The organism is Marisediminicola sp. LYQ85 (assembly GCF_046600695.1).
Taxonomy (GTDB): domain Bacteria; phylum Actinomycetota; class Actinomycetes; order Actinomycetales; family Microbacteriaceae; genus Marisediminicola.
Map to the genome: position 1 here is coordinate 346,030 of NZ_JBKIWO010000001.1, position 54,301 is coordinate 400,330.

The 54,301-nt window shown below is 69.4% G+C and carries 60 protein-coding genes, 2 tRNA genes and 1 riboswitch (2 of these 63 running past the window's edge); of the genes, 37 read left to right on the top strand and 25 right to left on the bottom strand.

What is annotated here, in order from left to right; genetic code table 11:
* From mnmA to ACLHG5_RS01580, 7 genes are all read left to right on the top strand, one after another.
* Window positions 1-57, top strand: partial view of a tRNA 2-thiouridine(34) synthase MnmA gene (mnmA, locus tag ACLHG5_RS01550; RefSeq protein WP_411317667.1) — the end only. It extends 1,074 nt beyond the left edge of the window; only the last 57 of its 1,131 coding nucleotides appear in the window; the start codon falls outside the window, past its left edge; the stop codon is at window positions 55-57.
* A gap of 41 nt (window positions 58-98) precedes the next feature.
* The gene (gene ligA, locus ACLHG5_RS01555; protein ID WP_411317668.1) at window positions 99-2,399 is read left to right on the top strand and encodes an NAD-dependent DNA ligase LigA; all 2,301 of its coding nucleotides are present in this window, start codon (window positions 99-101) and stop codon (window positions 2,397-2,399) included.
* 154 nt (window positions 2,400-2,553) lie between these two features.
* Window positions 2,554-3,972, top strand: coding sequence for an alpha/beta hydrolase (locus tag ACLHG5_RS01560; RefSeq protein WP_411317669.1), 1,419 nt, complete (start codon window positions 2,554-2,556; stop codon window positions 3,970-3,972).
* 81 nt (window positions 3,973-4,053) lie between these two features.
* Window positions 4,054-4,353 (top strand): Asp-tRNA(Asn)/Glu-tRNA(Gln) amidotransferase subunit GatC, encoded by a 300-nt coding sequence (gatC, locus tag ACLHG5_RS01565; protein ID WP_411315951.1) that lies wholly within the window; start codon window positions 4,054-4,056, stop codon window positions 4,351-4,353.
* Window positions 4,353-5,891 (top strand): Asp-tRNA(Asn)/Glu-tRNA(Gln) amidotransferase subunit GatA, encoded by a 1,539-nt coding sequence (gatA, locus tag ACLHG5_RS01570; RefSeq protein ID WP_411317670.1) that lies wholly within the window; start codon window positions 4,353-4,355, stop codon window positions 5,889-5,891. The genes gatC and gatA overlap by 1 nt, the downstream gene beginning before the upstream one ends.
* A complete protein-coding gene (gene gatB / locus ACLHG5_RS01575) occupies window positions 5,891-7,405 on the top strand; it encodes an Asp-tRNA(Asn)/Glu-tRNA(Gln) amidotransferase subunit GatB (RefSeq protein ID WP_411315949.1) in 1,515 nt (504 codons plus the stop codon). Before gatA ends, gatB begins: the two co-directional genes overlap by 1 nt.
* A 10-nt stretch (window positions 7,406-7,415) precedes the next feature.
* On the top strand, window positions 7,416-7,646 hold the full coding sequence (locus ACLHG5_RS01580) for a hypothetical protein (protein WP_411315948.1): 231 nt from the start codon (window positions 7,416-7,418) through the stop codon (window positions 7,644-7,646).
* On the opposite strand, the gene ACLHG5_RS01585 is transcribed toward ACLHG5_RS01580, so the two are convergent.
* Window positions 7,643-8,062, bottom strand: coding sequence for a VOC family protein (locus tag ACLHG5_RS01585; protein ID WP_411317671.1), 420 nt, complete (start codon window positions 8,060-8,062; stop codon window positions 7,643-7,645). The genes ACLHG5_RS01580 and ACLHG5_RS01585 overlap by 4 nt on opposite strands.
* Before the next feature lie 127 nt (window positions 8,063-8,189).
* On the opposite strand from ACLHG5_RS01585, the gene ACLHG5_RS01590 reads away from it, so the two are divergent.
* From ACLHG5_RS01590 to ACLHG5_RS01600, 3 genes are all read left to right on the top strand, one after another.
* Window positions 8,190-9,101 (top strand): zinc-ribbon domain-containing protein, encoded by a 912-nt coding sequence (locus ACLHG5_RS01590; protein ID WP_411317672.1) that lies wholly within the window; start codon window positions 8,190-8,192, stop codon window positions 9,099-9,101.
* A 42-nt stretch (window positions 9,102-9,143) separates the two neighbouring features.
* The gene (locus ACLHG5_RS01595) at window positions 9,144-9,557 is read left to right on the top strand and encodes a DUF3054 domain-containing protein (RefSeq protein ID WP_411317673.1); all 414 of its coding nucleotides are present in this window, start codon (window positions 9,144-9,146) and stop codon (window positions 9,555-9,557) included.
* A gap of 320 nt (window positions 9,558-9,877) precedes the next feature.
* On the top strand, window positions 9,878-10,714 hold the full coding sequence (locus ACLHG5_RS01600) for an aldo/keto reductase (protein WP_411315944.1): 837 nt from the start codon (window positions 9,878-9,880) through the stop codon (window positions 10,712-10,714).
* Between the two features lie 91 nt (window positions 10,715-10,805).
* Here the strand turns inward: ACLHG5_RS01600 and ACLHG5_RS01605 are convergent, their stop codons facing one another.
* Both ACLHG5_RS01605 and ACLHG5_RS01610 read right to left on the bottom strand, forming a co-directional pair.
* Complete coding sequence (locus tag ACLHG5_RS01605; protein ID WP_411317674.1) at window positions 10,806-12,278, bottom strand: MDR family MFS transporter; 1,473 nt, start codon at window positions 12,276-12,278, stop codon at window positions 10,806-10,808.
* A 112-nt stretch (window positions 12,279-12,390) separates the two neighbouring features.
* Window positions 12,391-13,377 (bottom strand): LLM class F420-dependent oxidoreductase, encoded by a 987-nt coding sequence (locus ACLHG5_RS01610; RefSeq protein WP_411317675.1) that lies wholly within the window; start codon window positions 13,375-13,377, stop codon window positions 12,391-12,393.
* An 80-nt stretch (window positions 13,378-13,457) separates the two neighbouring features.
* Between ACLHG5_RS01610 and ACLHG5_RS01615 the strand changes: the two genes are divergently transcribed.
* Complete coding sequence (locus ACLHG5_RS01615; RefSeq protein WP_411317676.1) at window positions 13,458-15,557, top strand: S9 family peptidase; 2,100 nt, start codon at window positions 13,458-13,460, stop codon at window positions 15,555-15,557.
* A gap of 6 nt (window positions 15,558-15,563) precedes the next feature.
* On the opposite strand, the gene ACLHG5_RS01620 is transcribed toward ACLHG5_RS01615, so the two are convergent.
* The 3 genes from ACLHG5_RS01620 to ACLHG5_RS01630 all read right to left on the bottom strand — a co-directional run bounded on the left by ACLHG5_RS01620 (window position 15,564) and on the right by ACLHG5_RS01630 (window position 17,689).
* Window positions 15,564-16,004 (bottom strand): nitroreductase family deazaflavin-dependent oxidoreductase, encoded by a 441-nt coding sequence (locus tag ACLHG5_RS01620; RefSeq protein ID WP_411315940.1) that lies wholly within the window; start codon window positions 16,002-16,004, stop codon window positions 15,564-15,566.
* A gap of 27 nt (window positions 16,005-16,031) precedes the next feature.
* Window positions 16,032-16,916: an EamA family transporter gene (locus tag ACLHG5_RS01625; RefSeq protein ID WP_411315939.1), complete on the bottom strand. Its 885-nt coding sequence runs from the start codon at window positions 16,914-16,916 to the stop codon at window positions 16,032-16,034.
* A 107-nt stretch (window positions 16,917-17,023) separates the two neighbouring features.
* Entirely contained in the window at window positions 17,024-17,689 is a 666-nt protein-coding gene (locus tag ACLHG5_RS01630; protein ID WP_411317677.1) for a hypothetical protein, read from the bottom strand.
* Between the two features lie 107 nt (window positions 17,690-17,796).
* On the opposite strand from ACLHG5_RS01630, the gene ACLHG5_RS01635 reads away from it, so the two are divergent.
* Window positions 17,797-18,120 carry a hypothetical protein gene (locus ACLHG5_RS01635; protein WP_411317678.1) on the top strand — a complete coding sequence of 108 codons (324 nt, stop codon included), beginning with the start codon at window positions 17,797-17,799 and terminating at the stop codon, window positions 18,118-18,120.
* Between the two features lie 59 nt (window positions 18,121-18,179).
* Here ACLHG5_RS01635 and ACLHG5_RS01640 read toward each other — a convergent pair whose 3' ends face one another.
* Entirely contained in the window at window positions 18,180-18,674 is a 495-nt protein-coding gene (locus ACLHG5_RS01640; protein WP_411315936.1) for an FBP domain-containing protein, read from the bottom strand.
* A gap of 150 nt (window positions 18,675-18,824) precedes the next feature.
* Between ACLHG5_RS01640 and ACLHG5_RS01645 the strand changes: the two genes are divergently transcribed.
* A complete protein-coding gene (locus ACLHG5_RS01645; protein WP_411316335.1) occupies window positions 18,825-20,342 on the top strand; it encodes a sugar porter family MFS transporter in 1,518 nt (505 codons plus the stop codon).
* 34 nt (window positions 20,343-20,376) lie between these two features.
* On the top strand, window positions 20,377-21,993 hold the full coding sequence (locus ACLHG5_RS01650; RefSeq protein WP_411317679.1) for a methyltransferase: 1,617 nt from the start codon (window positions 20,377-20,379) through the stop codon (window positions 21,991-21,993).
* A gap of 1 nt (window position 21,994) precedes the next feature.
* Here ACLHG5_RS01650 and ACLHG5_RS01655 read toward each other — a convergent pair whose 3' ends face one another.
* Together ACLHG5_RS01655 and ACLHG5_RS01660 are read right to left on the bottom strand one after the other, a co-directional pair.
* Window positions 21,995-22,213: a DUF2945 domain-containing protein gene (locus ACLHG5_RS01655; protein ID WP_411315934.1), complete on the bottom strand. Its 219-nt coding sequence runs from the start codon at window positions 22,211-22,213 to the stop codon at window positions 21,995-21,997.
* Window positions 22,206-22,388, bottom strand: a complete 183-nt coding sequence (locus tag ACLHG5_RS01660) for a hypothetical protein (RefSeq protein WP_411315933.1) — start codon at window positions 22,386-22,388, stop codon at window positions 22,206-22,208. The genes ACLHG5_RS01655 and ACLHG5_RS01660 overlap by 8 nt, the downstream gene beginning before the upstream one ends.
* A gap of 130 nt (window positions 22,389-22,518) precedes the next feature.
* On the opposite strand from ACLHG5_RS01660, the gene ACLHG5_RS01665 reads away from it, so the two are divergent.
* Window positions 22,519-23,550, top strand: coding sequence for an aldo/keto reductase (locus ACLHG5_RS01665; RefSeq protein ID WP_411315932.1), 1,032 nt, complete (start codon window positions 22,519-22,521; stop codon window positions 23,548-23,550).
* A 10-nt stretch (window positions 23,551-23,560) separates the two neighbouring features.
* Here the strand turns inward: ACLHG5_RS01665 and ACLHG5_RS01670 are convergent, their stop codons facing one another.
* Entirely contained in the window at window positions 23,561-24,538 is a 978-nt protein-coding gene (locus ACLHG5_RS01670; RefSeq protein ID WP_411317680.1) for an LLM class F420-dependent oxidoreductase, read from the bottom strand.
* Between the two features lie 120 nt (window positions 24,539-24,658).
* Between ACLHG5_RS01670 and ACLHG5_RS01675 the strand changes: the two genes are divergently transcribed.
* The 3 genes from ACLHG5_RS01675 (at window position 24,659) to ACLHG5_RS01685 (ending at window position 25,562) form a co-directional block, all read left to right on the top strand.
* On the top strand, window positions 24,659-24,832 hold the full coding sequence (locus tag ACLHG5_RS01675) for a hypothetical protein (RefSeq protein ID WP_411315930.1): 174 nt from the start codon (window positions 24,659-24,661) through the stop codon (window positions 24,830-24,832).
* A gap of 227 nt (window positions 24,833-25,059) precedes the next feature.
* The gene (locus tag ACLHG5_RS01680; RefSeq protein WP_411316334.1) at window positions 25,060-25,296 is read left to right on the top strand and encodes a DUF3072 domain-containing protein; all 237 of its coding nucleotides are present in this window, start codon (window positions 25,060-25,062) and stop codon (window positions 25,294-25,296) included.
* Window positions 25,293-25,562 (top strand): hypothetical protein, encoded by a 270-nt coding sequence (locus tag ACLHG5_RS01685; RefSeq protein WP_411315929.1) that lies wholly within the window; start codon window positions 25,293-25,295, stop codon window positions 25,560-25,562. Before ACLHG5_RS01680 ends, ACLHG5_RS01685 begins: the two co-directional genes overlap by 4 nt.
* Window positions 25,563-25,663: 101 nt before the next feature.
* Here ACLHG5_RS01685 and ACLHG5_RS01690 read toward each other — a convergent pair whose 3' ends face one another.
* Window positions 25,664-25,867, bottom strand: a complete 204-nt coding sequence (locus tag ACLHG5_RS01690) for a cold-shock protein (protein WP_411315928.1) — start codon at window positions 25,865-25,867, stop codon at window positions 25,664-25,666.
* A gap of 242 nt (window positions 25,868-26,109) precedes the next feature.
* On the opposite strand from ACLHG5_RS01690, the gene ACLHG5_RS01695 reads away from it, so the two are divergent.
* Window positions 26,110-26,955, top strand: coding sequence for a DUF3097 domain-containing protein (locus ACLHG5_RS01695; RefSeq protein WP_411315927.1), 846 nt, complete (start codon window positions 26,110-26,112; stop codon window positions 26,953-26,955).
* A 29-nt stretch (window positions 26,956-26,984) separates the two neighbouring features.
* Here ACLHG5_RS01695 and ACLHG5_RS01700 read toward each other — a convergent pair whose 3' ends face one another.
* Entirely contained in the window at window positions 26,985-27,986 is a 1,002-nt protein-coding gene (locus tag ACLHG5_RS01700) for an NADP-dependent oxidoreductase (protein ID WP_411315926.1), read from the bottom strand.
* 88 nt (window positions 27,987-28,074) lie between these two features.
* On the opposite strand from ACLHG5_RS01700, the gene ACLHG5_RS01705 reads away from it, so the two are divergent.
* The 7 genes from ACLHG5_RS01705 (at window position 28,075) to ACLHG5_RS01735 (ending at window position 33,410) form a co-directional block, all read left to right on the top strand.
* Complete coding sequence (locus ACLHG5_RS01705; RefSeq protein ID WP_411315925.1) at window positions 28,075-28,368, top strand: hypothetical protein; 294 nt, start codon at window positions 28,075-28,077, stop codon at window positions 28,366-28,368.
* A 21-nt stretch (window positions 28,369-28,389) separates the two neighbouring features.
* Window positions 28,390-29,010: a hypothetical protein gene (locus ACLHG5_RS01710; RefSeq protein ID WP_411315924.1), complete on the top strand. Its 621-nt coding sequence runs from the start codon at window positions 28,390-28,392 to the stop codon at window positions 29,008-29,010.
* Window positions 29,010-29,696, top strand: a complete 687-nt coding sequence (locus tag ACLHG5_RS01715; protein WP_411317681.1) for a DedA family protein — start codon at window positions 29,010-29,012, stop codon at window positions 29,694-29,696. Before ACLHG5_RS01710 ends, ACLHG5_RS01715 begins: the two co-directional genes overlap by 1 nt.
* Window positions 29,683-30,210: a GNAT family N-acetyltransferase gene (locus ACLHG5_RS01720; protein WP_411315922.1), complete on the top strand. Its 528-nt coding sequence runs from the start codon at window positions 29,683-29,685 to the stop codon at window positions 30,208-30,210. Before ACLHG5_RS01715 ends, ACLHG5_RS01720 begins: the two co-directional genes overlap by 14 nt.
* 67 nt (window positions 30,211-30,277) lie before the next feature.
* Entirely contained in the window at window positions 30,278-31,354 is a 1,077-nt protein-coding gene (locus ACLHG5_RS01725) for an acyl-CoA dehydrogenase (protein ID WP_411317682.1), read from the top strand.
* Window positions 31,354-32,706 carry a PIG-L family deacetylase gene (locus ACLHG5_RS01730; protein WP_411317683.1) on the top strand — a complete coding sequence of 451 codons (1,353 nt, stop codon included), beginning with the start codon at window positions 31,354-31,356 and terminating at the stop codon, window positions 32,704-32,706. The genes ACLHG5_RS01725 and ACLHG5_RS01730 overlap by 1 nt, the downstream gene beginning before the upstream one ends.
* Window positions 32,703-33,410 (top strand): glycosyltransferase, encoded by a 708-nt coding sequence (locus ACLHG5_RS01735; protein ID WP_411317684.1) that lies wholly within the window; start codon window positions 32,703-32,705, stop codon window positions 33,408-33,410. Before ACLHG5_RS01730 ends, ACLHG5_RS01735 begins: the two co-directional genes overlap by 4 nt.
* Here the strand turns inward: ACLHG5_RS01735 and ACLHG5_RS01740 are convergent.
* From ACLHG5_RS01740 to ACLHG5_RS01755, 4 genes are all read right to left on the bottom strand, one after another.
* Window positions 33,404-33,937, bottom strand: a complete 534-nt coding sequence (locus ACLHG5_RS01740) for a metallophosphoesterase family protein (RefSeq protein WP_411317685.1) — start codon at window positions 33,935-33,937, stop codon at window positions 33,404-33,406. The genes ACLHG5_RS01735 and ACLHG5_RS01740 overlap by 7 nt on opposite strands.
* Window positions 33,934-34,626 carry a DUF998 domain-containing protein gene (locus tag ACLHG5_RS01745; RefSeq protein WP_411317686.1) on the bottom strand — a complete coding sequence of 231 codons (693 nt, stop codon included), beginning with the start codon at window positions 34,624-34,626 and terminating at the stop codon, window positions 33,934-33,936. The genes ACLHG5_RS01740 and ACLHG5_RS01745 overlap by 4 nt, the downstream gene beginning before the upstream one ends.
* Before the next feature lie 103 nt (window positions 34,627-34,729).
* Window positions 34,730-35,287: a YceI family protein gene (locus tag ACLHG5_RS01750; protein ID WP_411315916.1), complete on the bottom strand. Its 558-nt coding sequence runs from the start codon at window positions 35,285-35,287 to the stop codon at window positions 34,730-34,732.
* Between the two features lie 111 nt (window positions 35,288-35,398).
* On the bottom strand, window positions 35,399-36,409 hold the full coding sequence (locus ACLHG5_RS01755) for an aldo/keto reductase family protein (protein ID WP_411315914.1): 1,011 nt from the start codon (window positions 36,407-36,409) through the stop codon (window positions 35,399-35,401).
* A gap of 287 nt (window positions 36,410-36,696) precedes the next feature.
* On the opposite strand from ACLHG5_RS01755, the gene ACLHG5_RS01760 reads away from it, so the two are divergent.
* The 3 genes from ACLHG5_RS01760 to dinB are packed head-to-tail and all read left to right on the top strand — an operon-like array spanning window position 36,697 to window position 39,731.
* The gene (locus ACLHG5_RS01760; protein WP_411315913.1) at window positions 36,697-37,434 is read left to right on the top strand and encodes a M23 family metallopeptidase; all 738 of its coding nucleotides are present in this window, start codon (window positions 36,697-36,699) and stop codon (window positions 37,432-37,434) included.
* A gap of 44 nt (window positions 37,435-37,478) precedes the next feature.
* Window positions 37,479-38,402: an oxygenase MpaB family protein gene (locus ACLHG5_RS01765; protein ID WP_411315912.1), complete on the top strand. Its 924-nt coding sequence runs from the start codon at window positions 37,479-37,481 to the stop codon at window positions 38,400-38,402.
* Between the two features lie 51 nt (window positions 38,403-38,453).
* A complete protein-coding gene (gene dinB, locus ACLHG5_RS01770) occupies window positions 38,454-39,731 on the top strand; it encodes a DNA polymerase IV (RefSeq protein WP_411315911.1) in 1,278 nt (425 codons plus the stop codon).
* Between the two features lie 23 nt (window positions 39,732-39,754).
* Here the strand turns inward: dinB and treZ are convergent, their stop codons facing one another.
* Genes treZ through glgX form a run of 3 tightly spaced genes read right to left on the bottom strand, consistent with a single transcriptional unit; the run spans window position 39,755 to window position 46,025 of the window.
* Window positions 39,755-41,506: a malto-oligosyltrehalose trehalohydrolase gene (gene treZ / locus ACLHG5_RS01775; RefSeq protein WP_411317687.1), complete on the bottom strand. Its 1,752-nt coding sequence runs from the start codon at window positions 41,504-41,506 to the stop codon at window positions 39,755-39,757.
* Window positions 41,503-43,836 carry a malto-oligosyltrehalose synthase gene (treY, locus tag ACLHG5_RS01780; RefSeq protein WP_411317688.1) on the bottom strand — a complete coding sequence of 778 codons (2,334 nt, stop codon included), beginning with the start codon at window positions 43,834-43,836 and terminating at the stop codon, window positions 41,503-41,505. Before treY ends, treZ begins: the two co-directional genes overlap by 4 nt.
* The gene (gene glgX, locus ACLHG5_RS01785) at window positions 43,836-46,025 is read right to left on the bottom strand and encodes a glycogen debranching protein GlgX (RefSeq protein ID WP_411315908.1); all 2,190 of its coding nucleotides are present in this window, start codon (window positions 46,023-46,025) and stop codon (window positions 43,836-43,838) included. Before glgX ends, treY begins: the two co-directional genes overlap by 1 nt.
* Window positions 46,026-46,156: 131 nt before the next feature.
* A riboswitch (TPP riboswitch) is annotated at window positions 46,157-46,268 on the top strand.
* A 58-nt stretch (window positions 46,269-46,326) separates the two neighbouring features.
* Here glgX and ACLHG5_RS01790 point away from each other — a divergent pair.
* The 5 genes from ACLHG5_RS01790 to ACLHG5_RS01810 are packed head-to-tail and all read left to right on the top strand — an operon-like array spanning window position 46,327 to window position 50,788.
* The gene (locus ACLHG5_RS01790) at window positions 46,327-46,956 is read left to right on the top strand and encodes an ECF transporter S component (protein WP_411317689.1); all 630 of its coding nucleotides are present in this window, start codon (window positions 46,327-46,329) and stop codon (window positions 46,954-46,956) included.
* A 47-nt stretch (window positions 46,957-47,003) separates the two neighbouring features.
* Window positions 47,004-48,494 (top strand): ABC transporter ATP-binding protein, encoded by a 1,491-nt coding sequence (locus ACLHG5_RS01795; protein WP_411317690.1) that lies wholly within the window; start codon window positions 47,004-47,006, stop codon window positions 48,492-48,494.
* Complete coding sequence (locus ACLHG5_RS01800; protein ID WP_411317691.1) at window positions 48,491-49,276, top strand: energy-coupling factor transporter transmembrane component T family protein; 786 nt, start codon at window positions 48,491-48,493, stop codon at window positions 49,274-49,276. Before ACLHG5_RS01795 ends, ACLHG5_RS01800 begins: the two co-directional genes overlap by 4 nt.
* Window positions 49,263-49,859 (top strand): AAA family ATPase, encoded by a 597-nt coding sequence (locus ACLHG5_RS01805; RefSeq protein ID WP_411317692.1) that lies wholly within the window; start codon window positions 49,263-49,265, stop codon window positions 49,857-49,859. The genes ACLHG5_RS01800 and ACLHG5_RS01805 overlap by 14 nt, the downstream gene beginning before the upstream one ends.
* Window positions 49,856-50,788, top strand: a complete 933-nt coding sequence (locus tag ACLHG5_RS01810; protein WP_411317693.1) for a sulfurtransferase — start codon at window positions 49,856-49,858, stop codon at window positions 50,786-50,788. Before ACLHG5_RS01805 ends, ACLHG5_RS01810 begins: the two co-directional genes overlap by 4 nt.
* A 54-nt stretch (window positions 50,789-50,842) precedes the next feature.
* Here the strand turns inward: ACLHG5_RS01810 and ACLHG5_RS01815 are convergent, their stop codons facing one another.
* The 5 genes from ACLHG5_RS01815 to orn form a co-directional block, all read right to left on the bottom strand.
* Window positions 50,843-51,124: a metallopeptidase family protein gene (locus tag ACLHG5_RS01815; RefSeq protein ID WP_411316333.1), complete on the bottom strand. Its 282-nt coding sequence runs from the start codon at window positions 51,122-51,124 to the stop codon at window positions 50,843-50,845.
* A 71-nt stretch (window positions 51,125-51,195) separates the two neighbouring features.
* Complete coding sequence (locus tag ACLHG5_RS01820; RefSeq protein ID WP_411317694.1) at window positions 51,196-51,699, bottom strand: DUF2017 domain-containing protein; 504 nt, start codon at window positions 51,697-51,699, stop codon at window positions 51,196-51,198.
* 10 nt (window positions 51,700-51,709) lie between these two features.
* Window positions 51,710-52,000 carry an ATP-dependent Clp protease adapter ClpS gene (gene clpS, locus ACLHG5_RS01825; protein WP_411316332.1) on the bottom strand — a complete coding sequence of 97 codons (291 nt, stop codon included), beginning with the start codon at window positions 51,998-52,000 and terminating at the stop codon, window positions 51,710-51,712.
* Window positions 52,001-52,099: 99 nt separating this feature from the next.
* Window positions 52,100-52,175 (bottom strand) — tRNA-His (locus tag ACLHG5_RS01830).
* A gap of 107 nt (window positions 52,176-52,282) precedes the next feature.
* Complete coding sequence (gene orn, locus ACLHG5_RS01835) at window positions 52,283-52,906, bottom strand: oligoribonuclease (RefSeq protein ID WP_411315901.1); 624 nt, start codon at window positions 52,904-52,906, stop codon at window positions 52,283-52,285.
* An 89-nt stretch (window positions 52,907-52,995) separates the two neighbouring features.
* Here orn and ACLHG5_RS01840 point away from each other — a divergent pair, with 89 nt between their 5' ends.
* From ACLHG5_RS01840 to ACLHG5_RS01850, 3 genes are all read left to right on the top strand, one after another.
* Window positions 52,996-53,274 (top strand): oligoribonuclease, encoded by a 279-nt coding sequence (locus ACLHG5_RS01840; RefSeq protein ID WP_411315900.1) that lies wholly within the window; start codon window positions 52,996-52,998, stop codon window positions 53,272-53,274.
* Between the two features lie 21 nt (window positions 53,275-53,295).
* A complete protein-coding gene (locus ACLHG5_RS01845) occupies window positions 53,296-53,556 on the top strand; it encodes a thioredoxin domain-containing protein (RefSeq protein ID WP_411315899.1) in 261 nt (86 codons plus the stop codon).
* Between the two features lie 71 nt (window positions 53,557-53,627).
* Window positions 53,628-53,703 (top strand) — tRNA-Arg (locus tag ACLHG5_RS01850).
* Between the two features lie 31 nt (window positions 53,704-53,734).
* On the opposite strand, the gene ACLHG5_RS01855 is transcribed toward ACLHG5_RS01850, so the two are convergent.
* Window positions 53,735-54,301, bottom strand: partial view of a hypothetical protein gene (locus ACLHG5_RS01855; protein WP_411317695.1) — the 3' portion only. It continues 378 nt past the right edge of the window; 567 of the gene's 945 nt are visible here — the last part of the coding sequence; its start codon lies beyond the right edge, outside the window; its stop codon occupies window positions 53,735-53,737.

The window sequence follows — 54,301 nt, forward strand, 5'->3', positions numbered from 1 at the left end:
GGACAGTGCACGATCGACCGCACGGTCAGCGCGGTTCCCGTTCCCGCGGGGGTCTGAACCTCTCGGGCGGTGTCGGGGGCCGTCCGTACACTGAGCGGGTGGCAGACACGAGCACGACAGACGCATTCGACGCGGCCAAAGACGAAGCGCAGCGCCTGACCGCGCGCATCCTCGAACTCCGCGACGCCTATTACGGGGCTGATGCGTCGACAGTCACCGACGACGACTACGACCGGATGGTGCGACGACTCGGTGAGCTCGAGCTCGAGCACCCCGAGCTGCAGTCCCAAGACAGCCCCACGCAGACCGTCGGCGGGCGGGCCGAGACGACGCTCTTCGCGCCCGTCACCCACGCCGAGCGCATGCTGAGCCTCGACAACGTCTTCAGCACCGAGGAGCTCGAGGAGTGGGCCGCGAAGGTCGAGCGCGACGCGGGCAAGTCGCGCGTGCGATATCTGACCGAGCTCAAGATCGACGGCCTCGCGATCAACCTCCGCTACGAGCGCGGTCGGCTCGTCACCGCGGCGACGCGCGGCGACGGCGTCGTCGGCGAAGACGTCACGCGCAACGTCGAGCTCATGGGCTCGATCCCCTTCCACCTCGAGGGGGAGAACCACCCGGAACTCGTCGAGATCCGCGGCGAGATCTTCTTTCCCGTGGCGGCGTTCGACGAGCTCAACGCCAAGCAGGCGGCCGCGGGGGAGCGACTGTTCGCCAACCCCCGCAACGCCGCGAGCGGCTCGCTCCGTCAGAAGGAGGAGGGCAAGAGCGAGGAGAAGCTCGTGCTCATGCGCGACAGGTTGAGCCGCTTGCGCATGCTCGTGCACGGCATCGGGGCCTGGCCCGTGCGCGAGATCGAGAGCACCACTCCCGTCACGGCGCAATCGGAGGTCTACGGGCTGCTCGCGACGTGGGGTCTTCCGATCTCCACGCACTTCGAGGTGTTCGACGACATAGCGTCCGTCGCCGACTACATCCGGCGGTTCGGAGCGGCACGAGGCGGGGTCGAGCACCAGATCGACGGCATCGTCGTCAAGGTCGACGATCTCGACCTGCACCTCGAGCTCGGCTCGACGAGTCGTGCGCCGCGGTGGGCGACCGCGTTCAAATATCCGCCCGAAGAGGTGCACACGACGCTGCTCGACATCGTCGTATCGATCGGGCGCACCGGTCGCGCGACCCCCTTCGCCGTCATGGAGAAGGCGCTCGTCGCGGGCAGCGAGGTGCGTCAGGCGACCCTCCACAACCAGGACGTCGTCAAGGCCAAGGGTGTTCTCATCGGAGACACCGTCGTCTTGCGCAAGGCGGGCGACGTCATCCCCGAGGTCCTCGGGCCCGTCGTCGAGCTGCGCGACGGGTCGGAGCGTGCCTTCGTGATGCCGACGGACTGCCCCGAGTGCGGCACACCCCTCGCGCCCTCGAAAGAGGGAGACGTCGACTTGCGCTGCCCCAACGCGCGCAGCTGTCCCGCGCAAGTGCGCGGTCGCGTCGAGCACGTCGGCAGCCGCGGTGGTCTCGACATCGAGGGGCTCGGCGAGGTCGGTGCCGCCGCGCTCACTCAACCCGAGTATCCGGAGCAGCCTCCCCTCGTGACCGAAGCGGGGCTCTTCGAGCTCGCTCTCGAAGACCTCTTTCCGATCAGGGTCGTTGTGCGTGACAGCGAGACGGGGATGCCCAAGCTCGGTGACGACGGCGAGCCGAAGCGCGAGACACCGTTCCGTCGTCGTCGGCAGAAACGCGACGGCGAGTGGGATGCCTCGGCGCCCGGCTTCGGCGGTGACGCCCTCTTCGTGCCGTCGTCGAGCGCGACGCGGCTCGTCGAGAACCTCGAGCGGGCGAAGACCGCCGACCTGTGGCGTTTTCTCGTCGCGCTCAGCATCCGGCACGTCGGTCCGGTCGCGGCGCGCGCCCTCGCGACCTACTTCGGGTCGATCGCGGCTATCCGGGCGGCGTCGCGCGACGAGCTCGCTGCGGTGGACGGGGTCGGAGGAATCATCGCCGACGCTCTCATCGACTGGTTCGCCGTCGACTGGCACGGCGAGATCGTCGACAGGTGGGCCGCCGCGGGCGCTCGCCTCGAGATCGTCGGGCACGCGGGGCCGGGCGCCGCGGTCGGGGTCGGGGGAGTGCTCGACGGAGTGACGGTCGTCGCGACCGGGAGCCTCGAGGGCTTCACGAGAGAGGGGGCGCTCGAGGCGATCATCGCAGCGGGGGGCAAGGCGGCGAGCAGCGTGAGCAAGAAGACCGATTTCGTCGCGGCAGGCCCCGGAGCGGGCTCCAAACTCACGAAAGCGGAGACGCTCGGGGTGCGGATCATCGACGCCGCCGAGTTCGCCGTGCTCGTCTCGGAGGGGCCCGCGGCACTCGAGGCGACAGGCGACGACGTCGGGGAGAATTGACCGGTTCGTCGTCCCCCGAAGCGAACAGTGTGTTAAGCCTGCCCGTTCGCCTGGATCGCGGCGTGTCGACCCCCCTATCATGGGGGACAGATCAACACCACGCGTTCGCCCCCTGACCAGGATGCGGCCGCCCTGAACAGGGAACCATCCACGCTTGCTGATTGATGTCGCTGCGATTCTCGTGACCTCGGTCGCCCTGACGGGGCTCACCGGGGTGTCCGGCGCGCCTGAACGCCCGGTGTCGAGCGTCACCGGATCCCGGGTCCTCGCGACCGCCGACTCGACGGCGACGGCGACGGCGACCGCGAGCCCCGAGCTCGCACGCGTCACGGGGTCGACCCTCGCCACGGTGACGGCCCGCGTCGATGCCGATGTGCTCCCGACCCTGCGGGGGCGCATGCTCCTCGACCAGTTGACCCTCATGACGTCGCGCGACATCGAGGCGTTCCTCGAGGGCGAGCCCGCCGCGGTGGCGGCACTTCTCGACAACCAACCATCCGCCCGCAGTGTCGCGACCTGGTGGTCGATCGCTCCTCGCTCGGCTCAAGCGCGATTGCTGCAGAGCGCCCCCGAAGTCGTCGGCAACCTCGACGGCGTGCCCCCGAGCGTTCGAGACAGCGCGAACCGCCGTCATCTCTCCGAGTCGATCGACCGGGTCGAGAGCCTGCTCGACGGTCTCGGTCGCACCGAGCGGGCGGAAGCGTCGCAACAGCTCCACATGCTCCGGCAGATCGAGATGGCGATCGTGCCGAGCTCGAGCGGACCCGATCGTGACCTGCTCTCGGTCGACACGGAGTGGCCCGGCCGCGCCGCCGTCGTCGTCGGCGACCTCGAGAGCGCCGATTACGTGAGCTACATGGTTCCGGGGATGTTCTTCACGACCGATCGACTCATCGTCGATTGGACGGTCATCGCCGAGGATCTCAACACCGAGCAGACGGCGTGGATCGACCGGTTGTCTGCCACCGACCCCGCACTCCTGGGGGCGACCGCGGCGACGGTCGCATGGATCGGCTACGAGACCCCCGGCATCCTCGACATCACCTCGCTCGATCTCGCGGAGGAGGGGGCGAAGCGCATCGGTAGCGCCGTCGACGGCCTCGAGGTCACTCGCGCGGGTGACGAACCCTTCATCACGCTCAACACCCACTCCTACGGTTCGACGGCGACGCTCATGGCGCTCGCCGACGGGAGCGTCGAGGCCGATGCGCTCGTCATCATCGGGTCACCGGGCGGCGCCGCACAATCCGTCGACGATCTCGGGATGTCGTCCGACAGCGTCTTCGTCGGCGAAGCCGCGTGGGATCCCGTCGTGCACACCGCCTTCTTCGGAAGCGACCCGGGCTCCGACTCGTTCGGCGCGAGCTCGATGAACGTCGGCGCCCAGCGCGACCCCGTGACGGGGCAGGCAACCGCGGCGGCGTTCGGTCACCTCGGATACTTCGACGCGGGATCGACCGCGATGCGCAACATGGCCCTCGTGAGCATCGACAGGGGAGACCTCGTGACGGATGATCGCGGCGAGACCCCGGTGCCGGGACGCCGCGAAGGGTCGGTGCGGGCGAGCGGGTGATCGCTCGCGTGACGAGTCGGGCACGCCGGGACCGGCGAATAGACTGGGGTGCCGAACACCGCCTCGATCGCACGGAGCCGCATGTCTGAAATCACCACCGAGCAGGTCGCGCACCTCGCGAATCTCGCGCGCATCGCTTTGACACCCGACGAGATCGCCAAGCTCACGGGTGAACTGGGCACGATCGTCGACGCCATCGCGAAGGTCTCCGAGGTCGCCGGTGACGACGTCCCCGCGACGAGCCACCCGATCGCCCTCTCGAACGTGTTCCGACCGGATGTCCCCGGCGACACCCTGTCGACGGAGGAGGCGCTCTCGGGCGCTCCCGAGCACGACGACTCGAGGTTCCGCGTGTCGGCGATCCTCGGTGAGGAGCAGTGATGTCGGTCACCCGTATGCCCGCGTGGGAGCTCGCCGAGAAGCTCACCGCGAAGGAGATCTCGAGCGTCGAGGTCACGCAAGCCCACCTCGACCGCATCGAGGCGGTCGATGGAGACGTGCACGCGTTCCTCCACGTGTCGCAGTCCGCCCTCTCGACCGCGGCGGGCATCGACTCGCGACGCATCGCCGGCGAGGAGATGGGCCCGCTCGCGGGCGTGCCGATCGCCATCAAGGACGTGCTGTGCACGTTCGACATGCCGTCGACGGCCGGTTCACGCATGCTCGAGGGCTGGGTGCCTCCCTACGACGCGACGGTCGTGCGCAAGCTCCGCGAGGCGCACCTCGTGCCGCTCGGCAAGACCAACATGGACGAGTTCGCGATGGGCTCGTCGACCGAGCACTCCGCGTTCGGCCCCACCCACAACCCGTGGGATCTCGAGCGCATCCCCGGAGGTTCGGGAGGGGGGTCGGCTGCCGCGGTCGCCGCGTTCGAGGCGCCGCTCGCTCTCGGCTCCGACACCGGGGGGTCGATCCGGCAGCCGGCCGCCGTCACGGGCTCGGTCGGCGTCAAGCCGACCTACGGGGGAGTGTCGCGCTACGGCGCGATCGCCCTCGCGTCGTCGCTCGATCAAGTCGGCCCGGTCTCGCGGAGTGTCGTCGACGCCGCCCTCCTGCACGACGTCATCGGCGGTCACGACCCTCGCGACTCGACGTCGCTGCGCGACGAGTGGCCGTCGTTCGCCGACGCCGCCCGCACGGGCCGCGCCTCGCGATGCCTCGCGGGGGTCCGCGTCGGCGTCGTGAAGGAGCTCCAGGGCGAGGGGATGCAAGCGGGGGTGCAGCAGCGCTTCACCGAATCCCTCGAGATCATGGCCGCCGCGGGCGCCGAGATCGTGGAGGTCTCCGCGCCCCACTTCGACTACGCGATCGCGGCGTACTACCTGATCCTCCCCGCGGAGGCGTCGAGCAACCTCGCCAAATACGATTCCGTGCGCTTCGGCCTGCGGGTCAACCCCGACGGTGGCGGAACCGTGGAGGACGTCATGGCCGCGACCCGCGAAGCCGGTTTCGGCGACGAGGTCAAGCGCCGCGTCATCCTCGGCACCTATGCCCTCTCGGCGGGCTACTACGACGCGTACTACGGAAGCGCGCAGAAGGTGCGCACGCTCATCCAGCGCGACTTCGACGCGGCGTTCGAGAAGGCGGATGTCCTCGTGTCGCCGTCGGCCCCGACGACCGCATTCAAGCTCGGCGAGAAGCTCGACGATCCGCTCGCCATGTACCTCAACGACATCACGACCATTCCCGCGAACCTCGCGGGCGTGCCGGGGATGGGACTCCCGATGGGTCTCGCGCCCGAGGACGGACTGCCGACGGGGCTCCAGATCATGGCGCCGGCGCGGCAGGACGCGCGCCTCTACTCGGTGGGAGGGGCGTTCGAAGCCCTCCTCGAAGACCGCTGGGGTCGCACACTCAGCAGCATGGCTCCCGACCTCGCTCCCGCCGAGATGACCGCAGCACAGGAAGGACGAGTCTGATGGCCAAGCCTGAACTCATGGACTTCGACAGGGCTCTCGAGATGTTCGAGCCCGTGCTCGGCTTCGAGGTGCACGTCGAACTCAACACGAAGTCGAAGATGTTCTCCGACGCGCCCAACCCCGCGACGCCCGAGGGCCACGGTGCTCCGCCGAACACCCAGATCACGCCCGTCGACCTGGGCCTCCCCGGCGCCCTTCCGGTGGTCAACGAGCAGGCCGTGAAGCACTCCATCAGCCTCGGGCTCGCCCTCGGGTGCTCGATCGCGCCGAGCTCGCGGTTCGCGCGCAAGAACTACTTCTACCCCGACCTCGCGAAGAACTACCAGATCAGCCAGTTCGACGAGCCCATCGCGTTCGACGGTCGGGTCGAGGTCGAGCTCGAAGACGGTCGGGTCTTCCAGATCCCGATCGAGCGGGCCCACATGGAAGAGGATGCAGGCAAGCTCACACACGTCGGAGGGTCGACCGGTCGCATCCAGGGCGCCGAGTACTCCCTCGTCGACTACAACCGCGCGGGCGTGCCCCTCGTCGAGATCGTCACGAACATCATCTACGGAGCCGAGAAGGATGCCCCGGCTCTCGCCAAGGCCTACGTCTCGACGATTCGCGACATCGTGCGTTCGCTCGGCATCTCGGATGCGCGCATGGAGCGGGGAAACCTGCGATGCGACGCGAACATCTCCCTGTCGCCGCGCGGGTCGGGAAAGCTCGGAACCCGCACCGAGACCAAGAACGTCAACTCGCTGCGCTCGGTCGAGCGCGCCATCCGCTACGAGATCCAGCGCCAAGCGGCGATCCTCGCGGCGGGCGGCACGATCGTGCAGGAGACGAGGCACTGGCACGAGGACACCGGTCGCACGTCGGCGGGTCGCCCGAAGAGCGACGCCGACGACTACCGCTACTTTCCCGAGCCCGACCTCCTCCCGGTCGAGCCGAGCGTCGAGCTCATCGACGAGCTGCGCGCGGCCCTCCCCGAGTCGCCCGTGCTGCTGCGTCGACGACTCAAGGCGGAGTGGGGTTTCGGTGACATCGACTTCCAGTCGATCGTCAACGCGGGGCTGCTCACCGAGGTCGTCGAGACCGTCGAGGCCGGGGCATCCCCGGTCGCTGCGCGCAAGTGGTGGATGGGCGAGATCAGTCGCACCGCGAACGACCGGGCCGTCGACGCCGCGAGTCTCGTGACGCCGGCCCAGGTCGCGGCGCTCGTCGCGATGGTCGACTCCGGAGAGCTCACCGATCGACTCGCTCGCCAGGTTCTCGAGGGGGTCATCGCGGGCGAGGGGACACCCGCCGAGGTCGTCGCCGCTCGCGGACTCGCGGTCGTCTCCGACGACACCGCGCTCATCGCGGCGATCGACGACGCCCTCGCGTCGCAACCCGACGTTCTCGCGAAAATCAAAGACGGCAAGGTGCAAGCGGCGGGAGCGGTCATCGGCGCGGTCATGAAGGCCATGAAGGGGCAGGCCGACGCGGCTCGCGTGCGCGAACTCGTGCTCGAACGCGCGAGCGTGTGACGGAGCCCGCGTGAACGACCGACATGACCCCCGCGAGGCGTCACCGCACGACTCGCGCGGAACGCCGTGGAGGCTCGTCGGCATGGTCGCGCTCGCCGTCGGTCTGCTCGGGCTCGCGACATCCTGGTCGACGATCTCGGCCGACTGGACGGGCGAGGGAGTGCCCTATCTCGTGATCAACGGGCTTCTCATCGGCGCCGGGGTCGCGTGCCTCGTCGCGTCCCTGCGCCGCACCGGCTAGTCCGCGCCGCCCTTCTCGGTCGCGTTGACCATCCACGTGACGCCGAATCGGTCTCGACAGATGCCGAAGGTGTCACCCCACGGTGCGGCAACGAACGGTTCGATCTCGGTGCCACCCTCGGAGAGACCCGTCCAATAGCCGGTCAGTTCGTCGAGGTCGTCCCCGCTGAGCGAGATCGAGATGGAGTCCCCGACGGTGAGGGGAGTGCCGCTCGGGGTGTCCGACACCATGAGAACGAGACCCGCCGGTGTCGTCAACTGGGCGTGCATGATCTTGTCGGCCTCGTCGGCGTCGCCCATGCCGTAGTCGCCGTAGGTGCTCAGCTCGGGGTCGCCCCCGAGAATCCGGCGGTAGAACTCGATGGCCTCGCGGGCTCTGCCGTCGAGGGCCAGGTAGGGATTGAGTGTCGTCGTCATCGTCGATGCTCCTTCGTCGTGCGCTCTCGCCGCGGGAGCGGGCCGCTCCCACGGGGCGTCGCCCACCCATCGTGGCACTCTCGCGCGGGTGTCGGTAGAGCGGATTACCGTGCTCGCGGGAGGATTCATGCCGGAGCAGATCGAGGCGTGGTGGCAGCGGCGTCAGAGGTCGAAGGGCACGGCGGTGCCCTACCCGATCGGTCGGTACCGCGACGCGTGGAAGACCTTCCCCGCGCTCGTGAGGCAGTACCACCCCGACCTCAACCGCGGGATCGTGCTGAGTCAGATTCCGCCCGCGGCCGATGTCTACGTGCAGTGGCAGTGCGATTCGGGTCACCTCTTCGTCGCGACCCCCGACGAGCAGCGGAGTCGACCCGGTCGCAGCAGACGCAAGTCGTCGTGGTGCCCGGAGTGCTCGGAGCTCGCTCGCGGCGGCGCTCGACCCCCGGTGTCGCGAGCGGTGGTGCCCGAAGCAGCGTCGCCGCGAGCCAGGCCGTCGTCCCCCGCGGCGGGCAGCCCGCTGTGCTCCCGATCACCCGCGCCCTCTCTCGCCGTGGGAGAGGCGTTCTCGAGCCCGTGCGCTCCCCGTCCCGCGTCCGCCGTCGAAGGGTCGTTGCGATCTCGGCTCTTCGCGCGCCTCGACGTGCACGAGGGGTTCACCGCGGTGCGGCTCGCAACCCCCTTCTTCACCCACCTCGAGGCGTGGCCCGACCTCGTGATCGACGAACTCAAGATCGCGATCGAGCTCGACACCGTCGGGCGGGACGGCCTCGAGCACGTCGGTGCCCGCGAGACGGTGGATCGCCGCAAAGACCGTGCCCTGCGGTCGACGGGGTGGGAGGTCATCCGCGTGCGCCTCGCCCCGCTTCTCGCGATCGGTGAGCACGACATCCTCGCTGCGGGCGTCTCGGCGAAGCTCGTCGATCGCATGATCGACGAGATGGCGGTGATACGCGGAGACCTCATCGTGCGCTCTTACCTGCGGCCGACGAGCGCCCCCCGCGCGTCGGGCGCGGGCACGATGCTTCCAAGGTCCTGAACGCCGGCCCGGTCGCGCCACGGGGCGACCTACGCTGTGTCGATGACGACGAAGCGAGCGCGGATGTTCGCGGCCATCGCCTACCTCGTCGTCGACCTCGTCGTCATCGGACTCTTCATCACCGCCGGGCGGGAGACACGGCGAACCGATGTCGGGGGTTTCGTGCTCGAAGCACTGCCCTTCGTCACGGGCGCGCTGCTCGGCTGGGCGGTCGCGCGCGGGTGGCGCGCCCCGCGCGGGTTCATCCCGACCGCGCTCGCCGTGTGGTTGTCGACGAGTCTGGGAGGGCTCGCGATCCGCGTGGCAGTCGGAGAGCCGACCGACACGCGCTTCATGTTCATCACGACGATCGCGCTCGGCGCGTTCCTCTTCGGGTGGCGTGCCCTCGCCTGGGCGATCGACGCCGTCTTCGGGCCCGGCGTGCCCCGGGTGGTCGACGAGAAGTACCGCAAGTGAGCGCGACCCCGACGGGCTGACGCAGCCCAGGCGAAACCCAGTCCTAGCCGGGGGGCGAGGGCCGGGCCGCGCCAGGGGAGATCTTTACCCGAAGACCTCCCCGACGCTCACGAAGCGGCTCACCCGAAGAGCTGGCTCCGTTGGGAGGACCGTACTCCTGCCGGGGGCACCGTGGGAGCCAATGGGGTGAACACCCAGGTGGGAGCACCACAGTGGGCCGAATCGGCCGAGTCAGGAACAATCCGCGCCTCGAGCGGCTTACTGTCCTGGTCGAGACGCCCGCGTTCAGCGCGGCGTCGACCCATCGAAGGAGAACCCGAATGACGTCCGTTCCCACCATCACCCTCAACAACGGTGTCGAGATCCCCCAGCTCGGCTTCGGCACGTACCAGATCGACCCCGCAGACACGAAGAAGGCGACCCTCGAGGCCCTCGAGGTCGGCTACCGCCACATCGACACCGCCGAGATGTACGGCAACGAGAAGGAGGTCGGTCAGGCCGTCGCCGAGTCCGGCCTCGACCGCGCCGACGTCTTCGTCACGAGCAAGCTCAACAACGGCTTCCATGACCGTGACGACGCTCTCACCGCGTTCGACGGCACCCTCGAGGCTCTCGGGTTCGACTACCTCGATCTGTTCCTCATCCACTGGCCGCTCCCGGCCGTCGGCGACTTCGTCGACACCTGGAAGGCACTCGAGGAGATGCACGCCTCGGGTCGCGTCAAAGCGATCGGCGTCTCGAACTTCCAGGCACACCACCTCGAGCGCGTGATCGCCGAGAGCGGCACCGTGCCCGCCGTCAACCAGATCGAGGTGCACCCGTACCTCACGCAAGACGCGCTCCGAGCCGTCAACACGAAGCACGGCATCGCGACCGAGGCCTGGTCCCCCATCGCCCAGGGCAACGTGCTGCACGAGGCGGTCCTCGGCGAGATCGGGGAGCGCTACGGCAAGACCCCCGCGCAGGTCACCCTCCGCTGGCACCTCGAGCGCGGCGACATCGTCTTCCCGAAGTCGGTCACCCGTTCGCGCGTCGAAGAGAACTTCGCCCTCTTCGACTTCGAGCTCACGGGAGAAGAGGTCGCGGTCATCGGCAACCTCAACAAAGACGAGCGCACGGGACCGGATCCCGACGAGTTCAACTACATCCCGGCGTAGCCGGTCCATCGGCGTCGTCGGGCGCCGAGACGACGAAGGGCGGATGCGACAGCATCCGCCCTTCGTCGTTCACTGCACGCGCAAGCGGGGATCAGTGCATCGCGACGGGACCGGTCGGCGCATCGACGGGCTTGCGCACGAAGAACGCGGCGGGGATCGCGAAGAGCGAGATGATCGCGCCGTAGAGGAAAGCGGTCTGGATTCCCGACGCCGTCGCGATGATCTCCGAGGTTCCGCCCGCGGTCAGGCGCTCGATCTGACCCGACATGACCGCGATGAAGAGCGCGGTACCCGCGGCTGCCGCAACCTGCTGCACCGTTCCGACGATCGCGCTCCCGTGGGAGTAGAGCGAGGGGCGGAGCGAGCCGAGGGCCGACGTGAAGAGCGGGGTGAAGAGCAGCGCGAGCCCGACACTCAGCACGACGTGGGCGACGAGCACCATCCACACGGCGCTCGACTCGTCGAGCATCGTCATCGACCAGAGCACGGCGCTCACGATTATCGAGCCCGTGACGAGGAGGGTCGTCGGCCCCATGCGGTCGTAGATGCGCCCGACGAACGGCGCGAGCAACCCCATGGTGAGCCCGCCCGGGGCCATGAGCAGTCCGGCCCGGAGGGAGTCGAGGCCGAGCACGGTCTGCGTGTAGATCGGCAGCAGGATGATCGTTCCGAAGAGGGCCATCATGCTGATCGCGAGCATCGCGATGGCGAACGCGAAGGTGCGTGACGAGAAGGTGCGCAAATCGAGCAGGGCTCGGTCGGCGCGCTGCAGGGTGCGCTGGCGCAGAACGAAGAGCGCGAGGGAGAGCACCCCGATCGCGAGGGCCGTGCCGCCGACGACGGGGCCGCCGCCCGCACCCTCGCCGAAGTTGCTGAGCCCGAAGACGATGCCGCCGAAACCGAAGGCCGACAGCACGACGGAGACGACGTCGACCTTCGTGGCGCGCGGGGTCGTCACGTTCTGCACGCGAGCGGCGCCGAGTGCGAGCGACCCCACGGCGATCGGGAGCACGAGGATGAACAGCCAGCGCCAGTCGAGCACGCTCAGGATGAGGCCCGAGATGGCCGGGCCGACCGCGGGCGCGACCGAGATGACGATCGAGATGTTTCCCATCGTGCGGCCGCGCGAGGCCGGAGCGACGAGCGTCATGACCGTCGTCATGAGCAGCGGCATCATGATCGCCGTGCCCATCGCCTGCACCACTCGACCGGCGAGCAGGACCTCGAAGCCGGGGGCGACGGCTGCGATGAGAGTCCCGACGCTGAAGAGCGCCATCGCCGTCATGAAGATCGGCCGTGTGTTGAACCGCTGGAGGAGGAAGCCCGTGATGGGGATGACGATCGCCATCGTGAGCATGAACGCCGTCGTGAACCACTGGGCGGACGTCGCCGTGATCGACAGGTCGTCCATGAGCCGCGGGAGGGCGACCCCCATGATCGTCTCGTTCAAGATCACGACGAATGCCGAGACGAGCAGGAGGCGGATGACGAGGGTGTTGCGCCTCGAGTTGTCGGCCGGAGACTCCGCCTCTTGAGGGGTGATCGTGGGGATGGTGTCGGTCACGAGTCGGTGGGCCTTCCGTCGGCGCGGTCTGGAGATCGGGCGCAGCGAAGGCGCACCGCGTCAGTCAACGGACGATGCGCGGCGGGTATTCCCGACCCGGCGGGATCGACTCCTAGGACAGTGCGGGGAGAACGGTGCGCTCGAACAGTTCGATGCCCGATCGGTCGTACGCGGCCTCGGGGAAGTAGAAGATGCCGTAGGTCATTCCGCGGCTCTGCATGTCGGTGAGGCGCTCGATGATCTGGTCGGGAGTGCCGACCGCGAGTGCGCCGTCGGTGTACTCGGCGATGAAGGCATCCGTCTTCTCTCCGAGGTACGGCGTGACGCGGGTGCGGATCGCCTCGATGCGCTCGTCGACCTCGGCCTGAGTCTCGGCGATGACCACGTTGTAGTTGGAGGAGCGCACGATCGAGTCGAAGTCGGTACCGAGCGCCTCGCAGTGCCCGCGGAGGATCGAGCTCTTGTGGTCGAACTCCTCGGGGTCGCCGGCGAAGTTCGTGTAGCTCGCATACTGCGCCGCGATCTTCAGCGTGACCTTCTCGCCGCCGCCGGCGATCCAGAACGGGATGCCTCCGTCTTGCAGGGGCAGAGGGCGCACGATCGCCCCGTCGACCTGGTAGTGCTTGCCGTCGAGTGTCGCCGAGCCCGTCGTCCAGGCCTGTTTCATGATGTCGACGCCTTCGCGGAGCATGCCGAGCCGCGTGCCCGCGGTGGGGAAGTCGTAGCCGTAGGCGCGCCACTCGTGTTCGTACCATCCGCCTCCGATCCCCATCTCGGTGCGCCCACCCGAGATGACGTCGATGGTCGCCGCGACCTTCGCGAGGTAGGCGGGATTGCGGTATCCCATGCACGTGCACATCTGCCCGAGACGCACGCGCGAGGTCGTCGCGGCGAAGGCCGACATGAGGGTCCACGCCTCGTGGGTCGCCTCCTCGCTCGCGACCGGCACGGTGTGGAAATGGTCGTAGACCCAGATCGACTCCCACGCGCCGGCGTCGGCGTGCTCCGCGAGACCCTTCATCACGGCCCACTGCTCCGCGGGATCGATGTCGACGAGGTCGTGGCGCCAGCCCTGGGGAATGAAGAGTCCGAATCTCATGAGCCCAGCTTACGAACGGATCGGGTCGGCGGTCGGTGCAAGGGGGTAGTGAGTCGGCGCAAGCGCGAAAGAATGGGGGCATGACGACGATCGCTCCCTACGGAACCTGGCGTTCACCCATCACCGCTCACGATCTCGCCGCGAGCGGGCACCCCGTGAGCGGGGCCCAGTGGGTCGGCGACGACGTCTGGTGGTTGGAGTCTCGCCCCGGCGAGGGCGGCAGGCTCGCGGTGCGCACCTCGGGGGCCGACGGGGAGCCCGTCGACATCCTGCCCGCGCCGTGGAACGCCCGCACGCGCGTGCACGAGTACGGCGGAGGCGCGTGGGCGGTCACCGACGCGGGGCTCCTCGTGTTCAGCGAGTTCACCGATCAGCGGGTGTACTGCCTCGACGCCGGAGCCTCGACGCCCATTCCGCTCACGCCCGAGAGCGGCGGCTTCCGGTTCGCCGAGCTCGCGGTGCGCGGCAGCGAGGTCATCGCGGTCCGTGAGACCCACGACGTAGGCGCATCGGGCGACCCCGTCGTCTCGCGCGACATCGTCGCCATCCCTCTCGACGGGAGCGCGGCCGCCGACGCCGCACGCATCAGGTCGATCGTCGCCGGCTCCGACTTCCTCGCCTACCCGCGCTTCTCGCCCGACGGCTCGCGTCTCGCGTGGATCGCCTGGGATCACCCGCAGATGCCGTGGGACGGCACCCAGTTGCGCGTCGGCGAGCTCGATGCCGACGGCCGGGTCGTCGCTCTCGGCATCACGGGGGAGACCGCGGGACCGGAGGGGACCGCGCCGGCGCCGTCGGTCGCCGCGGCGTTCGGATGGCGCGTGCTCGCGGGGTCGACGACCGAGTCGGTACTCCAACCCGAGTGGGTCGACGACGAGTCGCTCATCGCCATCTCCGACCGTTCCGGGTGGTGGAATCTCGAGACGGTCGGGCTCGACGGGTCACGCAACCCCGCGTTCCTCGAGGAGGCCGAGTACGGAGGCGCGCTCTGGATGCTCGGCTCCCGCTGGTTCGATCAGCTCGACGACGGTCGGCTGCTCGCCGTGCGCTCGAGCGGCGACGACACCCTCGTCGTGGTGAATGCGGAGAAGCACGACGCGGCGCGCATCCGGACGCCCCTCACGACCATCACTCTGGGCGCTCGCCGTCGCGGACGGGTTCTCGTGATCGGCGGGTCGTCGTCACTCGCGTCCGGGGTGCGCATCCTCGACCTGTCGTCGGGCGACCTCACCGATGTGCGTCTCGGAGTCGAGGCCCTCCCGGATGCCGACTACCTCCCGGTCGCGCGAGCGCGCACGTTCCGCGCCCGCACGGGCTCGGCCGCCTCGGCGTCGCTCGCGTCGGAGGCGACCTCGTCGCCGCAGCAGTTCCGCCCCGTTCTCGATGAGCCCGAGGAGCGACGCGACGTGCACGCGTTCGTCTACGCGCCGCGCAACCCCGATTTCTCGTCACCCGAGGGGGAGCTGCCGCCCTACGTCGCGTTCGTGCACGGCGGACCGACGTCGAAGGTCTCCGCGACACTCAACCCGACGATCGCCTTCTTCACGAGTCGGGGCATCGGGGTCGTCGACATCAACTACGGCGGGTCGACGGGGTACGGCCGGGTCTACCGCGAGCGGCTGCGTGGGCAGTGGGGCGTCGTCGACGTCGAGGATGTCGTCTCGGCCGTGCTCGGGCTCGCCGACGCGGGACTCGCCGACCGCGACCGCCTCGCCATCCGCGGGGGCTCGGCGGGCGGGTGGACGGTGCTCTCGGCGCTCACGAGTTCGACGGTGTTCGCCGCGGGAACGTCGTACTACGGCGTCGCCGAGCTCGAGAAGTTCGCGGAAGACACGCACGATTTCGAGTCGCGCTACCTCGACGGCCTCATCGGGCCGCTCCCCGAGGCCCTCGACCTCTATCGATCGCGCGCCCCCCTCAACAACGTGAGCAGGCTCGCGACGCCCGTGCTTCTTCTCCAGGGTCTCGACGATCCGATCGTGCCGCCGTCGCAAGCCCAGATGTTCCGCGACGCTCTCGCGCACACATCGATACCGCACGCCTACATCGCCTACGAGGGGGAATCGCACGGCTTCCGTCGCGCCGAAACCATCATCCACGCCGCCGAATCCGAGCTGTCGTTCTACGGCCAGACCATGGGGTTCCACCCCGTCGACATCGCGAAGCTCGACCTCAGCTGATCGGCGCTAGTCGGCCATCGGGGTGAGCACGAAGAGGGGGATCTCGCGCTCCGTCTTCGCCTGGTAGTCGGCGTAGTCGGGATACGCGGCGACCGCGCGGGCCCACCATTCGGTCTTCTCCTCGCCCGTCACCTCGGTCGCGGTGTAGTCGCGCTTGACGGCTCCGTCCTGCAGCTCGACGTGGGGCTGCGCGACGATGTTGAAGTACCAGACCGGATGCCGGGGTGCCCCGCCGAGCGACGCGACCGCGGCATACCGCCCCTCGTGTTCCACGCGCATGAGCGCCGTCTTGCGCAGCTTCCCGCTCTTCGCTCCCACAGTCGTGAGGATGATGACGGGCATACCGCGCATGGTGCCGCCTTCGGCGCCTCCCGTGGCTTCGTAGAGTTCCGCTTGTTCGCGGGCCCAGTCCGACGTGCTCGGTTCGTATTCTCCTGTGAGTGGCATGGGAGCTACAACGCGAGTCGAGCGGGTTTATTTCGCCCGGCTCGTCGGCGGACCGAAACTCCACCTCGTGATGACGGCGACGGCGAGGCCCCCGAGCATGACCGCTCCCCCCGCGAGTTCGGTGAGCGAGGGGGATTCGTCGAGGACGAGCCACGCCGTGAGGATCCCGATGACGGGAACGAGGAGGGTGAAGGGCGCGACCGCGCTCGTGGGGTAGCGCGCGAGGAGCGAGTTCCAGATCGTGTAGCCGATGAGCGAGGCGCCGATCGCGGTGTAGAGGGTGCTCGCGATCGCGACGAGCGAGAGGTTCGTGATGGCCGTGACGACGGTGTCGGGGCCGTCGAGCACGAGCGCGAGCGCGAGACTCGGCACCGGCACGACGAGAGCCGACCAGACCACGAGCGAGAGTCCCGACGCCGCTTTGGCGCGCCGACTGAGCACGTTGCCGATCGACCACGAGAGCGCCGCAGTGAGGGTCACGACGATGGGCAACCAGGGCGCCGTCGCCCCGTGCCCGACCACGACGATCGCGAGGCCGACCATGCCGATGACGATGCCGAGCAATTGCCGCCTCGTGGGGCGCTCGCGGACGACGATCGCCGAGACGAGCACGGTCAGGATGACCTGGGTCTGCAGCAGGAGGGAGGCGAGCCCCGCGGGCATCCCGAGATCGATCGCGATGTAGAGCAGGGCGAACTGCGCGAAGCTCAAGAAGAGCCCGATCATCACGATGTTGCGCCAGCCGATCGCGGGGGGCGGGATGAAGAAGATCGCCGGGATGATGACGACGACGAACCTCAGCGCGAGGAACACGAGGGGCGGGACGTCGGCCTGCCCGAGGTCGATCGCGACGAAGTTGAACCCCCACAGGAGAACGACGACGAGCGCGAGAAGGGTATGGCGTCTCGTCACTCGCCTACTCTGGCACGCCGCAGGCCCGCCTCCCGACACCGCGGAACGAGCTCGAGCCGGCGCCCTCGATCGAGGTGCGCCGGCTCGAGGGGCCTCACGGTGAGCGGTCAGCGCCCGAGACCCGCGCGGTCGACCCTGCGGTGGAAGCGCATGCCCGCGATGCCTCCGACGATGGCGCCCACGAGGCTCGCGATCACGACGAGCACGAGTGTCACGATGCCCGCGACGGTGAGGTCGCCCTCGTTGAGCGGCACGCGCGGGAAGGCGTTGAGCCCGGCGAGGACGTCGAACTGGCTTCCCGCGATCGCGCCGACGACGGCGACGACGATCGCGATGATGAGCGCCCAGAGCCACACGGCGATGCCTTGCTTCACCCCGTCGAAGCGGGCCATCCGGCCGGCGACGTAACCTCCGCAGAAGTAGGCGACGAAGATCACGACGAAGAGCACGATGCCTCCGACGATGCCGATCGTGCTCGCGTTGTCTGCGGCCTCGTCGATGTCGACCTCGGTTCCGAGGCCGATCGCGGTGCCCGCCCCCGCCACGAGCGCGGTGAGGATGACGGCGGCGCCGAACGACGCGAGCCACCCGAAGAAGGCTGCCCCGAACTTCATTCCGCCGAACTCCTGCTTCTCGCGTCCGACGACCTCGTCTCGGAGGGTCGCATCCGACGTGGAGCGAGCGCCGGGAGTGGCGCTCGTGTCGGCGTGGGCGGCTCGAGTCGACGCCGGGTCGTCGCCGGCGGCCGGGTAGGGGGGTGGTGTGTTCGTCATGAGGGTCTCCCTTGTGTGTCCTCCCACACAAAGCCCTGCGTCCGTTCGGCTCAAGGGGGTTGCGTTCGGGGGTTCTCTCCTGGTGGCTCGCGGGCTAGGGTCGGCGCATGGCTAACCTCGTAGAGAAGATCGCAGACTCCGTCACCTCGATCGGTGCCAAGCGCAGTTACGGTGACCCCGTGACCGTCGACGGCGTCGAGATGATCCCCGTGTCGCTCGTGTGGTTCGGCTTCGGTGCCGGAAACGACGAGAGCGCCGAGGCCGGCGGTGGCGGGGGAGGCGGCACCATCATCCCGATCGGCGCCTACACGAAGGGGCGCGACGGTCTCGTGTTCGAGCCCAACATCATCGCCCTTCTCGCCGTATCGATCCCTCTGACGGTCGTGGCGGGCAAGGCGCTCTCGAAAGTCATCCGCGCCCTCAAGAAGTAGTCGCGACCGCACGCGAACCGCCACGTCGTCGAGACCGTCCGGTCGGCACGATCGCCGTCTCAGGCGGTCTTCATGACCCCCGCGGTGAACGACTGCACTCGCGCGAGCAAGGCGACCGCGCGCGCTTCGACGACGGCTGCCGGGTCGGGCTGGATGGGCGACGCCGGCGGGGTGATGCGGATGATGATCGAACACGCGAGATCGGCGCAGATGTAGGTGCCGACGGTGTTGCCCTCCCTGCCGGCCTGGCCCGCGCGCGGCGCCGAGAACAAACGCACCTGGTCGCCGGGCTGAGCGGTGCGGCACAGGGAGCACATCGCCGAGATGCCGGGGTTCATCCGACTCGTCGACGCCCGGAGGGTCACGCCGACGGGGCCGTTCTCCGTCCAGTGCACGAGGTACCCGCGGCCGGGCGCTTGCGGATCGAGCCAGCCGAGGTACTCGCGCGACTCCCACATGACCTCGTGGAGTCCGGGGAGCGGCATCCGTTCGATCTCGCCGTGCGAGGCGTTGACGATGCTGCCGCGGATGTCGCGTGGATCGAGCGGTTTCACGGTCTCCTCGGGGATGTGGTCATCCAGCGTAACCCGCTGCGGCCGCGAGGACGAGGGGGCTGTCGACCGACGACGTCACGGCCCCGAGCGGGCGTAGGGTCGTCGTGACGAGAAGTCAGGACCGACAGTTCACGACCGACTCACGACCGAATCACGACCGAGAAGTCACGACCGAGGAGCACCATGGCAGACGACACCCGGCAGACGAGCACCAACGGCCGGGTCATCGGCCTCGCGATCGCCGGCGCGCTCGGCGGGTTCCTGTTCGGGTTCGACTCCTCCGTCATCAACGGCGCCGTCGACGCCATCCAGGGCCAGTTCGGGCTCACCGAGACCCTCACGGGGCTCGCCGTCGCGAGCGCTCTCCTCGGGTGTGCGGCCGGGGCCTACCTCGGCGGCTCGATCGCCGATCGGTTCGGTCGCATCCCCGTCATGCTCCTCGCGGCGGTGCTCTTCTTCGTGAGCGCGCTCGGGTCGGCCCTCGCGACGGGTGTCGTCGACCTCATCATCTGGCGTCTCATCGGGGGGCTCGGCATCGGCATCGCGTCGGTCATCGCTCCCGCGTACATCGCCGAGATCTCCCCGCGAAAGCTCCGCGGGCGTTTGGCCTCACTCCAGCAGCTCGCGATCACGATCGGCATCTTCGCCGCCCTGCTCTCCGACACGGTCTTCGCCGAACTCGCGGGTGGGGCGAGTGAGCCCTTCTGGTTCGGTTTCGAGGCCTGGCGGTGGATGTTCGCGGCCGAAGCCGTTCCCGCGGTCGCCTACGGACTCATCGCCCTGAGACTCCCGGAGTCTCCGCGCTTCCTCATCCTCAAAGACCGCGAGGAGGACGCCCGTCGGGTGTTCGCCCGGATCTGGCCCGCAGACGACGTGGATCGCGGCATCCGCGACATCTACACCTCGATCGAAGAAGACCGTCGAGCCAAGCGCACGGGGTCGCTGCGCGGGTCCGCGTTCGGGCTCAAACCGATCGTCTGGATCGGCATCACCCTCTCGGTGTTCCAACAGTTCGTCGGCATCAACGTGATCTTCTACTACTCGACGACCCTCTGGCAGGCCGTCGGATTCGAGGAGTCCGATTCGCTCGTCTACTCGGTCATCACGTCGGTCACGAACGTTCTCGTGACCCTCATCGCGATCGCGCTCGTCGACCGCATCGGGCGCCGACCGATCCTGCTCGCCGGGTCGATCGGAATGGCGGCGTCTCTCGCGACGATGGCTCTCGCGTTCAGCCAGTCGCAAGTCGTCGACGGCGAGCCCAACCTGCCCGGCGCGTGGGGGATCGTGGCCCTCATCGCGGCCAACGTGTTCGTCGTGAGCTTCGGAGCGTCGTGGGGTCCGCTCGTGTGGGTGCTCCTCGGCGAGATCTTCCCGAACAGCATCCGCGCCAAGGCGCTCGGTGTCGCGGCGGCGGCACAGTGGATCGCGAACTTCGCGGTGACCGTGTCGTTCCCGCCGCTCTCCGCGGCGTCGCTCACCTTCACCTACGGCATGTACGCCTTCTTCGCCGCCCTCTCGTTCGTCTTCGTGTTCTGGAAGGTGCCCGAGACCAACGGGATGTCGCTCGAGGAGGCGAACACGCTGCTGCCCCAGAAGGGGAGCGCGAAGGGGAGCGCGAAGAGCGGCGCGAAGGGCAGCGGCTCGTCGACGACCGCGGCGCGCTGACTGCTCGGCCCCGCGAGTGGCGTTGAATAGACGGATGTCCGCATCGCCCGCCTCCTCACCATCTGCACCCGCGTCGACGTCGGTGCCACATCTCGTCGAGGCCCTGCGCGCGGATCTCGCCGCCGCCGGTTTCGGGGTCGACACGCTCACGACGCTGTGGGGTGACGCGGCGGCGGCGGCGCTGCATCGCGGTCACCGCGTTCCGTGTCTGCGAGCGGTCGATCGTCTTCTCGACGACTCGGGCTCGGGCAACCGGCTCGCGGTGCTCGCTCGACTCCTCGTGCTCAACAGCGCCGTCTCCGAGGTCGCCCTCGCCGCGGCGCTCCCCACGCTCACGGTGCCGGGAGCGGTGACCCTCGGCATCGTCGCCGAGCCCGTCGGAGGTTCGGTGAGTCCGCTCGTCGATTTGCGCCCCTCCTCGTTCGTCGACAGCACGGGGGTCGGTGGCTGGTGGATCGCCTCCGACCTCGGCGAGGTCGCCGTCGGCCGCCCTCTGCGCGAGGACCACGTGCTCGGAGTCGGCGGGGCGTCCACGACGCTCAGCGGTCTCATCGTGCACCGTCCCGTCGAGGCGGCCCTGGATCTCGGCACGGGGTGCGGCATCCAGGCACTGCATCTCTCGCGTCACGCCGCGCGCGTCGTCGCGACGGACATCTCGACTCGCGCCCTCGACTTCGCTCGATTCAACGCGGCCCTCAACGGTGTCGACTCGATCGAGTTCCGCCACGGGAGCCTCTTCGACCCGGTCGAGGGGGAGGTCTTCGACCACATCGTGTCCAACCCGCCGTTCGTCATCACTCCTCGGGCTCCCGGTGTGCCCCGATACGAGTACCGCGACGGGGGTCTCGACGGCGACGCCCTCGTCGAGAGTGTGCTCTCGAACGCTGTGCGCCACCTCCGACCGGGAGGGATAGCCCAGATGCTCGGCAACTGGGAGTACCGCGATCAGAACGCGGACGAGAACTTCAGCGGCGACGCCTTCGATCGCATCCGGTCGTGGGTCGCCTCGCCCGGAGCCGAACCCGTCGACGTGTGGGTCGTCGAGAGGGAGAGGCAAGACCCCGCGGCCTACGCGGAGACGTGGATCCGCGACGGCGGCACGCGGACCGGTGACGCGGCCGACGCTCTCGAGAACGCGTGGCTCGACGATTTCGCGACCCGCGGCGTCGTGACGGTCGGGTTCGGCTACGTCACCCTGAGACGGCCCGACGCGATCGCGTCGCCGCCGATCGTGCCGGGTGAGCGGTTCGAAAGGCTCTCGCGGCCCGTCGGTGCGGCGGGATCGCTCGGCGGGCACCTCGAGCACGCGCTCGAGGCTCGCGCGCGCATCCGCTCGATGGACGACGACGAGGTGCTGGCGACCGCCTTCGTCGTCGCGCCCGACGTGACCGAGGAGCGGCACTACTGGCCGGGAGCCGACGACCCCACGGTCATGACCCTTCGCCAGGGCGGCGGGTTCGGTCGGACGACCGACCTCGCCACCGAGACGGCGGCCTTCGTGGGCGCGTGCGACGGAACCCTCACGACCGTGGCGATCATCGCGGCGCTCGCCGAGATCCTCGATGCCGACGACGCCGGACTCCGCCACGTGATGCTGCCGCTCGTGCGGGAACTCGTCGAGACCGGGGTTCTCCTGCTCCCCGTGGCGTGAGCTACTTCTTCGCGAGTTTGCGCAGCGCGCTGCCCTTGTGAGCCGCTTCGGCCCCGGTCTTCTCCGACTCGACCACGAAGGCGGGGTCGTCGTCGCTCGCCGTGAATTTCTGACCGGCGAGCTGGAAGTCCTTCGTCTTGCGCTCGGTGACGGTGCCCTGGGTGCGGCCCTGCGGGGTGCTCCAACTCACGCGGTCGCCGACGGAGAGGGAGTCACTCATGAGCCGCCCCCTCGGTCGCGTTTCCGTCGGCGTCGTCTCCGGTGTCACGCCCGGTGCCGCGCTCCCCGATCGCGTGGATCGAGCGGACCATGTCCTCGAGTTCGGGGGAGGCGTTCGTCGAGGTGGTGTCAGGTGGGGTGGGCGAAGCGGATGCCGCGTCGTTGTCGGTGCTCATCGTTTCACGCTAGCCAGTGCGGGCCGCAGAATCGACCCCCGCCGGGAACACACAGAATTCCCCCGAGACGGCACCGGGGGGCTTACCGTCGAGTGCCGCCTCTCGACGAGGTGAGCGAGAAAGGACCATCATGCGATATCGCACCATGGGCAACAGCGGCACGATCGTGTCGGTGCACGCCCTCGGAACAATGACCTTCGGCGCCGAAGCCGACGAAGCGGCGTCGCACGCCGTGCTCGACGCCTACGCCGAGCGCGGCGGCAACTTCATCGACACCGCCGACGTGTATTCGGCGGGGGAGTCGGAGAGCATCATCGGTCGGTGGCTCGCGGTGCACCCGACCGAGGCGGCGAACGCCGTGCTCGCGACGAAGGGGCGCTTCCCCCGGGGCGAGGGGCCGAACGATCTCGGCACGTCCCGCCGCCACTTGAGAGTCGCGCTCGAGGCATCGCTCCGGAGACTCGGGGTCGATCACATCGATCTCTACCAGATGCACGCGTGGGACGCCCTCACGCCCCTCGACGAGACCCTCCGGTTTCTCGACGACGCGGTGACCGCGGGGCACATCGGCCACTACGGGTTCTCGAACTACCTCGGGTGGCAGCTCACGAAGGCGGTCCACGTGGCCGCGGCCGCGGGATACACGCCGCCCGTCACCCTCCAGCCGCAATACAGCCTCCTCGTTCGCGACATCGAGCACGAGGTCGTGCCCGCCGCGCTCGACGCTCGCATCGGGCTCTTGCCGTGGTCGCCGCTCGCGGGCGGATGGCTCACGGGCAAGTACCGCCGCGACGAGCACCCGACGGGGGCGACTCGGCTCGGCGAGGATCCGAAGCGCGGAATGGAGGCGTGGGAGGCCCGCAACGCCTCCGAGCGCACGTGGGACGTCGTCGACGCGGTCACCTCGATCGCCTCCGATCGCGGTGTCACCGCGTCGCAGGTCGCACTCGCGTGGCTCGATTCGCGCCCCGCGATGACCTCGATCGTGCTCGGGGCCCGCACGGTCGATCAGCTCGTCGACAACATGGGTGCCGTCGACGTCGACCTGTCGAGCGCCGAGCTCGACGCGCTCACGAGTGCGAGCGCGCCGAGCGTCGACGACTATCCCTACGGAACCGCGGGGGTCGCTCAGCGCCACCGCAAGATCGAGGGCGGTCGCTGACCGCGAGCGATCACGACGGGCTCGCGGCCCGCAGCTTCTCGAGAAGCGGTGCCGCGGCCTCGTCGAGAAAACGCTGCTGCAGCTCGTCGCCGACCTGCACGAGGGCGATGTCGGTGAAACCAGCCTCCCAATAGGCGCTCACCGATTCGACGATCGCGTCGAGGTCGGGGCCGCACGGGATGCTCTCGGCCACGTCTTCGGGGCGCACGAACTGGGTCGCTCCCGAGAAGCCCGCGGTCGTCGGGAGATCGGCGTTGACCTTCCACCCTCCCGCGAACCAGCGGAACTGGTCGTGCGCTCGGGCGACCGCCTCGTCTTCGTCCGGACCCCAGCTGATCGGGATCTGCCCGATCTTGCGAGACCCGCCTCCGGGGTGGAGTGCATCCCACTGGGAGACGAGATCGGCGTCGGGGTCGACCGCCACGAGGTGGTCGCCGAGCGGCGCGAAGCGCTCGACCGATTGCTCGCCCGAGACGGCGAGAGCGATCGGCACTCCGTCGTCGGGAAGATCCCACACGCGAGCCGAGTCGACCCGGAAATGCTGACCCTCCCACGTGACCAGTTCGCCCGCGTGGAGCTCGCGGATGATCGTCACGGCTTCCTCGAGCATGTCCTGTCGCACAGCGACGGCGGGCCAGCCCTCCCCGATGACGTGCTCGTTGAGGTTCTCGCCCGAGCCGAGCCCGAGGGTGAACCGCCCGTCAGAGAGGAGGGCCATGGTCGCGGCTTTCTGCGCGACGACGGCGGGGTGATAGCGCATGGTCGGGCACGTGACGTAGGTCATGAGGCCCACCGTCGTCGTGGCCTGAGCAACGGCCCCGAGCACGCTCCAGGCGTAGGGCGCGTGGCCCTGCGACACGAGCCAGGGGGAGTGGTGATCGCTCGAGACTTCGAAGTCGAAGCCGGCTTTCTCGGCATCGACGGCATATCCGACGAGCTCTTTCGGCCCGCTCTGTTCGGTCATGAGGGTGTATCCGAATCGTGTCATGCGGCCACGATGCCAGCAGGAGTGGGCGCGCTCAACCGCTTGCGCTCGGCACCCGGGGGGTACTAGCTCCGCGGGCGGCTAAACTCGACGGAGCGCACTTTCGACCCGCAGAGGAAACCCATGAACGTCGTCGCCTTCGTCATCGCCGCCATCCTGTTCGTCGGCGGGATCCTGCTCTTCGGCTATGCCTGGGACGGCCTCGCGTTCGACGGCATCATGTTCTCGGCCGGTCTCGTCGCGATCACCGGGAGCATCGTCATCCCGTTCCACATCCTCAAGCGCACGGATGGATGACATCGCCCGGTGATGCGGTCGGTGGACACCGGATCCACCTGGGAGTACAACCCCTGGTCGATGTCGGACCCTCGGTCTAGCGTCGGAGTATGTCAGACACATCAGACCAGAAAGCCCCGGACCAGATCGAGTCCGAACAGATCGTCACCGAGCAGACGCTAGCCGAACGCTCCGACGCAGACCCGAACGAAGGCGCCCCGACCGTGGGCGGAACGAGCGGCGACACCCTGGGGTCGTCCGGAGACACCCTCGGAGACGCGAGCGCTCCGGCCGGCAACACCGCCGAGAAAGATCCGTCCGACTGGGTCACGGGCGACGAAGCCATGACGGGCGCGCAGCGCAGCTACCTCGACACTCTCGCGCGCGAGGCGGGCGAAGAACTGCCCGCCGACCTCACGAAGGCCGAGGCCTCCGAGCACATCGACCGCTTGCAGTCAAAGACCGGTCGGGGCCAGGGCTCGTGAAGGCGGCAGACATCCGCTGGAACGACGAGGCTCGGGCGAAGATCCTCGACGACTCCGACGCGGTGCTCCGCGGCGCCGTGCTCGATGCTGCGACGACGATGAAGGGTGAGCCGTGGGAAGACGTCTTCGCCCACCTCAACGCGGCCATGAAAGACCGGTTCATCGACTTCGAGCCCGGCCCCGACATGCGCAAATACGCCGAAGCCGTCGCCGCGGGCGAGATCGAGGCAGACGACATCGAGTCTTCGGGCGAGCCGACGAAGTAGTTCGCACCGCAGAAACACGAATGGCCCGGTTCCGAGGAACCGGGCCATTCGTGTCGTGAGTCGGATCAGTGCGATCCGATCAGCTGACGTGAGTCAGAAGATCAGAGCGAACGGATGTTCTCAGCCTGGAGACCCTTGGGGCCCTGGGCGACGTCGAACTCGACCTTCTGGTTCTCGTCGAGCGACTTGTAGCCGTTGCCCGAGATGGCGGAGAAGTGCGCGAACACGTCGGCGCTTCCGTCGTCGGGAGAGATGAAGCCGAAACCTTTTTCAGCGTTGAACCATTTGACAGTACCGGTAGTCATTGCAAGCTCCTCCTGGAGTGCTATGCGGGACCCGAACGTCGGGGCCTCGCGCCGAGGAGCCCGCAAGTCGCCCTCACTGTGAGACGCCCCAGGGGATACCCGAGGCGATTGCGACGTGCGATGCACATCAACTTCTCAGTCAAGCGTAGCCCCATCCGGACGTTTTGCACCACACCCCGACGAACACACAGTTTTCGGGGTGTCGCGAGCACGGCCACCACCGGGTCGCTTAGCCTCGCCGGATGAACGACGACAGGTACGGCAGCGACGTGCTCGCCGGGTTCTCACGCAGGCCCGCGCCGCGAATCCTGCGCGAGGTCGCCGCCGACCGCGATCTCGTGGTCGAAGAGACCGCGACCGGATTCTGCGGTGCCGTCGTGCGACTCGAGGGCAAGCTCGTCTCGCTCGAGGATTACCGCGGAGCCGTGCGCGTCTTCCCGCTCGGTCCCGGGTTCCTGCTCGAGGGCGAGCCCGTGACTCTCGTCGCCCCGCGTCGCGCCCCGACCGGCACGGCGAGGTCGGCGTCGGGCTCGTTCGCCGTCGCCGACGTTCCCGCGCGAGTCGCGTCACCGAGCCGCATCTTCGTCGAGGGTCGCCATGACGCCGAACTCGTCGAGAAGGTCTGGGGCCACGACTTGAGGGTCGAGGGCGTCGTCGTCGAATACCTCGAGGGCATCGATGATCTCGACACGATCGTGCGGGACTTCGCTCCCGGGCCCGGTCGCCGCGTCGGCGTCCTCGTCGACCACCTCGTGCCGGGGTCGAAGGAGTCTCGCATCGCCGAGGCCGTGGCGCGCGGACCGCACGGTGCGCACGTGCTCGTCGTGGGGCATCCGTTCGTCGACGTCTGGCAAGCGGTGAAACCCGCGAGAATCGGGCTCGCGGCGTGGCCGGAGGTGCCGCGCTCGATCGAGTGGAAGCACGGCATCTGTGCGGCTCTCGGATGGCCGCACGAGGACCAGGCGGATATCGCGAGGGCGTGGCAGCGCATCCTCGCCTCGGTGCGCATGTACGCCGACCTCGAGCCCGTGCTCCTGGGCCGGGTCGAAGAGCTCATCGACTTCGTCACGGTGCCGTCGAGAGCGTGACGCGCCCGCGTCGCTGATCGCGCGCGAGCTCAGGTGTTCTCGTGCAGGTCGCGGGACTTGCGGCCGCCCATGCCGTGGAACGAGTTGTCGACCGGGCGCATGCCCAGCACGATCTTTCCGCGAGCGTGGCGCTGCTCGAGATCCTCGAAGGCATCCGTGACCCTGTCGAAGGGGTAGAAGCCCGAGATGAGCACGTCGATCGTGCGCTCAGCGGCGAGTCCCGCGAGTCGGGCGAGCACGCGCGTGTGCTCGATGGCGACGTCGGCCGGCGGCCTGATGGCGCGCAGTTCGATCTCGCGGCGGTTCTCGCTCGATCGGAAACGAGTGGGCGAGACGCCGAGTTCGGCGGCGACATCGGGATTGTCGCGCCCGAAGTTGTCGATGTACGCCGTGACACCCTGCGGCGCGAGCTCGCGGATCCTCTCGGCGAGACCGTCTCCGTAGACCACGGGCTTGACCTTGATCTGGCGCAGGTAGTCGAAGTTGCGCTCGCCACACGTGCCGATGACCGTCGCGCCCGCGTGCCGCGCGAGGTGTGCCTCGATACTCCCGACCCCGCCCGCTGCCGCCGAGATGACGACGGTGTCGCCCGCCCCGACGCCGACGGCGCGCACGGCATCGTCTGCCGCGAGGCCCGCGAGGAAGAGGCTGCCTGCGACCTCCCAGGAGAGGGCCGCGGGCTTCGCGACGAGATTCGCCGAGGGTACGACCACGAAGTCGGCGTGCGAGGCCATGACCGCGTGTCCGAGCACTTCGGCGCCCCGCGCGAAGGAGGCCACCCCCTCGCCCACCGCGACGACGAGACCCGCGAAGTCGCTGCCCTGACCGACGGGGAAGTCGACGGGGAACTCGTCCCGATAGTCGCCCGCACGGAGATACGCCTCGACGTGGTTGATGCCCGCGGCGAGCACTTCGACGAGCACTTCACCCGGCCCCGGGGCCGGTCTCTCGACCTCGACGACCTCGATTCTCTCGAGACCGCCGTATTCGGCGATGCGGACTGCCCTGTTCGGTCGACGTCGAGCGCTCATAGGCGACATCCTGGCCTCCAATCCTGAGTATCCCGAGAGACATCGCAACTCGGTTCGCACTCGGCGGCCGACGTGGTTGACTTCGATCATGTCGAGTGCCTCTATCGCTGCGGTCGGAATCGGCGCACAAGTGCACGTGCGCGATGCATCCGCCGCCGACGTCTGCCCCTGGCCGGGCGAGCCGACCGGGATCGTCGTGCGGTCGGCGGGCTCGGCCCTCGCGGGAGTGTGGGGACGCAGTGTCGGCCGGGTGTGGTGGGTCGAGTTCGACGAGCCGCAGACGCGCTCCGACGGTGAGGGACCGTTTCTCTCGGCCCCCGTGCACGAGAAGTACCTCGAGCTCGCACCCCCGCTGCTCGGCGACGCGTGGGCGCTCTCCTGAGCGCAGAAACGGAGAAATGACATGGGTTTCCTCGACAGACTGCTCGGCAGAGACGAGTCCGAATCCCCCCGCACCTCGGCGACGGCGTCGCCGGCAGCGGCGCGATCGGATGACGAGATCGCGGTCGAGCGCTACCGGTACCTCTTGCGTACCGCACCGCCCGAGACGATCGAGAGCGTGCACACCGAGGCCTTCGGAAAGCTGACGTCGGAGCAGCGCGATCTGCTCTTCGCCCAGTTGAGTGCGAACGCGACCGAGTCGGAGCGTCCCGCCGACGCCGCGCCCGCGAGCCTCGCGAAGGCCGCCACACGATCAGAGCTCCGCGAGCCCGGCTCTCTCGAGCGGGCGTTCGGCGGAGCAAACGGTTCGGCTCGCGACGGAGCGGGTCGCGCGCAGAACGGCCCCGGTTTCGGGTCGATCGTCGGCGGCTCGCTTCTCGGGTCCGTCGCGGGCTACGTGATCGGCTCCGCCCTCGTCGGCGCATTCCTCCCGCCCATCGACCCCGCGACGGAGGCGGGAGCCGACGGTGGCACCGAGAGCGGTGCCGAGTCGGGTGATGCCGCGGGCGACTCGGGCGGTGACTTCGGAGGCGGTGACTTCGGAGGCGGCGGCGACTTCGGTGGGGGAGACTTCGGCTTCTGATGCATCCGCTCTTCCTCCTCGCATCGTCGTCGTCGGCGGCGGCGGACGACCTCTCCGGTCTCGTCGGCATCGCGGCGCGCATCATCGCCGCGCTCGGTGAAGTGGGTGTCGGCCTCCTGACCCTCGTCGAGACGGTCTTCCCTCCCATTCCGAGCGAGGTCATCCTGCCTCTCGCGGGGTTCCTCGCCAACACGGGGGATCTCGACTTCGCGCTCGTGCTCGTGAGCGCGACCGCCGGGAGTTATCTCGGAGCACTCGCCCTGTACTACCTCGGGCTCTGGGTCGGTGAGGAGCGCACGATCCGCGTGCTGTCGCGATTGCCTCTCGTCGATCGGGAGGATTTCGAGCGGGCATCCGGCTGGTTCTCGCGGCACGGTCGTTCGGCCGTCTTCTTCGGCAGGCTCATCCCCGGCGTCCGTAGCCTCATCTCTCTGCCCGCGGGTGCCGCGCGCATGCCGGTCGGGGTCTTCTCCGTGTTCACCGTCGGCGGCAGCCTCGCGTGGAACGCCTTCCTCGTGGGGGGAGGGTTCGCTCTCGGGACGCAGTACGAGCTCGTGGATCGGTATTCCGGCGTGCTCGACGTCGTCGTGATCGCCGCGATCGTGGTCGTCGTCGTGCTCCTTGTCGTGCGCAGGGTGCGCAAGGGGCGCGCGGTGACAGCGGGGGGCGACGATGCGCATTCGTGAACTCGTCGACACCGACCTCGAGCGCATCACGGCGCTCAACAACGCGGCGGTGCCGGCGGTGCCCCTCACCGACGTCGACGAGATGCGCGGGCTCGTCGCCCGGAGCGACCATGCCTTCGCGGCGGTCGACGACGAGAGCCCCGACCTCGTCGCCGGTTTCGTGATCGGGTTCGAGCCCGGGCGCGACTACGCGAGCGAGAACTACGTGTACTTCGATGCGCGATCGCGCGACTTCACCTACGTCGACCGCATCGTCGTGGATGCCGCGGATCGCGGTCGTGGCGTGGGGCGCGCGCTCTACCGGGAGGTGTTCGATCGCGCGCGCGCCGCCGATCGCCGGGAGGTGACGTGCGAGGTCAACGTCGAGCCGCCCAACCCGTCGTCCCTCGCCTTCCACGCCGCGCGAGGGTTCGTCGAGGTCGGTCGTCAGTCGACGAAGGGCGGAACCGTCGTCGTGGCGCTTCTCGCCGCGCGCGTCGGCGACGGCGCCTCCGACGCCCTCCCGCTCGCGTGACCTAGCTCACTCCGGGCTCGCCCGCAACGGCGCGCGCCCGCGCGATGTCGTCCGTTAGATTGACGACGTGATCGACGACGCCCTCTCCCGCAGGGCTGCGCTCGGTGTCGCCCTTCTCCCTGGTTCGCCTCTCGACTCCGCGGATCTCGACCGCCTCGTGCGCTGGCGCGACGACGCGCGGCTCCGGGCCGGCGACGCGGCGGAAGCCCTCGCTCTCGCCCGTGACATCGCACCGCACGTCGGCGGGGGCGTGTCGACGGCCACGCGGTGGAGCGCTCTCGCGACGATCGCCCGGGCCGACCTGACCGTCGCGCGCGCCGTCGAACCCCACCTCGACGCCCAAGACATCCTCGCGACCGCGACGGCCGTCGACCTCGCGGCGATCGGCGCCGGACCGTCGAGCACGTGGGGGGTCTTCGCCGCCGAGTCACCCGACACGCGGCTCGAGGCGCAGGACCGACCGCCCGCAGCCCGGCTCTCGGGCACGAAGCCGTGGTGTTCTCTCGCCGGTCGGCTCAGCCACGCTCTCGTGACGGCGCACACCGACCGCGGTTCGCGCGCGCTCTTCGCCGTCGCTCTCGGATCCGCCGCCATCACCGTGCGCGACGACGCCTGGGTGGCGCGCGGACTCTCGGGAGTGCCGAGCGGCCCCGTCGACTTCCACGACGTTTCCGCGGTGCCCGTGGGCGCCGACGGCTGGTATCTCGAGCGGGCGGGGTTCGCGTGGGGTGGCATCGGTGTCGCGGCGATCTGGTGGGGCGGGGCCCTCGGGCTCGCCGACAGTCTCGCGCGCTCGGCGACGACGCGAGAGCCCGACCAGATCGCCCTCTCCCATCTCGGTGCCGTCGACGCCGCTCTGCACGCGGCAGGGGTCTCGCTCGCTCACGCCGCGGCGATCGTCGACGCGGGGGGCGCGACGAGGTCGGAGGCGCGCATCCTCGCTGCTCGCACGCGGTCGATCGTCGCGAGGGCGGTCGAGGAGACCCTCTCGCGGTGCGGGCACTCGCTCGGCCCCGCGCCCCTCGCCCTCGACGCGGAGCACGCGCGTCGGGTCGCCGACCTCACCCTGTATGTGCGCCAGCATCACGCCGAGCGGGACGACGCGGCACTCGGCCGCGCGCTCGTGACCGAGGGAGCCCGATGATGGATTTCGACCACCGCACCGAGGGGACCGCCGACGAGGTGTGGCTCGCGGCGCCGCAGTGGGCCGAGGTCCCCGCCCTCGTGCTCACCGACCTCGCGAGGCTCGTCGTCGTGTCGGCGCACCCCGACGACGAATCACTCGGCGCGAGCGGGCTCATCATCCACGCGGCCCAGCTCGGCGTGCCCGTGCACGTCGTCGTCGCGACGAACGGGGACGCCTCGCATCCCGACTCTCCGTCGACGACACCGGCCGAGCTCGCCGCGGTGCGTCGCGCCGAGCTGCTCTCGGCGGTGCAACACCTCGCCCCCGGGGCATCCGTCGATTTCCTCGAGCTCCCGGACGGTCGATTGAGGGAGCACGTGGACACCCTCGCGGCGCACCTCGGGTCGCTCGAGCTCGGGCCGCGCGACCTCATCGTCGCGCCGTGGCGCGGGGACGGCCACGGCGACCACGAGGCGGCGGGCGCGACGGCAGGCAGGATCGCACGCAATCGCGGCGCGCAAGTGCTCGAGTACCCCGTGTGGATGTGGCACTGGGCGACACCGACTGATGCCCGCGTGCCCTGGTCGCGGCTCGTGACACTCGCGCTCACCGAGGAGCAGCAGGAGCGCAAAGAACTCGCGATTCGCGCCCACACGAGCCAGAATGCTCCGCTCTCCGACGCGCCGGGAGACGAAGTGCTCCTCGGCGACCGATTCCACGACCACTTCTGCCGACCGTTCGAGGTCTTCGTCACCCCGCTCGGGAGCGCGACCCTCTCGAGCAGCTTCTTCAGCGATTTCTACGAGGGCAAGAGCGACCCGTGGGGATTCGAGACGCGGTGGTACGAGATCCGCAAGCGCCAGCTGACGGTCGCGTCGCTCCCGCGCCCCCTCTTCGCGTCGGGGCTCGAGATCGGGTGCTCGATCGGCGTGCTCACCGCCGACCTCGCCGGGCGATGCGCGAGCCTGCTCGCGACGGACATCGCCGAGCAACCGATCGCGACAGCGCGGGCGCGACTCATCGAGCAGAACCACGTCGAGATCACGCGAGCAGACGTGCCGACCGAGTGGCCTGACGGACAGTTCGATCTCGTCGTCGTCTCCGAGGTCGCCTACTACTGGAGCGCCGAGGATCTCGATCGGGTGCTCGAACGCATCGCCCTCGCTCTCACGCCCGACGGGGTCGTCGTCGCGTGCCACTGGCGCCACCCCGTCGAGGGCTACCCGCAGCGCGGTGACGACGTGCATCGCGCGTTCCGCGAGCACCCCGCGCTCGCGCTCCTGTCGGAGCACCGTGAAGACGACTTCCTCCTCGACGTGTTCGTGCGGCCCCCCGCTCTCTCGGTCGCGGCCGAGACGGGGCTGGTGTGAGCGCTCGCGCGACAGGCATCCGATCGGTCGCCGTCGTCGTGCCCGTGCGCAACGAGGAGGCTCTGCTCGGAGCGAGTCTCGACGCGATCGACGCGGCCATCGACGAGGTGCGGCGGTCGCCCACATGGCGATCGGTCGAGATCGTCATCGTCGTCGTGCTCGACGACTGCACCGACGGATCAGCGTCGATAGCCCGCGAGCGTGAGGGTGTCGTCGTCGTCGAGGTCTCCTTCCGCTGTGTCGGCGCGGTGCGGGCTCACGGCACCGCGCACGCGCTCGGTGCCACCCGCGTCCACCCCGCGGCACTGTGGCTCGCGCACACCGACGGCGACTCGCGCGTTCCGCGCGAGTGGATCACGAGCCAGCTCGATCACGCCGCGACGGGCGCGACCGTCGTGCTCGGCTCCATCCGTCCCGATCCCGCCGACCTCACGCCGGCGCAAGTGCACACCTGGCAGCTGCGGGCAGAGTCGGATGACGCGCTGCACGTCTACGGAGCGAACCTCGGGGTGCGAGCCGACGTCTACCTCGAGGCGGGTGGATTCCACGCTCTCGCCGAGCATGAAGACGCCGACCTCGTCGACCGGCTGCGCTGCCGCGACGCGCGCATCGCGCGAGCGGCGGGAGGGCCCGTCGTCACGTCGGCACGCACGTCGGGGCGAACGCCGGGAGGGTTCGCGGCCTACGTGCGCGAGAACTACTGAACCGGAGCGGCAGCCGCGACGCCGACTCGGGGCACGACGTGCACCGCGACATCCGCGATTACGCCGTCGTGCACGGTCGCCGACATGTACGTGCAGTGCGGTTGCCGTCGTCGGTCGGTGGGGGAGCCGGGGTTGAGGAGCCGGAGACCGTTCGGCGTCGTGGTGTCCCACGGGATGTGGCTGTGGCCGAAGACGAGCACGTCGGTGTCGGGGAAGGCGAGGTCTGCGCGGGTCTCCCGCCCCTCACGAGCTCCCGTCTCGTGGGTGACGGCGAAGCGCACCCGCTCGACCGCGAATCGCGCGGTCTCGGGCAGTCGCGCGCGCAGCTCGGCGCCGTCGTTGTTGCCCCACACCCCGACGAGTCGGGTCGCCGCCGCCTCGACCCGATCGAGGGTGGCGACATCCACCCAGTCACCCGCGTGAACGACGAGGTCGGCAGCCCGGATCGCGGTCCACAGCGGTTCGGCGAGGTCGCGCGCGCGCTTCGGCAGGTGGGTGTCGGAGAGGAGCACGAGCCTCACGCTCACGACTCCGCCGCGATTCGGGCGCGTGCCCGACGCTCGAGGGAGCCTCGCACGAGAAGCCCGACACCCGTGCCGATCGTGAAGGTGTTGAGCGGGTAGACCGCGACGCGCTCGACGAGCCCGATGCCGATGCCGAGCGGGTCACCGAGCGCGAGGGCGACCGCAGCGACGATGCCGATGACCGCGATGACGATCACCCCGAGCGCGTAGCCGCGCCACGCGGGGAGGGCGAGGGCGAAGATGCCGAGGAGGAGGATTCCGACGTTGCCGGGGCCGATCGCGAGGGTCGCCGCGAGCACGTGCAGTCCGTTGAGTCCTGCGTCGTAGAGGGCGAGACTCTGGTGGAAGACCCCGACGAAGAAGGTTCCGACACCGGACACGACGAGCAACGAGGCGACGAGCACGCGTTGTGCCGCCTCGGCGAAGAGGATGCGTGTGACGAGAACGCCGCCGATCGTGAAGACCGTGCCCTGCACCATGAATCCGGCGTTCATGAGCGGATGCAGCGGGGAGCACAGTCTGTCGCCGTCGACGGTCGCGCAGTCCGCGAAACCGAGGTCGGAGATGTAGTTGCGCGCCCAGTCGTAGGGCGGATCGACCCACGCGGCTGCGGAGACGAACTCGAACACGAGGTAGACGAGACCGAACAGGAGAACGACGCCCGCGGTGCGTTGGCGTCGGGCGGGAGTCATCTCCCCACTGTAAGTGCGACGAGAGCACCGACTCGCTGCCCGGGAGGGCGGAGTCGGTGCTCTCGGGTGCTGCCTCGGATGAGGCGAGCGGGGGTGCGCGAGGTTACGCCTGGAGGGCGACCTGAGCGTCGATCGAGATCGTGACCTTGTCTCCGAGGGTCAGTCCGCCGGCCTCGACGGCCGCGTTCCAGCTCACACCGAAGTCGTGACGGTTGATGTCGGTCGTGAACTCGGCACCGGCGACGGTCTGGCCGTATCCGTTGACGATGACTCCGCCGAACTCGCCGCGGAAGGTCACGGGCTTGGTGACGCCACGGAGGGTGAGGTCGCCGTCGATGAGCCACTCGTCGCCGTCGTTGCGCACGCCGGTCGAGACGAACTCGATCGTGGGGTACTGGTCGATGGCGAAGAAGTCGCTCGTGTGGAGGTGGCCGTCGCGGTCCTTCTGGCCGGTCGTGACCGAGGCCACGTCGATCGTCGCGGTGAGCGTCGTGTCGAGCGGGTCGTCGGTCGTCACGACCGTGACGTCGAAGGTGCCGAAGGAGCCCTTGACCTTGGAGATCGCGAGGTGGCGCACCGAGAAGGTGATGGCCGAGTGGGTGGGGTCGAGCTTCCAGGTTCCGGCGACGTATCCGGGAATCGATTCTGCGGTGATGGTCATGGTGACTTCTTTCTCGAAGGGGACAGGGGCGGCGCTGAGCGCACGATTCTATGCAATCGCATCGACCGCGACTCTATTCCCACACGAGCGCGACTCGTGCACGCGCGGCCGTCAGGAGGGGCGCGATGTCGGCGCGGTGTCGCGCGTGCGCTGCGGGTCGTACTCGGCGAGCGAGCCGATGACCGAGTCGATTCGCTCTTGCGTCTCGAGCGAGAGGGGGACTCCCGCGGCCTTGACGTTCGACGTCACCTGCTCGGGTCGCGAGGCCCCGATGATCGCCGACGCGACGTTCGAATTGCGCAGCACCCACGCGATCGCCAGCTGGGCGAGATCGAGCCCGACATCCTTCGCGATGGGCTTGAGGCCCTGCACAGCCGAGAGCACGTCGTCGGTCATGAATCGCTTGATCATGTCGGCCCCGCCCTTGGAGTCGGTCGCGCGTGACCCCTTCGGGAGCGACCCTCCCGGCTTGTACTTGCCGGTCAACACGCCCTGAGCGATGGGGGACCAGACGATCTGGCTGATGCCGAGTTCGCGCGAGGTCGGTTCGACCTCCCCCTCGATCACGCGCCAGAGCATCGAGTACTGGGGCTGGTTCGAGATGAGCTGGAAACCGAGCTCGGTCGCGAGCGCGTGGCCCGCGCGCAGCTGGTCGGCGTCCCACTCCGACACACCGATGTAGAGCGCCTTGCCTTGGCGCACGACGTCGGCGAAAGCCTGCATGGTCTCTTCGAGAGGCGTCTCGGTGTCGAACCGGTGCGCCTGGTAGAGGTCGACGTGATCGGTCCTGAGCCTCGAGAGCGATCCGTCGATCGACTCCATGATGTGTTTGCGGGAGAGACCCGAGTCGTTCGGTCCCTTCGGACCGGTCGGCCAGTAGACCTTCGTGAAGATCTCGAGAGACTCACGACGTTCGCCCTTGAGGGCCTTGCCGAGCACCTTCTCGGCCGCGGTGTTCGCGTAGGCGTCCGCGGTGTCGAAGCTCGTGATACCCGAGTCGAGGGCGGCGCGCACGCACTGCAGGGCGGTGTCGTTCTCCACTTGCGAGCCGTGGGTCAGCCAGTTGCCGTAGGTGATCTCCGAGACTTTGAGTCCGCTGTTTCCGAGGTATCTGAATTCCATGGGTCAACGTTACGCGCCGGTCCCGCCTTCCGCTCCGCTCTCGCGTGGCCTACTGTGGGGAGGTCGGCGCACCACGATGGCCGGCACGCTCGCCCCCGCCAGCGATGAGATGCCCCGCTCTCGTCTGGCGCACGAACCGTGTGCGCCGACTACCAGAAACCGGTCCCGTTCTGCCTTCCCACCGCTCCACGTCACTCGTTCCGAAGAGAGCCGCCGCCACCCGCCGCGCGGCAGATCACGCCGCAGGCGCTCGCGCGCACCGGCCGGAGCGCTCGACCCTCGGTGTCATGCGTGCGGGGCGCAAGGTCCTCGCGATGATGGCCGTCGGTGCCGCGATGGCGATGTCGGTCTCGTACGTCATTCCGAACGCCGCGACCGTCGCGACCGCGAACCCCGCCGAAACCGCCTACGACGGAGCGGACGCGCAAGTCGCCGCGCCCGTCACTCCCGGAGCCGCCGGTGCCGCGATCGCGCGCGACTCCTACGGGGTGACCGACAAGCCCGAACCCACTCCGCCGCCCGTCGTGGCCGCCGAAGCTCCCGTGGCCGCCGCCGAAGCGCCGCCCGCAGCCGAGGTGTCCTACGCCCTCTCCCCGTCGACGTCGTCCGCCGAACTGCAGTGGCCTGTGCCGCCGAGCACCGTCATCGCGAGCAGCTACGGCCCGCGCAGTTGCGCGATGTGCTCGAGCTTCCACGAGGGCGCCGACTTCAGCGCTCCCGCGGGCTCGCCCGCATTCTCGATGGCCGCGGGAGTCGTGACCGTCATCAACGCCCCCAACTGGAGCGCCCTCGGAACCCACGTTCGGGTTCAGCACGTGATCGACGGCCAGCAGGTCGAGTCGGTGTACGCGCACTTGCAAGAGGGTTCGCTGCAGGTGTCGGTCGGAGACTCGGTGACCGCGGGGCAGCCCCTCGGAGCCGTCGGATGCACGGGCCGATGCTCGGGAACCCACTTGCACTTCGAGATCCGCCCCGGCGGCGCGGCCGTCGACCCGGTCGCGTGGCTCTCCGCGCGGCTCGGATAGCCGTTCGGGGACGACGCTCAGCGTCACGGGGCTAGCCTCGGCCCATGGGTCGATTCGCAGACAGCTGGCGGTCTCACCTGCTGACCACCCTCTCGGGCAACGACGAGGGTCGACCGCACTGGGTCGCGAAGATCGAGCAGGGCGACGACGCGGGGTTCTTCGGTCCCGGTTCCGCCGCCTGGGCCGTGCACGGCGGTATGCCGACGATGGTCGCGGGAATCCGCGCGCTCCTCATGCAGACCCTCCACCCCGGGGCGATGGCCGGCGTGCACGACTGGTCCCGCTACCGCGACGACCCCCTCGGTCGGCTCTCGGGCACCATCCAGTGGCTCATCACGGTGACCTTCGCCGACACGACACTCGCGACGGTCGAGTCGGGGCGGGTGGGCCGCTTCCACGATCGCGTCGTCGGCACGTACCTCGACGCGAACGGGGTCGAGAAACCGTATGCCGCGGGCGACCCCGAACTGCTCTCCTGGGTGCACGTCGTCTTCACCGACGCGTTCCTCTCCTCGCACGAGCTGTGGGGAGGGCCGATTCCCGGCGGTGCCGACCGCTACGTGTCCGAGTGGTCGAAGGCGGGGGAGCTCGTGGGAGTCTCCGACCCGCCGCGATCGCGCGCCGAGCTCGCGTCGCAACTCGACTCGTTCCGCGACCGCGGCATCCTCAAGACCGACGAGCGCGTCGCGGAGGCCGTGCGATTCATCCGCAACCCTCCGCTCCGGCCGACGATGATGCCGTTCTACCGCATCATGTTCGCGGGTGCCGCCGCCTCTCTCCCCGACCACTATCGCGAGATGCTCGGTCTCCGACGATCGCGATTGCCGGCCGTCTGGGCGACCGGAGTCATCCTCCGCCTCGTGCGCGGGCTCCTCGGGGAGTCGTCGACCTCGGAGGATGCCGCTCGAGCGCGTATCGCGCGCATCCGCTCGTCCCGACGCGAGCCGAGTGACGGTAGCGGCGGCTAGGGTCGTCAGCGTGGCGCGCGGCTCGGCAGCGCGCTCGACAGGAGGAGATCGGTGAGTCGGCAGGACGGCAGCGATCGCCAGGTGAGCGACGAGTCCGTCGACAGCTCGACCGCGACCATCCTGCACGTCGACCTCGACGCGTTCTTCGCCTCGGTCGAACTCCTCGACAGGCCGGAACTCGCCGACCGCCCGGTCGTCGTCGCGGGCAGGTCGATGCGATCGGTCGTGACCGCCGCCAACTATCCCGCGCGCAAGTTCGGGGTCCGCTCGGCGATCTCCCTCGCGCAAGCGATGCGCCTGTGCCCGCACGCCGTCGTTCTCGAGCCCCACCGGGAGAAGTACACGCACTATTCGAAGCTCGTGATGTCGATCTTCGACGACGTCACGCCTCTCGTGCAGCGCATCGGCATCGACGAGGCCTTTCTCGATGTGGCCGGGGCTCGCGGGTTGCTGGGGTCACCCGCCGACATCGGCCGCCTCATCCGGGCGCGCGTGCAGTCCGAGACTCGGCTCACGTGCTCGGTCGGCGCCGCGTCGACCAAGTTCGTCGCCAAGATGGCGTCGCAACGCGCGAAACCCGACGGCCTCCTCGTCGTGCCCGCCTCCGACACTCTCGCGTTCCTGCACCCTCTGCCGGTCGGCTCGCTCTGGGGAGTGGGGGAGACGACGGAAGACGCTCTCGTGTCACGCGGCATCCGCACGATCGGCGACATCGCGGCGACGCCCATCACGGCTCTCGAGCGCGCCGTCGGCGTCGCGGCGGGGGCGAAGCTCCTGGCCCTCGCGAACGGTCGGGACGGCCGCTCTGTCGTGCGGGAGGTCGACGAGAAGAGCGTCGGGCACGAGGTGACGTTCGAGGTCGATGTCGACGACGCCGAGACACTCAGGCGTGAACTACTGCGACAGTCGGATGCCGTCGCCGTGCGTCTGCGGCGTGCGGGGTTCGTCGGCCGCACGATCGTTCTCAAGCTCCGGTACAGCGACTTCCGCACCATCACGCGATCGCGCACGATCACGGAGCCGACCGACCTCGGCCGACGCATCTACGAGGAGGTGCGGGGCATCTACGACGCCCTCGGTGCGCACGACCGGGTGCGACTCATCGGCGTGCGGGTCGAGCAGCTGTCGCCGGCCGAGGCGCAAGTGGCCTCGCTGTGGGACGACGACGAGACCTGGCGTGAGACCGAGAAGGTCGTCGACGGGGTCGCCGAGAGGTTCGGCCGCTCGGCCCTCCGGCCGGCGTCGCTCCTCGGCCCCGCGACCCACCTCGTGAAGCGGGGCAAGCTCGGCGATGCGCGGCAGCGTCGAGTCGACCCCGACGAGGGGTGACCCGCGCCGCCGGCGTCACACCCTCAGCCGAGGATGACCGCGCTGTGCCCGGGGAGCGTCGTGGAGTCGGCGGAGACGTCGGCCGCGGCATCCGTCGACAAGAGCGTCGTTCCGCCCACCGCGAGAGTCACCGGTGACTCGCCGAAGTTGACGGCGATCGTCGTCGCACCGCGACGGATGATCATCGTCCGCTGCGCGTCGGTGTCGACGTGCTCGACCGACAGCTCGGCGAATCGCGGATCGGTGAGGTCGGGAACGGTGCGGCGCACGATCGCGAGTTCGCGGTAGAGCGCGAGAAGTCGCGCGTGATCGCCCGACTCCGCCTCTGCCCAGTCGAGCTTCGAGTTCTCGAACGTCGCCGGGTCCTGAGGGTCGGGCACGACCGCGGGGTCCCAGCCCATCTTCTCGAACTCGCGGATGCGGCCCTCCGCCGTCGCGGTGCCGAGCTCGGGCTCGGGGTGCGACGTGAAGAACTGCCACGGCGTCGACGCCCCCCACTCCTCGCCCATGAAGAGCATCGGGGTGAACGGGCCCGCGAGGGTCAGAACCGCCGCGATCGCGAGCTGACCGTGGTCGAGTGTCGCCGCCAGGCGGTCGCCGATGGCACGGTTGCCGATCTGGTCGTGATTCTGGTTCGTGACGACGAGACGCCACGTGGGCATCGACTCGGTGTCGATGGGCTTGCCGTGGTCGCGCTCGCGGAACGACGAGTAGGTGCCGTCGTGGTAGAAACCGCGAGTCAGCACCTTTTCGAGCGACTCGAGCTTCGCGAAGTCGCCGTAGTACCCGGTCGTCTCACGCGAGAGCGCGACGTGAACGGCGTGGTGGAAGTCGTCGCTCCACTGCGCGAGCAGACCGTAGCCCCCCGCCTCACGCGGGGTGATGAGCGTGGGGTCGTTGAGGTCGGATTCGGCGATGAGGGTGAGCGGCTTGCGCAAGTGGGCCGAGAGCGCATCCGTCTCCTCCGCCATCTCCTGCAGGATGTGCGTGTCGGAGGTGTCGACGAGAGCGTGCACGGCGTCGAGGCGCAGACCGTCGACGTGATAGTCGTCGAGCCAGAGTCGCAGGTTGTCGAGGATGTATCGGCGCACGACGGGCTCGTCGAGGTTGACCGACGACCCCCAGGTGTTGGCGCTCGCCTCGTGCAGGAAGGGACCGAACCGGGGGAGGTAGTTGCCGCTCGGGCCGAGGTGGTTGTAGACGACGTCCTGGATGACGGCGAGCCCGCGCGCGTGGCACGCGTCGACGAAACGACGGTAGGCCTCGGGGCCGCCGTAGCTCTCGCTCACGGCATACCAGAGCACCCCGTCGTAACCCCAGTTGTGGGTTCCGTTGAACCCGTTGACGGGGAGGACCTCGACGAAGTCGACACCGAGAGACACGAGGTGGTCGAGTTTCTCGATCGCCGAGTCGAGGGTGCCACCGGGCGTGAAGGTGCCGATGTGGAGCTCGTAGATGACTCCGCCGCCGAGCTGCCTGCCCGTCCAGTCGGAATCGGTCCACGCGAAAGCGCCCGGGTCGTCGACGCGCGAGAGCGCGTGTACGCCGTCGGGTTGACGCCGCGAGCGGGGGTCGGGCAGCACGGTCTCGTCGCCGTCGACCCGGTAGCCGTAGTCGGCGCCGGGGGTCGCGTCGACCTCGCGCGCCGTCCACCATCCGCCGTCGGCCGAGACCATCGGATGCTCGGTGCCGTCGACCACGAGGGTCATCGCCGAGGCGAGGGGAGCCCAGATGTCGAACGGGTGTGCGGGGGACGACATCGGGGTCGAGGTCATGGCTGAACCGTTTCTGCGGGGACGAGCAAGGCGACGGGATAGGTGGCGAGGAGCTCGGAGAGCGGGATCGTGCCGCCGTCGAATCGACGGTTCGTGAGCACGTCGACGACGGGGCGACCGGCGAGCTCGATGATCGTGTCGTCCCAGCCGCCGTCGCGCGCGAGCCCGAGCGGCAGTCGAGTGGCGACGGTGATGGCGCCGCCGCGGTCGAAGGCGACGACGTTGTCGGCGCGAGCACCGAACGCGGGCACCCCGACGTAGCGGGTGAAGAGCTCGGGGTGGTCACGCCGGGTGCGCAGCGCGCGTGACACGACGAGGAGCTTGGCGACACCCGTCTCGTCGACCTCGGGCATGCTGCCGCCGTCGATCGCCGCGAGGTAGAGCGCGCGCAGACCGAAGTCCACCTCGCGCCTGTTGTCGGGGTCGACGAGCGAGGTCTCCCACAGCTCGCTGCCCTGGTAGACGTCGGGGACGCCGGGGGCCGTGAGCTGGAGGAGCTTGGCGGCGAGCGAGTTGCTCCACCCGGCCGCGGTGATGCGACCGAGAAGGCGATCGAGAACCGCCGCCACGCGCTCGTCATCGAACGCGCTGTCGATGAGCGCGTGCATCCGCGTCTCGAAGTCTTCGGCGGGCGCCGTCCACGCCGTCGAGTCGCCCGCTTCGCGCGACGCCTTCTCGGCGTAGGCGTGCAGTCGCTCGCGTGACGCCGGCCACGACCCGATGATCGCTTGCCAGAGGAGCGACTCGAGGGGACCGTCTCCGAGAGGCGAGAGTTCGCGCAGGTCGCCGAGCGCCGCGGCCCACTCGTCGGGGATCTCGGCGAGCACGCTCAGTCGGGCACGCACGTCTTCGCCGCGCTTGGTGTCGTGAGTCGAGAGGGTCGTCATCGAGGCGGGGTGATTCGCGTGGCGGCGTGCCTGCCTCGCGTGGAACTCCTCGGGTGCCACGGCGAACTCCGAGGGGTCGGCGCCGACCTCGGTGAGGGTTCCGAGCCTCGTGTAGCGGTAGAACGCCGTGTCTTCGACGCCCTTGGCCATGACCATCCCGGAGGTCTGCTGGAACCGCCGAGCGGCCGGGTGGCCGGGATTCTCGAGCACCGGAAGGAGTCGCCCGACCTCGTCGGCGAGGTCGGGCCGGTGGTGACGCGCGAGCTCGGCAGCCTCGTGGAGGTGGTGCAGACCGAGAGGCAGGTAGGAGCGGTAGACCGGGAAGCACGTGAGGACTTCGGCGATCGCGTCGGCCGTGACCCCGCCGACCTCGTCGGGCGCGACGCTACCGAGGTCGCGTTCGATGCGGAGGACTTCCGAGCGCAGGATGCCGTCGGCGATCGACCGCTTCGTCGTGTGGATGAGGGCGGTCCACGAGACCGTGTCGCCGCCCCCGCGCAGCCTCGAGTCGAGCTCGTCGAGGCGCTCGCGCCCCGCGGGGTCGACGAGAACGCGGTCGATCTCGGCGAGAGCGTCGTAGCCGGTCGTTCCCGAGGTCGCCCACGAGGTGGGGAGGGGCTCGTCTCCCTCGAGGATCTTCTCGACGAGCACGTAGGCGTTCGCCGTGACGCCCGCGAGGCGATCGAGATAGCCGCCGGGGTCGGCGAGGCCGTCGGGGTGATCGACCCGGAGCCCGTCGGCGAGCCCCTCGCTGAACCAGCGGGAGATCTCGACGTGCGACTCGTCGAAGACCCACGGGGTCTCGACCCGGATGCCCGCGAGAGTGTTGACGGCGAAGAAGCGGCGGTAGTTGAGCTCGGCGTCGGCGCGACGCCAGTTCATGAGCTCGTAGTTCTGCCGCGCGTGCACCTCGGCGGGCGAGGCTCCGTCGTCGGCGGTGCCGGGGGCGATCGGAAAGCGGTTGTCGAAGTAGCGCAACTCGCCCGCGACGATCTCGAGGTTGTCGAGCTCCGACGCGCCCTCGGTGTCGTCACCGAGCACGGGGATGCGCACCTTGCCCCGGCCGAACTCCCAGTCGACGTCGAACGCCTCGGCGTAGCGCGACTCGCGCCCGTGGGTCAGGAGGTCCCACCACCACACGCTCTGCGCGGGGGTCGCGACACCGACGTGGTTGGGGACGATGTCGACGAGCACCCCGAGCCCGGCCTCGCGCGCGGCGGCCGATGCGGCCGCGAACCCGTCCGCCCCACCTCGCGCGGGATCGATGCTCGCGTGGTCGGTCACGTCGTAGCCGTGATCCGAGCCCTTCTCCGCGGTGAGGATGGGCGAGAAGTACACCCAGTCGGCACCGAGGTCGTGCACGTAGCGCGAGACCGCCGCAGCCGACCGCAAGTCGAAGGACTCGCGGATCTGCAGCCGGTAGGTCGAGACGGGAACGCGCATCAGAGGCTCGACGGGTCGATCACCGGGATCGACTGGGTCATCGCGAGAGACGCGGCGACCGAGTGGTCCGGTTCGGCTTCGGGCTCGGTGAACGCGCGCAGGACGACGAGCGATTTGGCGCCGATCGGCACCATCGCGCCCGCAGCGAGCGGCGGACTGTCGGCGCCGGCGCCCGCGGTGTCGACGACCGTCTCCCACTGCCCCGAGTACTCGTCGGCCGGGAGCTGGAACTCCACGACGTCGTCGTGAGCATTGAAGTAGACGAGGAAGTTGACGTCGGTGATGCGCTCGCCGCGAGCATCCCGCCCGCGGATTCCGCTGCCGTTGAGGAACACGCCGATCGAGCGGCCGAAACCGGAGTCCCAGTCCTCGGGCTCCATGACGCCGCCGTCGGGTGTGAGCCACACGATGTCGGGGAGCGGCTCACCCTCGGTGCGTCGCACGGGGCGGCCGTCGAAGAAGCGAGCCCGGCGGAAGGTCGGGTGCTCGCGACGCAGCTTGGTGACGGCGGAGACGAAGTCGCTCAGCGGCTTGTCCGCACGATCCCAGTGCACCCACGAGATCTCGCTGTCTTGCGCGTAGGTGTTGTTGTTCCCGCCCTGGCTGCGCCCGAGCTCGTCACCGTGGAGCACCATCGGCACACCCTGCGAGAGCAGGAGAGTCGCGAGGAAGTTGCGCTGTTGACGCGCGCGCAGCGTCTGGATGCGCGGGTCGTCCGTCGGCCCCTCGACCCCCATGTTCCACGAGCGGTTGTGCGATTCGCCGTCGTTGTTGTCTTCGCCGTTGGCGTCGTTGTGCTTCTCGTTGTACGACACGAGGTCGGTGATCGTGAAGCCGTCGTGCGCCGTGACGAAGTTGATCGACGCGACCGGGCGGCGGCCATCCTGCTCGTAGAGGTCGGCCGAGCCCGTGAACCGTGAGGCGAACTCGCCGAGCGTCGCGGGCTCGCCGCGCCAGAAGTCGCGGACGGTGTCGCGGTACTTACCGTTCCACTCGGTCCACTGCGGCGGGAAGTTGCCGACCTGGTATCCGCCGGGCCCGACATCCCACGGCTCGGCGATGAGCTTGACCTGAGACACGATCGGGTCTTGCTGCACGAGCTCGAAGAATGTCGAGAGCTTGTCGACGTCGTAGAACTCGCGGGCGAGCGCCGACGCGAGGTCGAAGCGGAAACCGTCGACGTGCATCTCGGTGACCCAGTAGCGGAGCGAGTCCATGATGAGCTGGAGCGAGTGCGGGTGGCGCACGTTGAGGGTGTTGCCCGTGCCGGTGTAGTCCATGTAGAACTGCTCGTCGTCTTCGACGAGGCGGTAGTACGCCTCGTTGTCGATGCCGCGGAAGCTCAGGGTCGGGCCCATGTGGTTGCCCTCGGCGGTGTGGTTGTAGACCACGTCGAGGATGACCTCGATGCCGGCGTCGTGCATCGAGCGCACCATGCCCTTGAACTCCTGCACCTGCTGGCCGAGATCGCCCGTCGAGGCGTACTCGTTGTGCGGGGCGAAGAAGCTGATCGTGTTGTAACCCCAGTAGTTGCGCAGACCCTTGTCGAGCAGCGTGGAGTCTTGAACGAACTGGTGAACCGGCATGAGCTCGATCGCGGTCGCACCGATGCGCTGGAGGTGCTCGATGATGACGGGGTGCGCCAGTCCCGCGTAGGTGCCGCGCTGCTCCTCGGGAACGTCGGGGTGCAGCTGCGTGAGCCCCTTGACGTGGGCCTCGTAGATGACGCTCTCGGCGTAGGGCACCTTCGGGTGACGGTCGCCCGCCCAGTCGAAGAACGGGTTGATGACGACGCCGAGCATCATGTGCGCGGCGGAGTCGTCGTTGTTGACCGAGAGCGGGTCGCCGAAGTTGTAGCTGAAGAGCGACTGATCCCAGTCGAAGGTGCCGCACGTCGCCTTGGCGTACGGGTCGAGGAGGAGCTTGTTCGCGTTCGCGCGCTTGCCCGATTCGGGGTCGTATTCGCCGTGCACGCGGTATCCGTAGCGCTGACCCGGCTGGATCTGCGGCAGGTAGCAGTGCCAGACGTAGGCGTCGACCTCGTGCAGTTGCACGCGGGTCTCGGTGCCGTCCTCCTCGAAGAGGCACAGCTCGACTTTCTCGGCCGCCTCGCTGAAGAGGGCGAAGTTCGTTCCGCTGCCGTCAAAAGTGGCGCCCAACGGGTAGGCGGATCCAGGCCAGGTTTCCATGCGTTTCCTTCGATGAGGGGTCGCCTAACCGTAACCGGTCCCCGCGTCGACGGCAGCGCGACCACGGGTGCTTGACACGGGGGCCGCGGAGGACATCGAAAGTGCCCGCGGCGGCGATCGCGTCGTATGCTGGTCGAGAACACGGGAGTCCGGTGAGCCGGGCTGAGAGGAAGCTTCTCCAAGCTTCGACCGTCGAACCTGATCTGGATCATGCCAGCGCAGGGAGGCAGATTCTCTCCGGGTCGTGGCAACCGCCGCGCCCCACACCCGTGCCCGCTTCAGAGACTGAAAGGGCACGACAGTGCACACCACAACACCAGAAACATCCACCCCCACCGGTCGCCGCATCACCTTCCGGTGGCGCGTCGTCGATATCGTCGTCGCGAGCGTTCTCGGAGTCGCCGCCGCCCTCGTCTTCTTCGCCTGGAATCAGCTCTACACCCCCGTCACCGCGCCGTTCGAGGCCTTCCTCCCCGGATCACAGGCGCTGCTCTACGGTGTCTGGCTCTTCGCGGGCGTTCTCGGCGCCCTCGTCATCCGCAAGCCGGGTGCCGCGCTCTACACCGAGCTCGTCGCCGCGGTCGTCTCGGCGCTGCTGGGTGCGCAGTGGGGCGGGTTCGCGACCATCCAGGCGGGCCTCGTTCAAGGCCTCGGGGCCGAACTGGTCTTCCTCCTGTTCTTCTACGCGAACTGGAAGGTCGGAGTCGCGATCCTCGCCGGTGCCGGCGCGGGCGTCGCGATGGCCATCAACGACCTCCTCCTCTGGTACCCCGGTGTCGGCTTCAGCTTCCAAGCCATCTACGCGGTCTCGGCCGTGATCTCGGGCGCGGTCATCGCCGGGCTCGGATCGTGGCTGCTCGCACGGGGACTCGCGAAGACGGGAGCGCTCGGCCGATTCGCCTCCGGCCGCGAGGCCACGGAACTCGTCTGAGCCCGCGAATACATGCGTGAGGACGACCAGCGGATGACGGCGCCCGGATGACGTCGGCGGACGACGATCGAGGTGCCAGCGTCGATATCGCCGGCTGGGGATGGCGGCACGCCGGGCGCGCCGCCTGGGCGCTGCGCGGGGTGGACCTGCGCATCGAGCCCGGGGAGAGGGTGCTTCTGCTCGGAGCCTCCGGCGTGGGCAAGTCGACGCTCGTGCACGCCCTCGCGGGCGTTCTCGGGGGTGACGACGACGGCGAGAGCGAGGGGTCGCTCCTCGTCGACGGGTTCGCCCCCGACGCGGTGCGCGGCACGGTCGGTCTCGTGCTCCAAGACCCCGATGCGAGCGTCGTTCTCGCGCGCGTCGGCGACGATGTCGCGTTCGGGTGCGAGAACCTCGGGGTGCCGCGCGCCGAGATCTGGCAGCGGGTCGACCGCGCTCTCGAGGCCGTCGGACTCGATCTGCCTCTCGCGCACCCGACAGCGCAACTCTCCGGCGGGCAGAAGCAGCGCCTCGCTCTCGCGGGAGTGCTCGCGATGCGACCCGACCTCCTCGTGCTCGACGAACCGACCGCCAACCTCGACCCCGACGGAGTGCTCGATGTGCGCGGCGCCGTCGACAGGGTGCTCGAGTCGACCGGGGCGACCCTCGTGGTCATCGAGCACCGCGTCGAGGTCTGGTGGAACCTCGTCGATCGCGTCGTCGTGCTCGGGCCGGGAGGGTCGGTGATCGCGGATGCCCCGCCCGACGTGATTCTCGAGACCGCAGCCGACGCGCTCACCGACATCGGGGTGTGGATTCCGGGGCAGAAACCCGATCGCCCCGAGCGGGAGCAGGCACCCGACGACGTCGTGCCTCTCCTCCGCACCGCAGACCTCGCGGTCGGCCGGGCGAAGACCGTCGTGCACTCCGCTCTCGACGTCGAGGTGCTCGGCGGTCGGTGTCTCGCGATCACCGGACCGAACGGCGCGGGCAAGTCGACCCTCGGCCTCACCCTCGCCGGGCTGCTCGCCCCGGTCTCCGGAACGGTCTCTGCCACTCCCGCGCTCGCCGGGTCGCTCACGGCGTCACCCCTCTCGTGGCGCTCGAGCGACCTCGTGAGCCGCATCGGCACCGTCTTCCAGGACCCCGAGCACCAGTTCGTGACCGCGACGGTGCGCGAGGAGCTCGAGGTCGGCGCCCGCGCGACCGGGCTCGACGAGGCATCCGCCACCTCTCGCGTCACCGCTCTGCTCTACAGGCTCAGGCTCACCGCTCTCGCGCGAGCCAACCCCTTCACGCTGTCGGGCGGCGAGAAGCGGCGTCTCTCGGTCGCGACGATGCTCGTCACGGCACCGCGCGTGCTCGTTCTCGATGAGCCGACCTTCGGGCAGGACGCCCGCACCTGGCGCGAACTCGTCGACCTCCTCGCCCAGCTGCTCGATGCCGGCACCGCGGTCGTGTGCATCACGCACGACCGGGATCTCGTCGACGCCCTCGCCGACGTCGAGCTGCGGATGAGCGCGGACGGCCACATTCTCGCGACCGCGAGTTCGTCGTGAGCATCCTCACCCCCGTCGCGGGGCCCCAGGCGGTGTACCGCATCAATCCCGTCGCGAAGCTCGGGGCGGCGGCGATCGTCAGCATCGTTCTCGTTCTCAGCATCGACTGGGTCTCGGCGTCGGTCGCGCTCGCGTGCGAGGCCGTGCTCTTCCTCTTCGCGGGCCTCACCCCCCGCCGCTTCTTTCTGCGCACCCTGCCGATCTGGATCGCCGCGCCGCTCGGGGGCATCACGACCCTGCTCTACGGGCGCGAAGACGGCGAGGTCTACGCGCGTTTTCTGCTCATCGTCGTGAGTGACGGGTCGATCGAACTCGCCATCGCGACGACCCTGCGCGTGCTCGCGATCGGGCTCCCGGCCGTCGTGCTCTTCGTCACCGTCGACCCGACCGACCTCGCCGACGGACTCGCGCAGGTTCTGCGGCTCCCGGCTCGCTTCGTGCTCGGGGCGCTCGCCGGCCTCCGACTCGTCGGCCTCTTCGCCGACGATTGGCGCTCGCTCGAGCTCGCGCGCCGGGCGCGCGGCATCGGCGACACGGGCAGGCTCCGGCGCTTCGCCGGGCAGGCGTTCGCGCTGCTCGTGCTCTCGGTGCGACGGGGCACCAAGCTCGCGACCGCGATGGAGGCGAGAGGGTTCGGATCGTCGACCCCGCGCACGTGGGCACGCGAGTCGCGCTTCTCCTGGCCCGAGTGGACGCTCATCGCGATCGCCGTGGTCGTCGCGACCACGGCGACGACGGTGTCGGTCGCGCTGGGGGAGTGGAACTTCATTGTCGGCGGCTGAGGGTCACGCGAGTGCCGTCGAGGTCATTCTCGGGCGCGTCGCCGCGCAGCACTCGCACGTCGAGGGGCTCTCCGGGCGTCCGCCGGTGGTGCTCATCGACGGCCGGTCGGGCGCGGGCAAATCCACGCTCGCCGAAGCACTCGTCGCCCGATGGCGCGACTCCCGCGTCGTCGACCTCATCCGGCTCGACGACATCTACCCCGGCTGGTCGGGGCTCCGCGCCGCGAGCGAACACGTCACCGAGCACGTGCTCGAACCGCACGCGCGAGGCGTCGACGGTCGCTGGAGACGCTGGGACTGGAAAGCGGATACCGCGGCCGAGTGGCACGGCGTCGACGCGGGATCGGCGCTCGTCGTCGAGGGCTGCGGCGTCGCGAGCGCGGCCAACCGGGCGCTCGCGACGACGACCGTGTGGGTCGAACTCGACGAACCCGAGCGCCGACGCCGCGCCCTCGAGCGCGACGGCGACACGTTCGCCCCGCACTGGTCGGCGTGGGCGCGCGACGAAGCCCGCTTCATCGCGCTCGAGTCGCCGCACACATCCGCCGATCTCGTGATCGACGGCCGTAGCATTGCGCCGTGACGACCGCAGCCCAGCCCACCGCAGCCCAGACCACCGCGCCCCCGACGATCTCCGCGCCGCAACTCGTCGCCCAGCTCGCGGGCCCCACCCCGCCCGTCGTGCTCGACGCGAGCTACCTCCTCGAGCACCCCGAGTTCGACGGCGACTACCGCTCGACCGACGCTCGTGAGGGCTTCGAGCGGGCCCACGTTCCCGGCGCACTCTACGTCGACGTCGCGCGCCAGTTCTCCGACCCTCGCGGGTCGACGCACTACACCCACCCCTCGCCCCAGGCCGTCGTCGACGAACTCGCGCGGCTCGGCATCGGTGAGGGCGCGCCTGTCGTCGTCTACGACACGACGCAGACGATCTTCGCCGCGCGCCTCTGGTATCTGCTGCGCTGGGTCGGCGTCGACGCGCGCGTGCTCGACGGCGGGCTCGCCGCATGGACGACGGCGGGGCAGGACGTCGAGACCGGCCCGACGGCGCCGCCCGCCGCCGTCGCCCCGTGGTCGGCGCGCGAGACCCGCGCGGCCTGGGTCACGCGGACCGAGCTCGTCGCGCGGGCGACCGCCGACGAGCGCCCCCTCGTGTGCGGTCTGCCCGCGGGGAGCTTCGCGGGAACCGCCGTCAGCCGCTACTCGCGCCGCGGTCGCATCCCGGGGAGCGTCAACGTCTCCGCTCGCGCCCTCTTCGCCCCCGACGGCACAATGCTGCCGGCGGCCGAGATCGCCGAGGCCTACCATGCGGCGGGAGTGGACGGCGCCGAGGAGGTGCTGCTCTACTGCGGAGGCGGCATCTCGGCGTCGGCGAACGCACTCACCCTCGCCGCGATCGGCATTGACTCGGTGCGCATCTACGACGGCTCGCTCGAAGAGTGGTCGACAGACGAGAGCCTGCCACTCGAGACGGATGCGGAGACACCCGGGACCGCGCACGCGGAACGCTGACCGGGCCCGGGCCCGCGCCGGCACCCGCGCCCGCGCCGGCGCCCGGGGCGAAGCTCAGGCCCAGCCGAGCTCGTGCAATTGGTCGTCGTCAATGCCGTAGAAGTGGGCGATCTCGTGCACGAGGGTCACGTGGATCTGGTCGCGCAGCTCCTCGAGGTCGGCGCACGCGGCGAGCAGAGGCTCCCGGAACAGCACGATCCGGTCGGGCAACTCCCCGAAGCCGTAGGTGCCCCGCTCGGTGAGGGCGACACCCTCGTAGATTCCGAGGAGGTCGAGCGAACCGTCGTCGGGGCGATCCTCCGTGACGAACACGACGTTGTCGAGTCCGTCGACCATCTCGTCGGGGAGCTCGTCGAGCTCGGCGACGACGAGCCTGTCGAACTCCTCGCCGTCCACATCGTCGGGGCTCACGGCTCGTCCACGGCGTCGACGAGCGAATCCTGCACCCAGCCGAGCCAGTCGTAGATGTCGCCGAGCATGAGCATCTCGTCGCTCGGAGGCGCGGGGTCGTCGACATCCGAATCCGAGATCCCGAGTCGCACGGCGAGCATGAGACGGATGTCGGTGAGCGAGCGCAGCCAGGCCCCGACCGCGGCCTCGTCGAGCAGCACGGCGGTCTCGGTCTCGGCCGTCAGGCACTCCGCGACGTCGGCGATGATGCGCTGCGCGTTGCCGATCTTGCGCGCGCCCAGGCCATCCGCGGTGAACCGACGGAACTCCGCGGCATGGTCACTGTCGGCGTAGGCGTCGGGCAGGAGGCGCGCGAGAACCGGATCGGCGGGCGCCGCGTCGTCGCGACGAGTGCTCAGCACCCCGGCGACCTGGCTCGCGAGCTGCGTCAGCAGGGCCGCCTCGACGGGCTCGAACTCGGCGGAGACCAGTCCGCGGTCCGCGCGCGTGAACGCCTTCACGATGCGGTGCTCACGAGTCGTCCCGCTCGAGGGTCGCCCAGAGGCCGAAATCGTGCATGGCCTCGACGTGGCGTTCCATCTCCTCGCGGGAACCGGTCGCGACCGTCGCGCGCCCGTCGTTGTGCACCCCGAGCATGAGGCGCTCGGCACGCTCGCGCGAGAAACCGAAGTAACTGCGGAACACCCACGAGACGTAGGTCATGAGGTTGACGGGGTCGTTCCAGACGACCGTCGACCAGGGCGGCGCCGTGCGCGGGGCCTCGACGACCTCGGGGTCGAGCACGCCGACGGGGGACGAGATCGTCACGACCGCTCCCTTCCTCCATGGTCACACCCGGCCGAGCCTCCAGCAGGCGGGACCCCCAACAGAAAGGCCCCGCCGAAGCGGGGCCCACTGTATTGGGGTGAACGACGGGGCTCGAACCCGCGACATCCGGCTCCACAAGCCAGCGCTCTACCAACTGAGCTACGCCCACCACGAGTCGCAACCGCAGAACTGCGACGACGACAACCACACCATCGTAATACACGAACGCCGACCGCGGCGAACGCGCCTGATGCGGCGAATCCAGACGCGGCGCTATCAGCCCAGGCGCGGGGCGAAACTCTCGACGACCGACGACGCGACCGCGGCTGCCTCGTCGCTCGACGGCCCGGGGTCGGCCACGAACGCGGCGAGACGGTAGTACTGCAACTCGCGAATCGACTCGAGGATGTCGGCGAGAGCGCGGTGGCCGCCGTTCTTCGACGGCGCATTGAAGTACACGCGCGGGAACCACCGCTTCGCGAGCTCCTTGATCGACGAGACATCCACCGAGCGGTAGTGCAGGTGACCGTCGACGCGCGGCATGAACTTGGCCAGAAACGCCCGATCGGTGCCGATCGTGTTTCCGGCGAGCGGAGCGAGCTGACCCGACGGCACGAACTTGAGGATGTACTCGAGCACCGCGAACTCGGCGTCGGCGAGGCTCACGCCGTTCGGCACCTCGTCGGCGAGGCCGGACGACGCGTGCATCTCGCGCACGAAATCGCCCATGTTGTCCCACGCAGACTGGTCGGGCCTGATGACGACCGAGAATCCATCGTCGACCGGCTCCAGATCGAAATCGGTCACCACCACCGCGACCTCGACGAGCTCGTCGACAGCGAGATCGAGTCCCGTCATCTCGCAGTCGATCCAGACGAGACGATCCGCAGCAGTACCCATGGGCCGAGTCTAACGTCGAGCCCCCGACGCCCCGGCCGAGCAGCAGGGTGGGGAGGAGACGGCGCATCGGAGCGTGGTAGGACTGGACTATGACAGAAACCACACCCTCCATCGAGCGCGGCGACGAATACCTCGTCATCTACGTCGGCGGACCCTACGACGGACAGACCGACCAGCGCATCAGCACCGACGGCTCGTGGGACACCACGGTGACCGCGATCGCGGCCGTCGACGGCAAAGAGACCCTCGAGAATTACGACATCGTCTCCGCCACCGAGGTCGACGGCAAAGTGCACGCCACCTACCGCTGGGACAAAGCCGACAGCGAGCCCGCCGAAGACCCCGAAGACCGCGGCGGCCGGCAGTAGCCGGCACACCCTCCGCGCGGCATGACACTGCTGTTCTTCTCCTCGGCGTTCTGCGACCCGTGCGCTGAAACGCGCGCCGTACTCGTCGACGTGGAAAAGCTCGTGCCGGCCGTGCGCATCGTCGAGCTGGATGTCGCCGCCCACACCGCCGAAGCGGAGCGCGCCGGCATCCGCTCGACCCCCACCATCGTGGTGCTTGACGCGAGCGACGCCGAAGTCTTCCGCGCCGAAGGCGTGCCCACGCGCGACCACGTGCTCGTCGCCCTCGCGAAAGCGATCTGACCCCGACGACCGCTCGCGAGCGTCACGACCGCGCGCCACACGCGCTGAGGTATCGTGGGACCGCCCTCCGCGCCTCCGTAGCTCAGGGGATAGAGCAGGAGCCTTCTAATCTCTTGGTCGCAGGTTCGAATCCTGCCGGGGGCACCATGCCGCCGACGCGGGCCGCCCAGCCCTGCGCTTACCGGCCGTCGTCGCCCACGTGCGGCGGATTGATGCGCTTGCTCACGCTGTTCGCGTTGACGGGGGGCGAGTAGATGTCGTCGCCGCGGTCCTCCGCGAGATCGTCGTCCTCGCCGGCGGGCGACGGTCCCTGCGTCGACGGCGTCGATGCGGACGCCGGACGCGGCGCCCCGGTCGGCTCAACGAGCTCGGGCGACGCCGGCATCGCGACAGTCGTCGCGGGATCGTTCTCGATGACGGCGGCGGGCGACTGAGCCGACGGCGCGCTCGCGACCGCGGGGGTCAGCGGAACCGGGTTCGACGCACCCGCGCGAGGAGCAAGACTGCGCGGGGCAGCGGCGGGCGCGGCGTCCGCGGGGGCCGGTGTCGCCGCTGAGCCCGAGCCGCTCGACGCCTGCCCGGCCGCCCACGCCTCCTGCTGTGTGACGAGATCTTTCGAGTTCTTGGAGTCCTCGTATGCCCACAGCTCGAGGTCGTTCTTGAAGAGCTTCTTCGCGCGCGACGGCTTCGCCTGCCACGTGACCATCCGGTCGCGGAACTCGAGGAGCGATTGCTCGGCCTGGAA

Coding starts and splice junctions, on each gene's coding strand:
- ACLHG5_RS01665 (WP_411315932.1), top strand. CDS start 22,519: ATGCGATATCGCACCATGGGCAACAGCGGCACGATCGTGTCGGTGCAC.
- glgX (WP_411315908.1), bottom strand. CDS start 46,025: ATGGAAACCTGGCCTGGATCCGCCTACCCGTTGGGCGCCACTTTTGAC.
- ACLHG5_RS01630 (WP_411317677.1), bottom strand. CDS start 17,689: ATGACGAACACACCACCCCCCTACCCGGCCGCCGGCGACGACCCGGCG.
- ACLHG5_RS01660 (WP_411315933.1), bottom strand. CDS start 22,388: ATGAGCACCGACAACGACGCGGCATCCGCTTCGCCCACCCCACCTGAC.
- gatC (WP_411315951.1), top strand. CDS start 4,054: ATGTCTGAAATCACCACCGAGCAGGTCGCGCACCTCGCGAATCTCGCG.
- ACLHG5_RS01700 (WP_411315926.1), bottom strand. CDS start 27,986: ATGAGCGCTCGACGTCGACCGAACAGGGCAGTCCGCATCGCCGAATAC.
- gatA (WP_411317670.1), top strand. CDS start 4,353: ATGTCGGTCACCCGTATGCCCGCGTGGGAGCTCGCCGAGAAGCTCACC.
- gatB (WP_411315949.1), top strand. CDS start 5,891: ATGGCCAAGCCTGAACTCATGGACTTCGACAGGGCTCTCGAGATGTTC.
- ACLHG5_RS01765 (WP_411315912.1), top strand. CDS start 37,479: ATGGGTCGATTCGCAGACAGCTGGCGGTCTCACCTGCTGACCACCCTC.
- ACLHG5_RS01690 (WP_411315928.1), bottom strand. CDS start 25,867: ATGACTACCGGTACTGTCAAATGGTTCAACGCTGAAAAAGGTTTCGGC.
- ACLHG5_RS01730 (WP_411317683.1), top strand. CDS start 31,354: ATGGATTTCGACCACCGCACCGAGGGGACCGCCGACGAGGTGTGGCTC.
- treY (WP_411317688.1), bottom strand. CDS start 43,836: ATGCGCGTTCCCGTCTCGACCTACCGGCTGCAGATCCGCGAGTCCTTC.
- ACLHG5_RS01720 (WP_411315922.1), top strand. CDS start 29,683: ATGCGCATTCGTGAACTCGTCGACACCGACCTCGAGCGCATCACGGCG.
- ACLHG5_RS01595 (WP_411317673.1), top strand. CDS start 9,144: ATGACGACGAAGCGAGCGCGGATGTTCGCGGCCATCGCCTACCTCGTC.
- ACLHG5_RS01615 (WP_411317676.1), top strand. CDS start 13,458: ATGACGACGATCGCTCCCTACGGAACCTGGCGTTCACCCATCACCGCT.
- ACLHG5_RS01670 (WP_411317680.1), bottom strand. CDS start 24,538: ATGACACGATTCGGATACACCCTCATGACCGAACAGAGCGGGCCGAAA.
- ACLHG5_RS01600 (WP_411315944.1), top strand. CDS start 9,878: ATGACGTCCGTTCCCACCATCACCCTCAACAACGGTGTCGAGATCCCC.
- ACLHG5_RS01795 (WP_411317690.1), top strand. CDS start 47,004: ATGACGTCGGCGGACGACGATCGAGGTGCCAGCGTCGATATCGCCGGC.
- ACLHG5_RS01750 (WP_411315916.1), bottom strand. CDS start 35,287: ATGACCATCACCGCAGAATCGATTCCCGGATACGTCGCCGGAACCTGG.
- treZ (WP_411317687.1), bottom strand. CDS start 41,506: ATGACCTCGACCCCGATGTCGTCCCCCGCACACCCGTTCGACATCTGG.
- ACLHG5_RS01755 (WP_411315914.1), bottom strand. CDS start 36,409: ATGGAATTCAGATACCTCGGAAACAGCGGACTCAAAGTCTCGGAGATC.
- ACLHG5_RS01590 (WP_411317672.1), top strand. CDS start 8,190: ATGCCGGAGCAGATCGAGGCGTGGTGGCAGCGGCGTCAGAGGTCGAAG.
- ACLHG5_RS01710 (WP_411315924.1), top strand. CDS start 28,390: ATGGGTTTCCTCGACAGACTGCTCGGCAGAGACGAGTCCGAATCCCCC.
- ACLHG5_RS01760 (WP_411315913.1), top strand. CDS start 36,697: ATGCGTGCGGGGCGCAAGGTCCTCGCGATGATGGCCGTCGGTGCCGCG.
- ACLHG5_RS01745 (WP_411317686.1), bottom strand. CDS start 34,626: ATGACTCCCGCCCGACGCCAACGCACCGCGGGCGTCGTTCTCCTGTTC.
- ACLHG5_RS01585 (WP_411317671.1), bottom strand. CDS start 8,062: ATGACGACGACACTCAATCCCTACCTGGCCCTCGACGGCAGAGCCCGC.
- ACLHG5_RS01655 (WP_411315934.1), bottom strand. CDS start 22,213: ATGAGTGACTCCCTCTCCGTCGGCGACCGCGTGAGTTGGAGCACCCCG.
- ACLHG5_RS01705 (WP_411315925.1), top strand. CDS start 28,075: ATGTCGAGTGCCTCTATCGCTGCGGTCGGAATCGGCGCACAAGTGCAC.
- ACLHG5_RS01675 (WP_411315930.1), top strand. CDS start 24,659: ATGAACGTCGTCGCCTTCGTCATCGCCGCCATCCTGTTCGTCGGCGGG.
- ACLHG5_RS01620 (WP_411315940.1), bottom strand. CDS start 16,004: ATGCCACTCACAGGAGAATACGAACCGAGCACGTCGGACTGGGCCCGC.
- ACLHG5_RS01840 (WP_411315900.1), top strand. CDS start 52,996: ATGACAGAAACCACACCCTCCATCGAGCGCGGCGACGAATACCTCGTC.
- ACLHG5_RS01715 (WP_411317681.1), top strand. CDS start 29,010: ATGCATCCGCTCTTCCTCCTCGCATCGTCGTCGTCGGCGGCGGCGGAC.
- ACLHG5_RS01635 (WP_411317678.1), top strand. CDS start 17,797: ATGGCTAACCTCGTAGAGAAGATCGCAGACTCCGTCACCTCGATCGGT.
- ACLHG5_RS01650 (WP_411317679.1), top strand. CDS start 20,377: ATGTCCGCATCGCCCGCCTCCTCACCATCTGCACCCGCGTCGACGTCG.
- ACLHG5_RS01815 (WP_411316333.1), bottom strand. CDS start 51,124: ATGGTCGACGGACTCGACAACGTCGTGTTCGTCACGGAGGATCGCCCC.
- ACLHG5_RS01695 (WP_411315927.1), top strand. CDS start 26,110: ATGAACGACGACAGGTACGGCAGCGACGTGCTCGCCGGGTTCTCACGC.
- ACLHG5_RS01610 (WP_411317675.1), bottom strand. CDS start 13,377: ATGAGATTCGGACTCTTCATTCCCCAGGGCTGGCGCCACGACCTCGTC.
- orn (WP_411315901.1), bottom strand. CDS start 52,906: ATGGGTACTGCTGCGGATCGTCTCGTCTGGATCGACTGCGAGATGACG.
- ACLHG5_RS01845 (WP_411315899.1), top strand. CDS start 53,296: ATGACACTGCTGTTCTTCTCCTCGGCGTTCTGCGACCCGTGCGCTGAA.